The following is a 53,823-nucleotide window of genomic DNA, read 5'->3' as shown; positions in this document are numbered from 1 at the left end:
TATGCGTCCGAGTCCCAACGGCGGGAGGCCTTCACCGGATGGCTGCATCACTACAATCACCACCGGTTCCACACCGCGATCAGCGGCCCTCCCGCCATGCGCGTACCTAACCTCTCAGGTCAGTACAACTAGCGCCTGCGCAGCACCAGCAGCAGGTTCCAGGTGACGATCTCGCGCAGCAGGGGCACGCGCACGACCGGCTTGGCCCACCCGGGCAGGTAACGGGGGCGGACGTCCACCACGTCCACGTCGGAGCGCCCGCGTGTCCAGCGCAGCATCTCCTTGGCGTGGGCGGCGTACATGGTGCGGCCGAAGTCGTTCTTGGGCCGTCTCCCGTGGCGCCGCGCGAACCGCTCGGCCGCGTACGCGCCGCCCAGGTAGTGCCACGGGGAGGTCTCGTGCCCGCCCCACGGGGACAGCCACAGCGTGTACGACAGGTACACCAGCCCGCCGGGCCGGGTCACGCGCACCATCTCGTCGGCCATCCGGATCCGGTCCGGCACGTGCTCCAGCACGTTGGAGGAGAAGCACACGTCCACCGAACCACCGCGCAGCGGCAGCTCCAGGGCACTGCCCTGGACGCCGTGGGTGTCGGCCTCACGGCCGTGCAGGGTCATCTCGTGGGCGTCGGAGTCCACGCACAGGCAGCGTGCCCCCGCGGCGCGCAGCTCGTCGGCGAAGTAGCCGGGACCGCCGCCCACGTCCACCACGAGCCTGCCGTCCAGGGGGGTGTAGGAGCGCAGCTGGGCGACGGTGTCGCGGGCCAGGGTGCCGTAGAAGCGGGCGGGGTCGGTCTGCTCCCCGCGGAAGGCGGCGAACAGTCCCACCGAGCGGCCCAGGGTGGCGCGGAACGGGACGGTGCCGTCGGCGCGGGCGGCCTCACCGGTCACGCGGCGTCCTCCAGTACCACGTAGTGGCGCAGGTGGCGCCAGTGGTCCCCGCCCCAGTACTCGTCGGAGGCGGCGATCCGGCCGCCCGGGACCAGTCCGGCGATGCGCTCGGCGGGCAGGGTGTGCATCCGCATCGGCGCCGGGTAGCGCAGCAGCGTCCGCTGAGCCAGGGCCACCAGCGGCCACGGCGCGTACCGGAACACCATTCCCTTGAAGGTGCGCCGCTCGGACTCGGGCACGCCCAGGACCATGGCCCCGCCGGGGCGCACCACCCTCGCGAACTCGCGCACGTAGCCCTCGGCCAGGTCGGGCGGCAGGTGCTGCAGGACCAGGTCGGTGTAGACCAGGTCGAACGAGTCGCCCCCGAACATCGACAGGTCCGGGCGCTCGTTCAACTCGAACCTGATCCGGCCTCCGGAGCGGTCCAGACGACGGGCCTCCGCGAGCATCGGCGCGGAGATGTCCACCCCCACGACCTCGTCGAAGTGCGCGGCCAGCGCGTTGGACAGCCGTCCCGCGCCGCATCCGAAGTCCAGCACCCGGCCGCCCCCGGGACGGATGCCCAGCTCCTCCAGGCGGGCGACGGACGGATCGACCTCGGCCCGTCCGGAGGCGAGGAACTCGTCGTCGTCCCAGCCTCCGCCCCGTTTGCCGGGATCCACGCACACCGCCCACAGGGGCTCGGCGGAACCCAGCCGGGTCCAGTCGCGGCGGACCTGTTCGAGTCCCACCGGCAATCACCTCCACGGTGCTCACGACCCCGGCGGGACACGGTTCTGTATCGTGTTCCTGTTCTGGGTGTGCGGGCCTGAACAGCCTGCGACAAGGGTCAGGGAAAAAGTGGAACGTGTTGTATTCTGGCACCCATCTTCCGGGTTGGCCAACCTCTGCGGCGGGAGGGAAATCGATGTCGCCTGTTCCTCCCACGGAGAGTGGGCACGACGGCCCCGGTACCGGGACCCCGGCGGCGGTACCCGCCGGTAGCCCGGACAGGCCGCCCAGGGTACGCCGTCCGGTCGAGGAGCCCGACGAACAGGGCCCCGGCCTCGGCGAGCTGGCCCGAGCGGCGCTGGCCACCGCGCGCCGCCTGGCGCGCGACCGCCTGGTCCTGGCCGGGCTGCTGCTGGTGGCGGTGGCCGTCGGGCTCAGGTTCTACGTGCTCGGCGAGGCCTACTTCGTGGAGGACGACTACCTCTTCTTCGCCAACGCCCACGCCAGCGACCTGGGGCCGGACTACCTGTTCTCCCTCCACAAGGGCCACCTGATGCCGGGCGCCCTGTTCCTGGTCTACCTCCAGACCACGTTCTGGCCCTACGAGTGGTGGATCAGCGCGGGCTCGATGCTGGTCCTCCAGGCCGCCGCCATGCTGGTCTTCCTCCGCCTGCTGTGGGAGCTGTTCGGCCGCCGCTGGGCACTGCTGGTCCCGCTGACCGTGTACGTGCTGGCCCCGCTGACCGTCCCCGTCCTGGGCTGGTGGTCGGCGGCGCTCAACGCGGTCCCCTTCCAGCTCGCCCTGGCGCTCGCCCTGCTGTGGACCGTGCGCTACCTGCGCACCGGTGACCAGCGCGTCATCTGGTGGGCGGGCGGCGCCGTCGTGTTCGGCATGCTGTTCACGGTCAAGGCGGTGTTCCTGCCGCCGGTGCTGTTCGCGGTGGCCGCCGCACACCTCTACCCGGGCGGCCCGGTCGCCGGTGCCCGCCGCGCCTGGGCGCTGCACCGGCCGTTCTGGGTGGCGATGGGCGTGCTCTTCGCCGCCTACGCGGTGTTCTACCTGGCACGGATGCGGGTGGAGGAGGGCGGTGAGGGCGCGGGCGTGCCCGAGAGCCGGCCCGCGCTGGCGATGCTGCGCGGGCTGCTCACCGAGGTGTTCCCGGTCGGCGCCCTGGGCGGCCCGCTGGAGTGGGGACCCGTCACCCCGGCGGGCGGCCTCGTCGACCCCCGCGGTGTGGTGGTGCTGGGCGCCTGGGCCGTGTTCGCGGTGATCGTGCTGGTCAGCCTGCGGATGCGGCGCGGGGCGTGGCGGGCGTGGACGCTGCTGCTGGGCTACGTGGTGGTCGTGGACATCGTCCCGACGATCATCGCGCGGGGCCGGTTCCAGGACGTGGCCGCCACGGATCCCCGGTACGTGGCGGACGCGGCGCTGGTGTTCGCGCTGTGCCTGGCCCTGGCCTACCTGCCCACCCGGGAGGAGAGGGCGCGTGCCCTGGTCGGCGGAGCGGGGGAGGTTCCGGCCCCGCGGGCGGCGCCCTACCGGAGGCGGCCCCGGCGCGGCGCCCGGACCGCCGCGGTGCTGGCGACGGTGGTGTACGCGGCGGCGGCGGGTTACTCCACACACGCCTACGCGCAGACCCTGAGCGGCGACCGCCTCCAGTGGTACCTGGACACGGTGCGGGCGTCACTGGCGGACGTTCCGGAGGAGGGCGGCCTGTACGCGCGCCCGGTTCCGGAGGACGTGGTCCTGGAGTGGAACGGCCCGCGCAGCCTGAGTTCGTGGGTGCTGACGCCGCTGGCACCGCCCGAGGTCGCCCGGCGGATGACCGAGCCCGAGGAGTCCGACACCGCCTACGTGTTCAACGACGCGGGTTACCTGGTCCCGGCCCGGCCCTCCGACGGCAGCGACATGTTCGCCCCCGGACCGGAGGACGACTGCCTGGAGCCCTGGGAGGGGCTCGTGTCCTGGCCGGTGCGGGCGCACGGCGGCTCCACCCAGGTCGCCACCCTCGGCTACACGTCCGAGGAGGACGTCGGCGTGGTGGTGGCGCTCGGCGACGACTGGATCGAGGTGGACCTGCCCGCCGCTTCGGAGAACGGCACCTGGCACGTGCCGGTGGGCGCGCCCGGGGAGAGGCTGGCGGTGTTCCTGCCCGAGGAGCCCGAGGACCGGGGCGGGCTGTGCCTGAACTGGGTGTCGGTGGGCGGGATGGCGCCGACCGTGGAGGGCAACCCGTGGGTGTCGGAGGAGGACGGCCGCCCCGGGGACTAGGGGAGTGCGGCGTGCCCGCCGAGCACGTTCCGGGCGCCGTTCCTCCCTACCGGAGGAACCGGTGGGACCAGCGCCGGACGGGCTTCTCCACCCACCGGTGGGTCGCCATGGCGAGCAGTACCGTTCCGATCGTCACCGGCACCACGTCCAGCCAGAACGACCCGGTGTAGACCTCCTGCCCGGTGAAGTCGCGCCACAGGTACAGCACCATGAACTGCCACAGGAACACGCCGTAGGAGATCCGGGCGAGGAACTGGCTCACCCGGTGCCGCAGCAGTGCTTCCATCCACCGCCCGCTCCGCCAGGCGGCGGCCCGGCGCAGCGGAACCGGTGCCGAGGCCGGGTGCGGGGCCAGAGCGGCGGGCGCGACCAGGAAGAACGCGAACCCGATCCCCGTCAGCGAGTGCACCGCCGAGGTCCAGATGTCGCCCGAGCCGACGAGCCGGCTCCCCGCGGCGTCGGTGGCGTTGAGGACGAAGAACCCGCCCGCGAGCAGCCAGCACACCCCCGGGGAGGCGGCGACGGTCCGGCAGAAGCGGCGCACCGGGCCGTCCGCGCCGGGCTCGCGCCACGCCCACTCCGAGAGCACGGCCAGTGCCATCCCGGCCGCGAACAGGCCCGCCGCCCGGGGCAGCCAGGTGTGCATGTACGCGCGCTGCTCGGGATGGAACTGCGGGACCAGGGCGACCAGGCCCAGCACCGCCATCACGGCCAGGCCGACGAGCAGGCGTCCGCCCCGGGCGTCCACGTCCCGGCCCCGGCGCGCCCACAGGGCCAGCACCAGGCCGAGCAGCGGCAGCAGCAGATAGAAGCTGACCTCCACCGACAGGCTCCACATCTGGCCCAGCCCGTGGGGGCCGGTGCCGAGCCACGGGGGGTCGGTGTTGAAGGGGAAGGTCAGGGTGAGGACCTCCCCCCAGTACCGCGGTGAGCCGAGCTCGTCCTGGGAGTGGACCAGCAGCGCCGCCACGGCCACCACCCAGTAGGCGGGGAACACGCGTGCGGCACGGCGCCACAGGTAGGTGCGTGCGCGCGGTCCGCGCACACCGTCCAGGGCGGCGCGGGCCCAGGGCCGGTACAGCAGCACGCCGGAGAGGGTGAAGAACAGGGGCACGGCCAGGTCGAGGGAGGACAGCAGCCCGCCGAGCACACCGGGGGCCAGGGCCTCACCGGTCTCGGCGGCGACGTGGAAGACCAGGACCATCAGGGCGGCCGTGGCGCGGATGCCGTCGAGGGCCTCGTGGCGGCCGTCGACCTGCGGGAGGAGCAGCCGGGGATCGGCGCTCCGGGAGGGGACCTGCACGTCGCGGTCCTCGGGCGCGGAGGGATGGGGCGCCATGGGCCTTCCAGGTAGGGGAGGATCCAGAACGCGTTTCACTAGAACGTGTTATAAAAATTTCGACACGCCCTGGTGACGTCGTTCCCTACTGGGCAGTACTCTACCCGGAACTGAACCTAGTTCCACTAGACCCAGTTCCAGATCTGGACTCTCATACGCCCAGGAGGGCACATGCGCCGTACCGTTGCGGTCGTTCTCGTCGCGTTCGGGGTCTTCTTCCTCGCCCTCGCCCCCATGGCGCGTACGTGGTTGTCGAGTTCCCTGATGAAGACCCCTCTGGACTACTACAGCCAAACAGTCCTCACCGACGAGGGGGCCACCTACTTCAACATCGAGGACGTGGAACTCGTCGAGGGCGCCGTGCTGGAGGCCACGTCGACCATCCGGGCCGACGTGGCCTCCAGCACCGACGAGACGGCGGTGTGGGACCAGTTCACCTGGGTCAAGGACGCCGACACCGGTTTCGGCATCACCTCCAGCAGCCGCCGGGCCGGGCACGACCGTGTCACGGGAGAGGCCGTCGACTGCTGCGACGCCATGGTCAACGACGAGTCCGTCGCCCAGAGCGGCCAGGCGTGGAAGTTCCCCTTCTACACCGAGCAGCGTGACTACGACTTCTTCGAGACCACCGTCCAGGAGGTCGTCCCCATGGAGTTCCGGGGGACCGAGGAGGTCGAGGGCATCGAGACCTACAAGTTCGTCCAGGAGGTCGACGGGGCCACCACCGGCGAGCGCACCCTGCCGCGCTCGGTGGCCGGGCTGGAGGGCGAGGGCGACGTCACCGGAGACGAGGTCTTCTCCATCACCCGCACCTACTGGATCGAGCCCGTCACCGGCTCCCCCCTCAAGATCAGCGAGGACCAGAACCGCGTCGTCGTGGTGGACGGCGAGGAGGTGCTGAACCTGTTCGACGCCGAGCTCGTCTCCGACGAGGAGTCGGTCCAGGCCGCGGCCGAGAAATCCGAGCAGGGACGCACCATGCTGCCCCTGCTGCACACCACCCTTCCCATCGTCTGCCTCGTCGTCGGTGTCGGCTTCGTCGGCGTCGCGGTCGTGCTGTTCCTCACGGGGCGCCGCCATGACCAGTACAGCTGATCCACGCACCCGTCCCGCACCGGAGCGCCCGACCGGGCGCACCGGTGCGTGCCCTCCTCCCCCGCGCCCTCGGTGACGGAGAGGACGCGGGCCACGGGGCCCGCGGCGGGCGGGGCCCCGCCCGAGGACCGGGCAACGGCCCTCACGCTCATGGGGGCGTGCCGGCCCCGGCAGTGGCTCAAGAACCTCCTCGTCCTGGCCGCCCCCGCGGCCGCGGGGGCGCTCACCCGCCCCGAGGCGCTGCTGACCTGCGCCGCGGTGTTCGCCCTGTTCTGCGTGGCCGCGAGCGGCACCTACCTGCTCAACGACGTCCACGACGCGCACCGGGACCGCGCGCACCCGCGCAAGCGCCACCGGCCGGTCGCCTCCGGCGCGCTCCCCGTCCCGGTGGCCGTCACGACGGGAGTCCTGTTCTGCGCCGCCGCGCCGCTGGCCTCCCTGCCGCTGGGCAACCTTCCGCTCTCGGCCCTGATCGCCGGGTACGTGCTGCTCACGCTGGTGTACACGCGCCATCTGCGGGACGTGGTGGTGTGCGACCTGGTCGCGGTCGCCGCCTGCCACGTGCTGCGCGCCGTCGCGGGCGGGGTGGCCGTCGGCGTGCCGCTGACCTCGTGGTTCGTGATCGTGGTGTCGCTGGCCGCGCTCCTGGTGGTGGTCGGCAAGCGTGAGGCCGAACTGCGTGCGCGCGGGAGCGCGGACGCCGTCCGGCCGACCCTGCGCGGCTACACCACCGCCTACCTGGCCCAGACCCGCACCATGGCGTCGGGCGCCATGATCGTCACCTACTGCCTGTGGGCGCTGGAACAGGGCGAGGGACCGCGGACGCTCTTCCACGCGGTGAGTATCGTTCCGTTCATCATGTTCGTCCTGCGCTACAACCTGCTCGTGGACCGGGGCGTGGGGGAGGAACCCGAGGACATCGCCCTGCGCGACCGGCCCCTGCAGCTCGTCCTCGGCGCACTCGTGGTCCTGGTGGGACTGGGGATCTACCTGTGAACCGGCCGGAACAGCGGACCCTCCTGAGCGGGTGGGGACTCACCTCGCCCACGGCCGCCCACGTGGTGCGTCCCCGCACCCCCGAGCAGGTGGCCGAGGCGCTCGCCGGGGCCGGAGGGCGCGGTGCGCTGCCGCGCGGACTCGGACGCTCCTACGGCGACGCCGCCCAGGACGCCGGGGGACTGGTGCTGGACTGCACCGGGCTGACCGGGCCCGTGCACCTGGACACCGCACGCGGTGAGGTCACCGCCCCGGCGGGCACCAGCATGGACCGCCTCATCGCCCACCTGCTGCGCCGCGGCCACTTCGTCCCCGTCACCCCCGGGACCCGGCACGTCACCCTGGGCGGGGCGATCGCCGCCGACGTCCACGGCAAGAACCACCCCGCCGCCTCCTCCCTCGGGGCGCACGTGCGCGCCCTCACCCTGGTCACGGCGGACGGGCGCACGCGCCGCCTGGGGCCGGGCCCGGACGGCGGGGACCCCGAGCTGTTCTGGGCGACCGTCGGCGGTATGGGACTGACCGGGGTGGTCACCGAGGCGACCCTGGCCGTGTTCCCGGTCGAGTCCTCCTACATGCGCGTGGACACCGATCGGACGGGGAGCCTGGAGGAGACCCTGGAACTGATGGCGCACGCCGACGACCGGTACTCGGTGGCCTGGCTGGACCTGTTCGCCCGGGGCGGGGCCCTGGGCAGGGGAGTGGTCACCCGGGCCCGCCACGCGCGGCTGGGCGACCTTCCGCCGCCGCTGCGCCGACGGCCGCTGCGGTACCGGAGCGCGGGCGTGCCCGTGCCGCCCCTCACCCCGCCGGTGGGGACCGTGAACCGGTGGAGTGTCGGCGCGTTCAACGCCCTCCACCTCAACCGGGCACCCCGGCGCCGGCGCGGCCAGGCCCAACCTCTGACCGCCTACTTCCATCCGCTGGACGCCCTGCGGGGGTGGAACCGGATGTACGGGCGCCCCGGGGCGGTGCAGTACCAGTTCGTGGTGCCCTTCGGCGAGGAGGGCACCCTGGCGGGTGTCGCCGAGAGCCTGTCCCGGGCGCGTGCGCCCTCGTTCCTGGCGGTCCTCAAGCGGATGGGCGAGCCGACGCCGGGGCCGCTGTCCTTCCCCCGTCCCGGGTGGTCGCTGGCCGTGGACCTGCCCGCGGACCTGCCCGGGCTCGGCGCGGCGCTGCACGGTTTCGACGAGCGGCTGGTCGCGGCGGGGGGACGCCTGTACCTGGCCAAGGACGGCCGGGCCCGTGCCGAGACCGTGCACGCCATGTACCCGGAGCTGCCCGCGTGGCGCCGGGTGCGGGAGCGGGCCGATCCGGACGGGGTACTGGTCTCCGACATGGCCCGCCGCCTGCGGCTCCTGTGACACCGGCCCGGGCGGGGACACGATGACGACTGTTCGAGGAAGGCGGGGGAGCGCCGTGCGCGACTCGGTGGGATCGGTACGGAGCGTGCTGCTGCTCGGCGGCCGCAGCGAGATCGGTACGGCCATCGTCGAGCGGCTGGTCCGCGAGGGCGCCCGCGAGGTGGTACTGGCGGCCCGGGGCGGGGTCTCCTCCCCACCGGGCGCGCTCACCGGGCTCGGCGCCTCCGTGCACTCGGTGGACTTCGACGCCGGCCTGCCCGACACCCATACCGGCACCGTGGCGGAGGCGGTGGCGCTGGTGGGCGACCTGGACGTGGTGGTGGACGCCTTCGGGGTGCTCGGCGAGCAGTCCGAGTACGAGGCCGATCCGGCCGCCGCCGCCCGCTCCGCCGGGGTCAACTACACCGGACACGTGTCCGTGGGACTGGCCGTGGCCGCGCGCCTGCGCGAACAGGGGCACGGGACGCTGGTGGTGCTCTCCTCCGTGGCGGGCGTGCGGGTGCGCAGGTCCAACTTCGTGTACGGGTCCGCCAAGGCTGGCCTGGACGGCTTCGCGCAGGGACTGGCCGACTCCCTGTACGGATCCGGGGCACGGGTGCTGGTGGTGCGGCCGGGATACGTGCCGACGCGGATGTCCGCGCACGTGGAACCCGCCCCGTTCCCCGCCACCCCCGGCCAGGTCGCGGACGCGGTGTCGGCCGGATTGCGCTCGGACGCCACGACCGTGTGGGCTCCGGGCGTGCTCCAGCCGCTCTTCGCGGGCATGCGGCTGATGCCGCGCGCCCTGTGGCGCCGCCTGAGCCGCTGAGCCCGGTCGACGGGGGCGCCCGCACGCGGGAGGCCCCCGCCCCGACGGCTCCGGAGGCAGCCGGGCTACCCCGCGTCCTCGGCGGTCAGCCGGTAGAACGCCAGCGGAACCAGGCAGCACAGCATCACCGCGGCGGGCACGAGCGCGCTGCCGACCAGCATGCCGAGCAGCGCCCCCTCGCTCTGCCGGACCACCTCGCCCGCTCCGGACTCCACGTAGCCGCTCAGCGCCAGCGACAGGGACAGCAAACCGGTGCCCACCGACTGCGCCATGGCCTCACCCGAGGTCCACACGCCCGACAGCACCCCGCCCTGGCGCTGGCCCGAGGTGTCGGCGGTGGCCAGGCAGTCGGCCAGCATCGACCACGGCAGCAGCGTCGTCCCGGACAGGCCCACGCCCACCAGCACGGAGGAGAGCGCGGCGCCGGGAAGGCCCCACAGGGGGATCATCAGCAGTCCCAGGGCGCCCAGAACGAACACCACGGCCGAGTACCCGGCCGTGCGGCGCTTGTCCACCCGCACCGACAGCCGCTTCCACAGCGGAGCCGAGGCGATCAGCGGCACCAGCACGCACACCATGAGGACGCTCGTGTACTCCGGCCTGCCCATGACGTTGGCCGTCACGTACGGCACACCGGCCACCATGGTGCCTCCGGCCGTCGCCATCAGAAGGTTGGCGGGGAACAGCACCCGGAAGTGGCGGTGGGCGAAGGCCGTCCGCAGCTGGGCGAACAGGCCCTCGGAGCGGTGCGGGAACACCGGACGCGGCGCACGACGCGTTCCGACCACCGAGCTCAGCATCGACACCAGTACCACGCCGCCCATGACCAGGCCCATCATCCGGTACCCGGTCACGGTGTCCTCGGGGGCCGACTGCAGGACCGGGGCCAGGGCGCCGCCCAGCATCAGGGCGAGTCCCACGAACGCGGTCCGCCACGTGTTGAGCGTGGACCGCTCGTGGTAGTCGGAGGTGATCTCCCCGGGCATGGCCGTGTGCGGCACCTGGAACACCGACGACGCCAGCGCGGCGGCCACGAACACCGCCGCCACGTACCCGGCGGCGGCGTTTCCCTCCAGGGGCGGACCGGCGAACATCGCGGCGAACAGCACCGGCAGGGCCAGCGCCCCGGCCAGCATCCACGGGCGGCGCGGTCCCCACGACGAGCGCGTCCTATCCGACCAGATGCCGATATACGGACTGACCAGAAGGTCGATCAGTTTGGGCAGGAACACCACCAGCCCGGCCAGCGCGGGGCTCACCGCCAGGGTGTCGGTCAGGTAGATCAGGAGCAGCAGCCCCGGCACCGTGTTGAAGACGCCCGTGGCCACCGCTCCGCTGCCGTACCAGACGTGCACGGACCGGGGCAGCGACGCGGTCCGTCCGCCGCTCGCGGCGCCGCCGGCCGGCGCGGAGCCGACCGTGGCGGTCACGGGTGGCCGTCCGCGGACGCCTCGGCCCGTGCACCGTCCGGGGCGTCATCCTTTCGGGTCTCCGCGGCGTACAGTTCCTCGTGGCCGACCGGGTCCACGTCGTGCGCCACGGGGCAGCCCTTCGGGAACGTGCCGATCTGGTTGACGTCGTAGCCCTGCGGGTAGCTGCGGATGTTCGGGTTGCCGTCCGCCCACAGCGGCTCCTCGCGCGGCTTCATCCGGCGCACGACCCTGGCGCGCAGCTTCAGCGCGATGTCGGCCGCCCTGCGCCACGCCCTGCTGGGCGGGTCGTAGCGGAAGGTCTCGATGAGCGACTCGTCCAGGATCGCCATGGAGAACCTCCGGGCCAGTCCGGACACACGCCGCGGGTAGAAGGTCACCATCAGGTCGAGGGTGGAGTCGGAGACCGCGCGTCCGCCCTCGGTGTAGGCGAAGTGCTCGCGCTCGTAGGAGTCCATGAGGTCCCGGAACCGCTCGTAGGTCTCGGGGATGTCCTTGATCCCCATGTACTTTCCGAGTTTGCGGTAGTAGTTGGTGACCGCGCTGACCTCGTGGTCGGTCAGTCTGCGCCAGCCGTATCCGTAGTCGTTGAGCCAGCGCACGGGCATGACCACGAACGTGCTGAGGACGTACCGGTAGTCGTCGTTGCTGATGTCGTAGGAGCGGTGCATCTGGTTCATCCGGCGCAGCGCGTCGCGCCCCCTGCCCGGCTCGAAGCCGTACCGCATCATGTTGTTGAGGATCAGCGCGGTGTCGTCGTAGCGCTTCTGGGTGCTGCCGGTGAACTCGTTGGTCCGGCCGAGCAGCTCGCCGACGCTGGGCACGGCGTAGGTGCGGTACAGGGCGATGCCGAGCGCCCGGCCCATGTCCCAGGGGAACTCGTGGGCGTTGAGGATCTGCATGATCCGTACGCAGTCGGCCTCGGCGTCCAGGCGATGGATCTCGTCTCGGAGAGCGAAACGCTTCATTGGCGGGTTCCTCCAGGGAAGGGGGTGGTACGGGCCGGGGGTGTGCGAGGCGGGGGTGTGCGAGGCGGGGACGGGGGAGCCGGGCCGAGCGCGTGCCGTACGGGGGAGGCGGGGGCTACTCCTCCGCGGCCCGGGGGGACGCCGCGGTGTCCGTGTCACCGGAGGGGACGGGGTCCGGGGACGACGCCGGAGCCACGGCCTGGTCCGGTGCGGGCACGCGGGCGCCCGTGGCCGCGACCTCCCGGGTGGCCATGCCGTGCGGGATCGGGCAGCCCTGGGGGAAGGTGCCGATACGGGACGGGTCGTAGCCGTCGGGGTAGCTGCGGATGTTGGGACTCTGGCGGGCCCAGCGCGGTTCCTCGCGCGGCCTCATCCGGCGCACGACCCCGGCGCGCAGCTTCAGCGCCGCGTCGCTGAGCCTGCGCCAGGCGGCCGAGGGCTCGGGGTAGTCGAAGGCCCGGATGAGCCGGTCGTCGAGCAGCGCCTTGGTGAAGGGGCGTACCAGGGGCCGCTGCCAGGCCGGGTAGAAGTCCACCATCACCTTGAGGGTGGAGTCGGAGACCGCGCGTCCGCCCTCGGTGTAGGCGAAGTGCTCGTGCTCGTAGGAGTCCATGAGATCGCGGAACCGCTCGTAGGTCTCGGGGATGTCCTTGATCCCCATGTGCCTGCCGAGTTTGCGGTAGTAGTTGGTGGACGCGTCGACCTCGTGGTCGGTCAGTCTGCGCCAGCCGTATCCGTAGTCGTTGAGCCAGCGCACGGGCATGACCACGAACGTGCTGAGGACGTACCGGTAGTCGTCGTTGCTGATGTCGTAGGAGCGGTGCATCTGGTTCATCCGGCGCAGCGCGTCGCGTCCGCGTCCGGGACCGAAGCCGTGCTCCATGATGTCGTTGAGGATCAGCGCGGTGTCGTCGTAGCGGTGCTGTGCGCGCTCGGTGAACTCGCGTGTGCGCGCCAGCAGCTCGCCGACGCTGGGCACGGCGTAGGTGCGGTACAGGGCCAGGCCCAGTGCCTGCTCGATGTCCCATGGGAACTCGTGACTGCCGAGGATGCGCACGATCTGCTCGCAGTCGGCCTCTGCGTCCAGAGCGTGGATACGGTCGTACCACTCGAACCGCTTCATGGAGAACTCCAGTCACCCTCGTGTGGGCCCGCCCCAGACGGGTCCATGATCTGCCGTGGGTGACGCCCGATGACGTCCCACGGGGCGCACTTTACCTGGAAGGCCCTTGTGTACAGAGGTTCCGGGGGCACAAAACCTGTCCGCAACCCCCGCCTGTGTCCGGAATGTTCCCTTTCCTGTGGTTCTGTCTCCAGGCACACGAAAGAGGGGCCCGGGGCAGCGGCCCCGGGCCCCTCCAGCGCACGTGTCAGGCGGCCATCTGCTCGGCCACCCGGTTGATCAGCGTCACCAGCACGTTCTTGGACGACTCGCGGTCCCGCGCGTCGCACAGCGCCACCGGAATCGCCGGGTCCAGGCTCAGCGCGTCCCGGACCTCGTCGACCGCGTAGGTGTGGGCGCCCTCGAAGCAGTTCACCGCCACCACGAACGGCACGCCCCGCCGCTCGAAGAAGTCCACCGCGGCGAAGCACGTCTCCAGGCGGCGGGTGTCGGCGATGACCACCGCGCCCAGAGCGCCCTCCGACAGTTCCTCCCACATGAACCAGAACCGTTCCTGCCCGGGTGTGCCGAACAGGTACAGCACCAGGGTGGGGTTGATGGTGATGCGGCCGAAGTCCAGTGCCACGGTGGTGGTCGTCTTGGCCTCCACCCCCGACAGGTCGTCGACCCCGTAGCTGGCCTCGGTCATCACCTCCTCGGTGCTCAGCGGCGCGATCTCGCTGACCGATCCGACCAGTGTGGTCTTACCGGCTCCGAAGCCTCCGGCCACCAGGATTTTCAGCGCCGCCGGAACGGGCGCCTGCGTGTCGTCAGAGTCGTTGGATGCCATCGAGAACCGCCTGGAGTACGTCCCGGCTCACCGGGCTCTTCGCTGTGTAGGGGGCGCGGGCCAACGCGAGGCCGCGGTTGAGGAGGTCGCTCAGCAGGACCTTGACCACGGCCACCGGGATGTCCAGGTGCGCGGACACCTCGGCGACCGACTGGGGGCGGCGGCACAGTTCCAGGATGCGGACCTGCTCCGGCTCCAGCGCCATCTCGTCGACCTCGGCGCGCTTGGCCGCGATCACCACGCTGATCATGTCCAGTTGGACGGTGTCGGCGTGGTCGCGGCCCTGCGCGATCACGTACGGGCGGACGAGCGGTCCGGTGTCCTGCGCTCCGGACGCGTCCTCGTCGTATCCGCCGACCGCGTCGCGGTGCGGCAGTCCGTGCGGTGTTCCGTCGGGTGGCAACTCGCTGTGCGCTTGCATAACGTCCCCTAACGTGTGGCTTCCCCGGAAGTGCCCTCATGCCTGGGCGCGGCGTCCAGATAGCGGCCCACCTGCTCGACCAGGACGTTCATCTCGTAGGCGATGAGACCGACGTCGGAGCTCTCCTCGGCCAGCACCGCCAGGCACGCGCCCCGCCCGGCGCCGGTGACGAACAGGTACGCGCTCTCCATCTCCACCACGGTCTGGAGCACCTCGCCGCCGCCGAAGTGGCGACCGGTGCCCCGGGCCAGGCTCTGGAAGGCGGACGCCACCGCGGACAGGTGCTCGGCGTCCTCCTTGACCAGTTCGTGGGAGCGCCCGATCAGGAGACCGTCGGCGGAGAGCAGGATCGCGTGCCGGGAGCCCACCGCGCGATCGAGCAGTTCGTCCAGCAGCCAGTCGATGTCCTTCTTGCCCGCGCCGCTTCCACTGTCGCGCTGGGCGTTCTCGGGAGTACTCGTCACGGTTACGCGTCCTTGTCGGTGTCGTTGGTCTGCTGCTTGCCGTCGCGTCGTCCGCGGTCGGTCCCCTTCTGGAACGCGGACATGTTCCGGCGCAGGCGCGCCAGCCGCTCCGCGCTGCCCGGAGCCTTCTCCGGGAAGGGCGCGCCACCCGCCGCGGGTCCGTTCCGGGTGTCGGGCTCGGGGTCGGTGGCCAGCTGCGGGGCCAGGTTCTCCTGGGGGCGCCGCTTGGGCAGCGGAGGCCGTCCCCCGCCGGCCGGGACCGTGGCGGGCGGTTCGGCACCGGATCCGGCGTCGGGGCTGGGAACCGCGCTGATGGTCGGGGTCCGGGTGGGAAGGGAGGGCCGGTCGCCGTTCGTGCCCGGGCCGAGGAAGTCGTCGCCGTCGGCCGGCGCGCTCCCGGAGCCGGTCACCGGACGGACCTCGGGCGCGGGCTCCGTGCGGGCCTCGGCCTCCTCCCCGTCCGGGGCGTCGTCGACCGGCGCGGACACCGGGGTCAGCACGGGCTTGCCGCCGTTGCCGGACTCCAGCTCACCGGGCGAACGGCCGGGGATCCCGTTCACCTCCCACACGTCCCCGTCGCCGTTCTCGGAGGAGGTGAGCGGGGCGCGGTCACCGGAGATCAGCCCGTGCGGCAGCAGGACGATCGCCTGCACGCCCCCGTACGGCGACGGGCGCAGGTGCACGCGGATGCCGTGGCGATGCGCCAGGTGCGAGACCACGAACAGGCCGAGGCGCATCTTCTCGTTGAGCCGCATCACGTCGAACTCGGGCGGGCTGGACAGCAGCGCGTTCGCCGACTCGAGTTCGCTCTCGGTCATGCCCAGGCCGCGGTCCTCGATCTCGATCGTCACGCCGTTGGGGACGTCGTCGCTGCTCAGCCGCACGTGCGTGTGCGGCGGGGAGAACATCGCGGCGTTGTCGACCAGCTCGGCGACCAGGTGGATGACGTCGGCGACGGCCGGGCCGTTGAGGTGGACGCGGGCGATCCGCTCGCGCTTGACCCGGGTGTAGTCGCCGGACTCGGAGATGGCGCCGCGCAGCACGTCGATCAGCGGCATCGGCCGGTGCCAGGTGCGCCCCGGTGCCTCGCCGCCCAGGATGAGCAGGTTCTCGGCGTTACGGCGCGAGCGGGTGGCCAGGTGGTCGAGCTTGAACAGCTGGGACAGCTGCTCCGGGTCCTCCTGCTCGCGTTCCATCCGGTCCAGCAGGCGCAACTGACGGTGGACCAGGGTCTGGCTGCGGTGCGCGATGTTGAGGAACACGCGGTTGACGCCCTGGCGCAGCTCGGTCTGCTGCACCGCCTCCTGGACGGCGGCGCGCTGGGCGGTGTTGAACGCCTTGGCTACGTCACCGATCTCGTCGTCGTCGGCGGCCAGGCCGGGCAGGGCGGTCTCGGTGTCCGCGCGCTCACCCCGGTGCAGGCGGCGCATGAGTTCGGGCAGGCGCTGCTCGGCCAGGTCGTTGGAGTCGTCGCGCAGACGCAGCAGGCGCTGGGTGAGCGCCTCCGAGGAGCGGCGTGCCAGCAGGAACGCGCCCAGGATGACGGCGGCGACGCTGAGGCTGCCGGCGATGGCGACCAGCACGGCCTGGTTGGCGGTCTCGCGGGTCATCTGGGCCGAGTGCAGGGCCTCGTCGGCACCGATGGCGGTGAGCTCGGAGAGCACGTGGTCGTAGGCATCGGACCACTCGGCGACGTCCACCGGCATGGACAGGTCCTCGACCTCGGCGGGCGCCAGGGTGACCGGGTCGGTGACCGTCTCGGTGGTGACCTGGCGGTCGATGATCGCCTGCTGCATCTCCTGCAGCCGCTGGTACTCGGGGCTCGCGAGCACCGCCTCGAAGCGCTCCTCCTGGCCCTCGCCCTCCAGGTAGCGGCCGTTGGCCGAGAGGAAGCTCTCGTAGGAGCCGACCAGCTCGGTGAACCTGTGCTGGTCCTCCCGGGTCAGCTCGTCGTTGGCGAAGGCGCGGGCGATCTGGGCGTCGGCCTGCGAGAACAGGTCCACGGTGCGGAACATGTAGGTCGCGGTGAAGCCCGGGCTGACCGAATCCGGTCCGTTCTCGCCCTCGCGTGCCTGGCTGTCGAAGCTGTCGGCGCCGTGCAGGATCAGCTCGTTGTAGTAGTCGAGGATGTCGCTCCTGGACGCGTCGCCCGCGTCGACCGACTCGCGCAGCGTGTCGATCTCGCCGTACTGCATGTGCAGCATCTCGATGTGGTGGCCGCTCTCACCGGGTGCGATGTCGGCGAAGCCGATCAGCTCTCCGATGACCGTGCCCATGGAGGAGTCGGTGCTCTCGCGTGCCTCGGCCAGCCGCTGCTCCAACTCGGTGTCCTCGGGGTGTTCGAGGAAGGCGATCGTGTGCGACCGCTCCTGCATCACGTCCACGAGGCCGACGGCGGCGGGAGTGACCAGGTCGTTGGTGGCCTTGGAGCGGATCAGCTGCATGACCGCGTCACCGGTGAGGGTGAAGGTGAGGATCAGCCAGAGCACCACCAGAGCGGTGGTGGGAATCATGACCATTGCGCGGATACGGGCGGTGATCGTCCGCCTGCGTCGCTTGGGTACTGCCTGCACGGTTCTCCTGTCGATCCGCGTCTGAAGTTTGTCGGGGGTGCGGTGCGGGGCCGCGGGCGCCGGGTGCCGGGAGATCCGGCACTTCTCGGCCCGCTGAGCGCGGCCTCCTGCCCCGCGGGGCGGCGTCCGTCGGGGGTTCTCGACGCGGGACGTACCGCAGGGTAACCACAAACACGGCATTTCGGCGTGGGGATCGTATCTCGCCGATGAAACGCTGAAATATCCGGGTGAGGAAGCAGTCTGCCACGAAGGACGAGAATGTCTACTTCTTGGGTGGATGGTAGAGGTGTTGTCTCCTGTCAACCATTGTGACAATAGGGCAAAGGTCACATAAGGCAAAGAGGGCGCGCAACCCCAGCTCCGCGCGGCTGTCGCCGCCGGGACCGCTCAAAGGCGCGACCAGGGAAGGATATTCGCGTTCGGCCCGCACACCGTCGTGGAGCGTACTAGCGTTGTCGGCCGGAACGGGCGCGGCGACGCCGCAGGACGGGGAGGTGCCGTGGGCCAGTCGTTCGGCGGGGGACAGACCGCCGTGGACATGGCGGTCGCCGCCGTGCCGTTGTTCGTGGTCGCCGGTGCGGCACTCTACCTGTGTGGGCGGTACCGCCGCTACGGCCGCCCACGCGGCCGGCCGGGCGCCTCGCCGTGTCCCTCCGGCGCTGCGCCCCGCCTGTCAGCGCCACTCCAGGTAACCCAGGAACAGCCCCGTGCACGCCAGGATCACGCCCAGCCCTCCGAACAGTCCCCGTACCCAGTGCGACAGCCACGGCGCGGACACGATACGGGCCGTCGCGGGCCGGTCGGGGTCGTAGGCGACGGTCACGATCTCCCCGGCGCGGGAGGCGGTCCACCCGGTGTTCTCGTGCTCGGCGTGTACCTCCTCGCCCTCCTCGGTGCGGAACTGAACGATCATGCGCGAGGCCGTGGAGGTCTCGTGGTAGCCGATCACCCGGGCCTTGGCGCGCATCCCGTAGCGGATCAGGCGTAGTTCGAGACGGGTGTCGCGCGCCACCATCCAGAGGATGGCCACCCCGGAGAGGAGTGGGAGCAGGGGGTACAGGTGGACCATCGTGGGGGGTGTCCTCTCAGACGTCCTGGGGCTCTGGCTCGGTGCGGCGGCGCGGGATGGTCCCTCGCCGACCGCTCATCGGCTGGTCGGGGGTGTTCGCGCCCATCGGTCCCATTCTGCCTGGACAGGACCAGGCATGCCATGCACGGCCAGGGGCGGAGCCGGGGGCGGACGCGAGACACCGTGCGGGGACGGGGAGATGAGGTTGGATGGGGATCGCGGACCATCGGACGAACGGGAGGATCAGGGTGTCAGAGATCTCTGAGCGGGTCGCGCGGGTCCTGGACGACCCCGAGAACTGGCCCAGCGACCCCAAGGAGGCCGTCGCGCTCCAGCGGCGCCTGGCCGGCCGGGTACGTGAGGAACCGCTGGACGTGGACTCGGTGCGGCTGGTGGCCGGGCTGGACGTCAGCTACGCCAAGGACAACACGGCGCTCTCGGCGGCGGCCGTGGTCATGGACATCCGGACGATGGAGGTGGTCGAGTCCGCCGCCATCTCCTCCGAACCGTCCTTCCCCTACATCTCGGGGCTGTTCGGGTTCCGTGAGTCCCCGCCGGTCCTGGAGGCGCTGGGCCGGCTCGAGGTGACCCCCGACGTGTACCTGTGCGACGGTTTCGGCCTGGCGCACCCGCGTCGCTTCGGGGTCGCCTGCCACCTGGGGGTCCTGCTGGACCTGCCGGTGGTGGGGTCGGCCAAGTCGGTGCTCTACGGCAAGCACAGCGTGCCCGGGAACGAGCGGGGGTCGTGGACGCCCATGGTCGCCGGGCGCTCGGAGGTGGTCTCCGACTCCTCCGCGCTGGCCGAGCGGGGCGGCGAGGTCCTCGGGCGCGTGCTGCGCACCCGCGCGGGCGTCAGACCCGTCTACGTGTCCGTCGGCCACCGCGTGGACCTGGAGGGCTCGGCCGAGCTCGTACTGCGGATGTCACCCAGGTACCGGGTGCCCGAGCCGGTGCGGTACGCCGACAGACTGTGCGGCGAGCACCGCAAGGCGGTACTCGCCGAGAAGGAGGCCCGGGAGGGAGGGCCGGCCGGGGACCGTTAGCCGCGGTCCCCGGCCGTGCGGCCCCGGTCCGGGCCCGCGGGGGCGTGGAGAACACACCCCTACCAGCTGGTGGGGACCGGGCGCCCCTCGTTGTAGCCGGCGGCACTCTGCACGCCCACCACGGCGCGCTCGCGGAACTCCGCCAGCGAGGTGGCGCCCGCGTAGGTCATCGAGCTGCGCACACCGGCGACGATCTGGTCGATCAGGTCCTCCACGCCCGGCCGCTCCGGGTCCAGGTACATGCGGCCGGTGGAGATGCCCTCCTCGAACAGGGCCTTGCGGGCCCGCTCGAAGGGGGAGTCGTCCGAGGTGCGCAGCCGGACCGCGCGGGCCGACGCCATGCCGAAGCTCTCCTTGTACTGCCTGCCCTCGGCGTCGCGCATGACGTCGCCCGGCGACTCGTAGGTGCCCGCGAACCAGGAGCCCACCATCACGTTGGACGCGCCCGCCGCCAGGGCCAGGGCCACGTCGCGCGGGTGGCGCACGCCGCCGTCCGCCCACACGTGCCTGCCCAGCTCACGCGCGGCCTCGGCGCACTCCAGCACCGCGGAGAACTGCGGACGGCCGACGGCGGTCATCATGCGGGTCGTGCACATCGCGCCCGGGCCCACGCCGACCTTGACGATGTCGGCGCCCGCCTCGACCAGGTCGCGGGTGCCCTGGGCGGTGACGACGTTGCCCGCCACGAGCGGCACCTCAGGCGCCAGCGAGCGCACCTTGGCGACCGCGGCGATCATCTTCTCCTGGTGGCCGTGGGCGGTGTCGATCACCAGCGTGTCCACACCGGAGGACAGCAGCTCGGCGGCCTTGCCCACCACGTCGCCGTTGATACCGACGGCGGCGGCCACCCGCAGGCGGTCGTCGGCGTCCACGGCGGGCGTGTACAGGGTGGAGCGCAGCGCGCCGGTGCGGGTGAGCACGCCCACCAGGGCGCCGTCGCCGTCCACCACCGGTGCCAGCCGGTGCCGGCGGTCGTGCAGTGTCCCGAACGCCTCACGCGGCTCGGTGTCCGCCGGAACGGTCAGCAGTTCGGTGGACATCACGTCGCGCAACTGCGCGAAGCGGTCGACACCGGCGCAGTCGGCCTCGGTGACCACACCGACCGGACGACGGCCCCCGTCGACCACGATCACGGCGTTGTGCGCGCGCTTGGGCAGCAGGTTGAGCGCGTCGCCGACCGTGCTGGTGGGGTTGAGCGTGATGGCGGTGTCGTGCACCAGGTGCCGCTGCTTGGTCCAGGCGACGACGTCGGAGACCACCTCGATGGGGATGTCCTGCGGAATGACCGCGATTCCGCCGCGCCTGGCGACGGTCTCGGCCATCCTGCGTCCGGCGACCGCCGTCATGTTCGCCACCACCAGCGGGATGGTGGTGCCGGTGCCGTCCGACGACGACAGGTCCACGCTGAGCCGGGATCCCACGGCGCTGCGGCCCGGAACCATGAACACGTCGCTGTAGGTCAGGTCCTGCTGGGGTGCCTGGTCGTTCAGAAAACGCAATGCCTCATACCTTGGTCGGGACCGCAGGGGGTGGACCATCCGCTACTACCGCGCGCGACCGCCTGTTGATCCCCCTCTTACCAGTCAAGTATGCCGTCACCGATTAGGCCGGGTGACCTCCGATCTGGCATGATGGCTCGACCCCCACCTACTCGGCCGCTTCCCGTGCCCCCGGTCAGTGTTTGAGCGTGACCTCACGACGGCACGCGGGGACGGCACTCCTGGAGAACCCGAATGCCGAGTTTCACGTTCGCACAAGTCAAGGAAGAGACCTACAAGGCCAAGGACGCCTGGTGGACGGTCTTCCTGGTGGATCCCCTGGCCGGCCGCCTGGTCGTCTGGACGGCGAACCGCACCAGCGTCACCCCCAACCAGCTGACGCTGGGCGCCGGGATCCTCGGTCTGCTCTCCGCGCTGTGCTTCGCCGCACCGGTCCTCGTCACGGGCGGCGGCTGGCCCTGGCTCCTGCTGGGCGCCCTGCTGTTCCACCTCAGCTTCGTGCTGGACTGCATGGACGGCAAGATCGCCCGGCTGAAGGGCACCGGTTCGGTCTTCGGCACCTGGGTCGACTTCGTCTTCGACCGCATCCGGTTCTTCGGCTGCGTGATGGCCCTGCTGATCGGCCAGTGGGCGGTCACGGGGAACGCGGCCTACCTGATCGTGGCGCCGGTCGTGGTCTTCTTCGACCTGCTGCGCTACCTCAACGGCTCCCAGGTCGCCAAGACCCGTAGGGGCATGCGCCGGAAACTCGCCGAGCTGACCGGCGACACCGATCGGCTGCGGGCCGCGGGCCCGGGCGACGCCGATCCCGAGGACGACGAGGCGGCGGACGCCCTCGACCGTCCGGCCGCCCCGGTGCCGAGCGGCTTCTACCCGCGCATGCGCGACATGCTCCTGCGGCACCGGGTGCGTCCGCACCTGTTCAGCGGGATCGAGTTCGAGATGTTCCTGTGCGTGGTGGCGCCGGTGACCGTGCTGGTCGCCTTCTTCACACCGCTGGGCAGCCTCATCATCCCGGTCGCGGTGTTCTCCGTCCTGGCGCTGGCCTTCTTCGAGACCGTCCTGGTGCTGCGGCTGTGGAAGGAGACGCGTCGTTTCGAGAAGCGCCGCCGCGAACTGCTCGCCTCCGGGACCGCCGCCAACGCCGGTACCGCCTCCGACACGGCGGTCAACAGCGGAAGCTGATCCCTCCACCCCGCCCCGCCGTGGGACGGGGCCGGGAAGAGACCGGGGGCGGTGCGCCGACGCGCACCGCCCCCGTCGTTTCCGCGCGGCCCGGCCGCCGGACCGGAGGAGGAGACGGAGTCAGGCCCCGGCCCCCGCCGTCGCCGTCCTCCGCCTGTCGGCCTCGGAGCCCTCGCCTCCCCGGGCACCGTCCCCGGGGCCCGCCGCGGGGTCCCGGCGCAGGAACCAGGTCAGCCGCGGTTCCACCGCCCAGCGCATACCCCGGCGTACCCACGGGGTGCACAGCAGCAGTGTCAGGCCCATGCCGAAGGCGACCATGGCGATCGTCCCCGGCGCCCCGGACATGAGGCCGTACCAGGGGGAGGCCTGGAGCAGGAGGAGGACCACCGAGTGGCCCAGGTACACGTACAGGGTGTAGGCGCCCAGCGGCGTGAACCACGTGCGCTGCCTCGGGATCAGCGCGAGTACGGCGAAGGTCATCACCAGCGCGAGGCCCATGAAGGCCATCCGCAGGCCCAGGCTGGGCAGGAGCGGGTCGATGTCCCGGTCGGTGAGGCTGTTCGTCCAGAAGAGCCAGTCCCGGCTCAGGTGGCCGGAGATGGGCACGGCCAGCACCGCCGTCGTCCCCAGCACCAGCACGGAAGCGATCCGCACCCACAGCCTGTCCAGGTAGGCGAAGTGCTCGCGCCGCAGGCTGAGCCCCAGGACGAAGAACGGCAGGAAGCTCACGACACGGCCCAGCGAGAGCGTCCCGCCGAGGTCGGCCGTGGCGGCGAACATCGAGATGGCCACCGCGACGAGCACGGGCCAGCGCAGCCGCTGCCAGATCGGCACGCTCAGGCGCCACAGGAAGAGGGCCACGAGGAACCACAGGGTGTAGGTCGGCTGGAGCACCGACAGGGACTCGGGCAGCCCACCGCGCTCGACGGTGTAGATGGCCTGGTGGATCGTCCAGAAGATCAGGTAGGGAACGGCCAGCGTCAGGACCAGCTTCTCCACACGCCTCGACGAGGCGTCGAAGGACCGCGAGAGGTAGCCGCTGATCAGGATGAACGCGGGCATGTGGAAGAAGTAGATCCAGTAGTACAGGGCACCGGCGGGTCCGTAGCCGCGTAGCGCGCCGATCGCGTGACCGATGACGACGAGTGCGATCAGGACGAACTTGGCGTTGTCCAAGCGGGAGTCACGGCCGGGGTCCGGGGACGCCGCGCCGGTCTTCCCGACCGTGGCCGGGGCGGTCGTGCCCTGCCCTGGCTCCGGACTCCGGTCTGCTGGACTGGTCATGGATGAGGCCACGAGTGGACTCCGAGGTCTTCGGCTTCTGGGGCGTGTACGTGTTCTTCCAGGCCGTGTGCGCTGGACAGGCACACGTGCGGGATGGTGCCGCGTGGCGCGCGAGGGGAGCACCATGGGTTCGGACAGGTGAACATGTGCTGCGTTACCTTACTGTGATGTAGCAAGGGATGCCAGCGGTTCTGCCGTATTTGGTGGAAAGTCGCCGGAGTCCTTCCTCACCCGGAGCGGAGCCGGGGTGCGCGAGGCGCGTGTGACATGAGCGGCTCGGCAGGGAATCGCTTTCCGTGTGCAGACCCTAACCCATGCGTCACACCGCGGCGCACCGTGGGTGAACGTGCCAGTGTGTGCCCGTGAAGGGCGCGCCGATAGGCTGTGCCGTCAGACGGGTGCCCGCTGGGCAGCTCCGACACAGCCGAGATACGGAAGAAGGCGGTGAAAGCCGTGCCGCACGCGGTGGACCCCAACCGTGCCGCTCAGCACGGGAACGTGGTCATGCGACTCCTGGACGAGCTCTTCCCGCTCGTGGAGGGGTTCTACGTCGACCTGCACAAGAACCCCGAGCTCTCCCACGCCGAGCACCGTACGGCCAGCGGTGTGGCCGAGTGGCTCACCCGGACCGGCTACGAGGTCCACAAGGGTGTGGGCGGGACCGGGGTCGTCGGTGTCCTGCGCAACGGGCCCGGTCCCACGGTGATGCTGCGCGCCGACATGGACGCGCTGCCCCTGGAGGAGAAGACCGGACTGCCCTACGCCAGCACCACCCGTGCCGTCGACGACGGTGTCGAGGTGCCCGTCATGCACGCGTGCGGGCACGACGCCCACACCGCCTGCCTGGTGGGGGCGGCCGACCTGCTCTCGGAGACACGCGACGAGTGGTCCGGGACCGTGATGATCGTCGCCCAGCCGGGCGAGGAGACCCTCGACGGCGCGCAGGCCATGCTGGAGGACGGGCTGTTCGACCGGTTCGGCCGACCCGACGTCATCCTCGGCCAGCACCTGGGCCCGCAGCCCGCCGGGCTGATCTCCCACCGCGCAGGGATCATCCTGGGCGCCTCCAGCTCCTACCGCGTACGCGTGTACGGGGAGGGCGGCCACGCCTCACAGCCGAACACGACCGTGGACCCGGTGCTCATCGCCGCGAACATCGTCACCCGCCTGCAGGGCGTGGTCTCCCGCGAGGTCAGCCCGAGCGAGATGGCCGTGCTCACCGTCGGCAGGATCCAGGCCGGGACGAAGGCCAACATCATCCCCGACGAGGCATACCTGGAGATCAACACCCGGGCCCTGAACGACAACGTCTCCGCGCAGCTGGAGGCCGCCATCGAACGGGTCGTGCGCGCCGAGGCCGCCGCCTCCGGAGCCACCCGCGAGCCCGACGTCGAACGCTTCCAGGACGCCGGTGTCACCCTCAACGACGCCCAGAGCACCGCTGACGTGGCCGCCGCGCACCACGCCTACTTCGGCGACGACTACGTCATCCACCTGCCCGACCCCTCCCCGGCGACCGAGGACTTCAGCTACTTCGGACTGCCCGACGACCCGCAGCCCATCCCGTACGTGCTCTGGTTTGTCGGCGCCACCCCGCACGACGTGTGGGAGTCCGCACCCGGCGACACCCCGTACGAGAAGATGGGCAACGTCCCCAGCAACCACTCGCCGTTCTTCGCGCCCGCCCGGGAGCCGACCCTGCGCGCCGGGCTCGCCGCGATCACCGTCGCCGCGCTGTCCTACCTGGGCCGCCGGCATGACGGTGCGCCCGAGTCTCTCGGGGCCCCCGTGGGCATGGCGTTCCCGGGGCCCGCGCCCGAGGACCACGCGAACCCGTACGCGACCACGGGCGATCCGGTCGATCCGGTCGATCCGCCGAGCGGTGCCCCGTTCAGCGCGCCCGCGTCGCAGGACGACCCGTTCGCCGATCCGCTCTCGGACCCGCTCGGCCCGCCGCCGTCCGGTTCTCCGGTGACCGGCCCGTCCGAGTCCCACCACGAGTCCAACGACGCCTACGACAGCGCCTACCTGTCCTCCTCCTGGGGGGACCCGGGGGAGGACCGGGCCAGGTCCACCCACGAGGCCGACATGGACGCGGTGATGGGATCCCAGGACGAGGAGCTCCGCGGGGAGTGGCACGGCGACAAGGCCGAGGAGTCCACGCTGTCCGCCGACATGGCCTCGCTGATGGACGAGGACGACGACCTTCCGCAGGGGCTGCGTCCGCCGCAGGGTCCGCCCTCGGGCCCGGCCTACGGCGGTCCGCCGCCGCGGGGCGGTGCCCACGACGCGCCGCCGCCCTCCGGGCCCGACGACGACCAACCCGACTACGACCACCGCCGCTGACCGCGGATGGGGGTGGTCCCGTGGCGGTGGGGTGATCGCCGCCTGCGTAGGTCGCTGCGCCACCCCCGGGAGATCCCCCTCCTCGTCACGTGCGTGGGGGTGACCCTGTTCGCCGTGACGGGCGCGCTCAGCCGCGCCTACTCCGGTGACCCGAACGAACCGCTGCTGTTGCTCAGCATCCCCGTGCTCGTGTACTTCGTGCGCGGGCAGCTGTACGCGCGCCAGCGCGTCAACGGGGTGCGCATCACCGAGGAGCAGTTCCCCGAGGCGCACCGGATGGTGGCCGAGGCCGCCGCCGCCTTCGGCATGCGCCACGTGCCCGAGGCCTACATCGTGCTGGGCAACGGCGTGCTCAACGCGTTCGCCTCAGGGCACGGCTTCCGCCGCTACGTGACCGTCAACAGCGACCTGTTCGAGGTGGGCGGGCGTCTGGCCGACCCCGACGCGCTGCGGTTCGTGATCGGCCACGAGGTCGGGCACATCGCCGCCGGGCACACGTCGTTCTGGCGGCAGTTCGGCGTCTCGGTGGCGAACGTGATCCCCGGTGTGGGCACCACCCTGAGCCGAGCGCAGGAGTACACGGCCGACAACCACGCCCACGCGTTCTGCCCCGAGGGTGTGCAGGGCCTCCGGGTGCTCGCGGCGGGCAAGTACCTGTACCAGTCCGTGGACTTCGACGACATCGCCGCGCGCGCCCACACCGACACCGACTTCTTCGTGCTGCTGGTCAACCTCCTGTCCAGCCATCCGGTGAACACGTTCCGGTTCGCCGCCCTCGCCGACCGCAGCAGGCCGGGCCGCGTCCTGTGAGCGCCCTCCGGCCCCGCCCTGGCACTCCGGCCCTGTCTAGCCCCCCGGGACGGGCAGCCTGTGGGCGACCTGCCGGGGCAGCGGCTCATGGCGCAGGTAGGCGCGGGTGAACACCCCCGTGCCGTGCGAGACCGACCGCAGTTCCACGGCGTACCGGGTGATCTCCAGCTCCGGCACCTCCGCGTGCACCACCGCCCGTCCGCCGTCGGCCGCCTCGGTCCCCACCACCCGGCCGCGTCGGGCCGACAGGTCGCTCATCACCGCGCCCAGGTAGGTGTCGTCCACCTCCACGGACACCTCGTCCACCGGTTCCAGCACCGCCAGCCTCCCGGCCGACGCCGCGTCCCTCAGCGCCAGGCGGCCCGCCTTCTGGAAGGCCATGTCCGAGGAGTCCACCGAGTGCGCCTTGCCGTCGTAGAGCGTCACCCGGATGTCCACCAGCGGGTACCCGGAGTCCACACCGTCCACCATCTGGGCGCGCACGCCCTTCTCCACCGACGGGACGAACTGGCGTGGCACGACCCCGCCCGTGATCTCGTCGACGAACTCCAGGCCCGCACCCGGCTCCAGCGGCTCCACCCGGATCCGGCAGACGCCGAACTCGCCGTGCCCGCCGCTCTGCTTGACGTTGCGCCCCATGCCCTGTGCCGGAACCGCGAAGGTCTCCCGGAGCGGCACACGCACCTGGCCGGTCTCCACCCGTACCCCGTAGCGGTGCTCCAACCGGTCCAGCGCGGCGTCCAGGTGCGCCTCACCCAGGCTCCACAGCACCATCTGGCGGGTCTCGGGGTTCACCTCCACCCGCAGCGACGGGTCCTCCGCCACCAGCCGGGCCACCGCCTGCGGCAACCTGTCCTCGTCCCCGGGGGAGGCGGCGGCCAGCGACACCGGCAGCAGCGGCTGCGGGAAGCGCCACGGCACCACCCGCAGCGGCCGGTCCGGATCGGAGAGGGTGTCGCCGGTACGGGCGTCCGGCAGCTTCGCCACCAGGCACAGGTCACCGGCGACCACCCGGCCCACCGGGCGGATCCCACGTCCCAGCGGCACGGACAGCGGCCCCACGCGCTCGTCGTTGCCGATGCGGTCCAGTTCGTCCGATCCGGTCAGTCCGCAGGACACGCCGTGCCCGTGCAGGTGGACGCGGGTGTCGGGGCGCAGCGTCCCGGAGAAGACGCGCACCAGGCTCATCCGGCCCACGTACGGATCGCTGGTGGTGCTGAGGACCTCCGCCACGAGCGGGCCGTCCGGGTCGCACGACACGTCCCGCACCGGTTTCCCGTCGGGCGTGGCCACCGGCGGGAACGGGCGGCGCGTCGGATCCGGGCACGACAGCGGCAGTTCACGCAGCAGTTCGCGCACGCCCACGCCCCGGACGGGGCCGGTGGCCAGGACCGGGTGGAAGCCGCCCGCCGCCACGGCCAGTTTCAGGTCGGCGATGAGCAGGTCCAGGTCGAGTTCACCACCCTGCATGTAGCGCTCCATGAGGACCTCGTCCTCGCTCTCGGTGATGACCTCCTCGACGAGGGTCTCCCGGAGCGGGCCCGCCGCCTCACGCAGCCAGTCCGGCGCGGAGCGAGGAGCGGGGGCGCCGTCCCCCTCGGAGTAGTCGTAGTAGCGCTCGGAGACCAGCCCCCACACGCCGACCACACGGCGACCGTCCCCCGTGCCCTCCACGGCGGGGACGTAGGCGGGATGGACGCCGGGCCCGAACGCCTCCTGGCACTGGGCGACCACCTCGTCGTAGTCCGCGCGCGGGTGGTCGATCCTGGTGACGGCGACCGCCCGGGGCATGCCCAGGGCGGCGCACTCCTCCCACAGCACGCGGGTGCGGCCGTCCACGCCGTCCAGGGCGGAGACGACGAACAGGGCGGCGTCGGCGCCGCGCAGTCCGGCGCGCATGGCCCCGATGAAGTCGGCGTATCCGGGGGTGTCCAGCAGGTTGACCTTCACGTCGCCGACCATGACCGGGTTGACGGTGAGGCGGACCGAACGCCTCTGCCGGACCTCGACCTCGTCATGGTCGCTGACGGTCGTGCCCTCCTCCACGCTGCCGGGGCGCCCGATCTCCCCGGCGGCCAGGAGCAGCGCCTCGACCAGGCTCGTCTTCCCGGCACCGGACGGACCGACCAGCGCGATGTTGCGGATGTTCTGGGGCCTGTCGGCCCCCGGTACGTCTACGGCTCGGTCTACCATCCCTGCTACCCAGCCCTTCGGGGTCCGAGCGGTGGTCACGCGGGCCGGGCGTCACCGCCCGTGGTGTGACCTGTGACACTTCCACGGTCACCCTTCGCGGGCCGCACGGCAAGAGGTGGCCAGGTCCGAAATCCGGCATGTGCGCTATGACTCGTTTCGGACCTCTACTATTGCTCCGTGCCATGGTCGGAATCCCTCCCCCAGTTCAGCTTCGCCGGAACCGTTCTGACGGTCCTGCTGCTCCTCTTCGCCGCGGTCGGCGAGCCCTTCCTCGGAAGAAGGGCTTTCGCCTGGCTGTCCCGTAGACGCGACGGCGACGCGCGAGCCCTCACGCTGGTGCACGCCGTCACGATGGGAATCCACGTGCTGTGGGGCCTGGCGGTCCTCGGGGTGCTGCTGCTCTCGCCGAACCTCGCCGCGGCCGACCTGGGCCTGCGCGCGCCCCATGCCTGGGGACCGGTCGCAGGAGGCGCCGCCGGCGGACTGCTGGCCCTGGCGGTGCTGTGGGTACTGGTCAACGGACTGCCGGAGAAGCTGCCCCTGCTCGGCGCGGGCCGGAACCGGGGCGGGGGCCGGGGCGGCGGCAGGAGGGGCCGAAACCCCGAGGAGCCCGAGGAGCTCGCGGAACACGGCACACGCGGCAGGCGCTCCCCCGGCCACCGGGGGAGGCGCGCCGCCGCCACACCCGTCTCCCTGCCCGAACCCGAACGCGAGCGAGGCCTGCTCGTACCGCGCGGCACCGTCGAGCGGGCGCTGGCCGCCGGGGTGGCCGTCACCGGGGGCGTGTTCGGGGAACTGCTCTACCGGGGGCTGTTCATCGTCCTGCTGGCGGGGATGGGCGTGCCGCTGTGGATCACCGCCGTGCTGTCGGTGGCGCTGTTCTCCGTCGCGCACCTCTACCAGGGCTGGTGGGGGCTGGTCAGCGCCGGCGCGTCGGGCACCCTGTTCACCGTCCTCTACCTGGGCACCGGAAGCATCTGGGTGCCGATCCTCGTCCACGTGGCGCTCGACCTGCGCTCTCTGGTCTTTCCTCCCGCCGCCGTCCGGGAGGCCTGGGACCAGGGCTACGACGAGTACGGGACCGACGAGTACGGGTACGACGAGGCCGAGTACGGGACCGACGGGTACGAGGCCGGGCACGAGGAGGCCGGGCACGCGTACGGTGACGAGGGGTACACGGCGGGGCCGGGATTCGGCCCCCGCGACTGATCGGGCACGATGGTGGGGTGTCCGACGCCATTGACCACCCGCTCTCCCAGCCCCCGGAAGACCGTTACCGGCTGACCACCTCCGACGGTGTCGATATCGACGCCGTACTCCTGCGCGGTGCCGAACCCCGCACCACCGCCGTGGTCCTCGCCAACGGGTTCACCGGCACCTACCGCAACCCGAACACCCGCGCCGTCGCCGAGGCGCTGCTGCCCGTCGGCGACGTGATGACCTTCGACTTCCGCGGCCACCACGGCTCCGGCGGGCTCAGCACCGTGGGCAACTCGGAGATCCACGACCTGGAGGCGGTCGTCGTCCGCCTGCGCGAACTCGGCTACACCTCCGTCTCCGTCGTGGGCTTCTCGATGGGCGCCGCCGTCGCGGTCCGGCACGCCGCCATCTACGGCGGGACGGCCGCGGTGGTCTCGGTCAGCGGCCCGAGCCGTTGGTACTACAAGGGCACGCGCCGCATGCGCCTGCTCCACCTCGGGATCGGAGGCAGCGTGGGCCGCTTCCTCCTGCGCAGCTTCCGCAAGGTCCGGGTCATCGACCAGGAGTGGGATCCCAGGCCCGCCGAACCGCGCGAGGTCGCGGGGGAGATCTCCCCGACACCCCTGCTGGTCGTGCACGGGGACGCCGACACCTACTTTCCGGTCTCCCACGCCACCGCGATCCACGACGCCGCCCGGGAACCCCGCGACCTGTGGATCGTCCCGGGGATGGGGCACGCCGAACGCGCCGTCACACCCGGACTGGCCGTACGCATCCGGGACTGGCTCGCGGAGAGGACCGGTCCGGAGGAGGGCTAGCGCGTGCCCGGAAACCGGATGATCTTGCCCGTACCGGCGTGCTCGACCGCCGACACCGCCGCTACGGGCAAGATCATCGCTGTCAGGCGCGTCCCGACGCGCCCGGGGTCCGGATACGCACGGCTTCGACAGGTATACGCGTGTCGGCTAGAAAGGACGGATGATCCGATCTGGTTCGTCCGCCTCGGGGGATGACGGGGCACGGTCCGCCACGTCCGAGGACGAGGCTCTGCCCGGGCTGCGCGGCAGGGGCTTCGCCCTGCTCATCGCGGCCACGGCGATCGGACTGTGCGGTTTCGCCGCCGTCCTCCCGCTGGTTCCGCTGTGGGCCACCCGCGGCGGCGCGGGCGAGTTCGGCGCCGGGAGCACCACGGCCGCGTTCATGCTCACCACCGTGCTCACCCAACTCGCCATGCCCTGGCTGCTGGAGAGGGGCGGCTACCGGTGGGCGTTCCCGGTCGGATCCCTGATCCTGGGACTGCCCGCCCCGCTGTTCGCCCTGACCACCGACCTGGGGCCCCTCGTGGCCGTCTCGGCGGTGCGCGGTGTCGGCTTCGGCATGGTCAGCGTCGCCGGGACGGTGCTCGCCGCACGCCTGGTCCCCCACCGCCAGGTGGGCCGGGCCACCGGCTACTACGGACTGGCGGTCGGCCTGCCCCAGGTGCTCATCCTGCCCGGCGGGGTGGCGCTGGCCCTCCACATCGGTTTCGACACCGCGTTCTGGATCACCGGCCTGTGCTCGGTGCTGGGCGCGGTCCTGTCCTGGGGCATCTGGTTCGCCGACGGCGGGCGCAACCGCCCGGCGCTGCGCGGCGTGGACCGGTCGGCCGCGAGCGTCCACGGAGCGTCACCGGCGCCCTCGCCACTGCTGGCGCTGGCCGCGCCGCTGGTGCTCATGCTGCTGACCGCGTCGTCGGCCGGTGCGGTCATCACCTTCCTGGCCATCCCCCTGGAACAGGCGGCGTGGCTGGTGGGAGGTGCCCTGGCCGCCTACGCACTGGCGGTCGTGGTGGGCCGCTGGACCGCCGGGATGCTGCACGACCGCCACCGGCGCACCCTCCTGCTGCTGCCGGGCACGGCCGGCGCGGCCCTCGGCATGGCCCTGGTCACCGCCGCCCTGTGGTCGCACGGAGGAGAGGGGACCGATCCGGGGGCGTGGACGGCGCTACTGGTGCTCCTCGGAACGGCGGTGTTCGGCCTCGGCTTCGGAGCGGTCCAGAACGAGACCGTCACCCTCATGCTCAACCGCGCCGGTCCGGCGGGATACGGCCGGGCCAGCGCGGTGTGGAACATCGGCTACGACGCGGGCTCGGGTGCCGGAGCGATAACCCTGGGCCTGCTGATCCAGCTGTTCGGCTACGGTCCCGCCTTCGCGGTCACGGCCGTGGCCCTGCTGGCCGTCCTCCCGCTCGCCCTCAGCGGGCGGGGACCCCGCACCTGACCCGGCCCGGCGCCCGAACCCCGCCTAAGTACAGGACCGTCCCTGGTGGGGGCCGTGCGCCACACTGGCGACGCTGTGGGCCGTCCCACTAGTACGACGAGATGTGCACGTGGTCGTAGTGGTTCTGGGTGGTGCTGCCCCGGTCGTTCATCCACGTCCACTGGCGTGACGTGGACTGCCAGATCTGCTGCTCCCAGATGATGTACTTGATGCCCAGCCGGTCGGCGTTCTCGATCCCGTACTGGGCGATCTGCGTGCCCAGGGCCTGGTTCTCCGCCGAGGGCACGGCGCCGCCGGAGCTCATCATGAAGTCGCAGGCGCGTCCGTCACCGTGGTCGTCGGCGCTGGCCCTCCAGCAGCCCACCGGGTAGGGGGCGCCGTGGGTCTGGATGATCTCGTCGCGGATCGCCGCCATACGGGGTGTCGTGGCGTCCCAGCCCCCGCCGTTGGCGCTCGCGGGGATGGTGCCGTTACCGGAGGTCTCGGGAACCTGCTCCGCCTCGTACTCCTCGATGCGCGCCTCGACCTCATCGCGCTCCGCCTCCAGCTTGTCGATGAGCTCCTCGGCCTCGGTCTCCTCGTCCCGCAGGTCCTCGGCGACCAGGGCGGCCTCGTCGCGGGTCTCGATGAGCTCGGAGATCTGCTCGGACTGGGCCTGCCCGAGGTAGTCCATGGCCGCGGCGTCGGCGAACATGTCCTCCGGGTGGCCGGAGAAGACCACCTGGAACACGGGGTCGAGGCCGCCGCTCTTGTACCGGGTGGAGGCGATGGCGGACACCCCGCTACGGGAGGACTCAAGGCGTTCCTCGACCTCCTGCAGGTCCGCCTCGGCCTTCTCCACGCGTTCCTTGATCTCGGTGAACTGGAGCAGCTCGCCGTCGTAGGTGTCCTCCAGCTCCTCGGCCCGCTGGGTCAGCTCGTCGATGTCCACCTCGTCGTCCGGCTCCGCGTGCACCGTTCCGGGCAGGACGACCACGAGAGCCGTGGCCAGGGTCGCGAGGGACAGGGTGACACGCCTGCCGCGCGGGAAGGAGGGAGGAGTGGATGTCATGTTCTTCTCCGAGAACGGTGTCCGAGCGCATCCGGTCGGCCGACGGCGTGTGGCGGGGGCGCCGTGGCTGCGGGAGTTACCCAGCAGACCATACGAGATCGTGGCGTTACATGCCTAGTGCGTTGACTCACGTGACTTGGGGGAGTGCGCGGGGATGTGTCCGAAGATACCCGTAACGAAGGACCGGATCAGCCCTTCGCGGCATGGCCGGAGAACCGTATGGGGGAGGTCGCGTCAGCTCGCGCCGCCGAAGGCGCTGGGGAGCTGCACGCCCGTCGGCTTGGGCGGTTCGGCGGGCATGAACCAGTCCGAGCGGCGGATGTCGCGCAGGGCCCGCTTGCGCGTCCCCGCGTCCAGGCGGTCCACGTAGACGATGCCGTCCAGGTGGTCGGTCTCGTGTTGGAGGCAGCGGGCCATCAGCCCGGTTCCCTCCAGGGTGACCGGTTCGTTGCGCAGGTCCACACCGGTGACCACGGCGCGCTCGGCACGCCTGGTCGGGTACCACAGCCCGGGCACCGACAGGCAGCCCTCCTCGCCGTCCTGGACCTCCTCCGACAGTTCGGCGATCTCCGGGTTGATCACGTAGCCGATCCGGTCCTCGACGTTGTAGCTGAACACGCGTAGGCCCACCCCGATCTGGGTGGCGGCCAGGCCTGCCCGCCCGGGAGCGTCGACCGTCTCCAGCAGGTCCCGGACCAGCGTCTCGGTGTGCTGGTCGAACTTCGTGACAGGGGTGGTCGGTGCGGCGAGGACGGGGTCGCCGAACCGGACGATGGGGCGCATGGTCATGCACCACAGGTTAGCCGGGACTCACGGGAGGTCGTACGGAGGCGGAGAACCCGGACACGGAGCGGGCGGCCCGGGCCGCGCGGCGCGAGCGCGTCAGGCGGCCAGGCCGGGGCGCAGAGCGTCGTCCAGCACCATCTCGATGTAGTCCAGCGCGGCCCGCCGCCGGGCCAGGGCGCTTGCGTACAGGGAGGACGCGTTGGCGCTGCGGCGCACGCGCAGGCACTCGTTGACGATGCGCTGCCACCGGTCGGGGAAGGCGTGTAGGGCGTAGGCGCCCGCGCCGGACTTGGAGGTGATCTCCCCGGTCTTGAGGGTGAAGTGCAGACCGCTGACGCTCAGCACGCTCCACGAGGGAGCCAGCGAGCCGAGGACCGCCAGTCCGCGCGGAGTCACCAGGCGCCCGGCCTTCTCCCGCCAGCGCCGCCACTGCTCGTCCAGGGAGCCGAGGGACCAGGCGCGCAGACTCTCGGGCTCGTCCCACACGTCCAGTTCGAGGGGGTGCGGGCCGCGGACGGTGACACCGTGCTCGGCGAGGATGTGCCAGGTGACGGGGTTGACGTCGGTGCTGGCGCGGCTGCGGAACCGGCCGTTGGTCACCGAGGGGACCGGGCCGCAGGAGGCCGGGTCGCCGGTGAGGTCGTCCCAGGTGACGTGGATGCCGTTGAACTGGGGCCTGGGGATGTGGGCGCGCATGCGCGTGTGGACGCCGCGCAGCAGCTCCAGTTCGTGCGACTCCGGCGTGCGGCCGGTGACGATGACGAAGTCGACGTCGCTGGTGTGGGGGCGGAAGTCGCCGAGGGCGACCGAACCGGTCAGGTAGAGCCCTTCGACCAGGCCGGGGGCCTCCTGGTCGGCATGCGCGAGAAAGGTCTGGGCCAGCGTCTGCACCCGAGGGTGGACAGCCATGCTCACTCCAGTCTGGATGGTTCGGTGCGGATCTCGGGGCGCGGCCCGTCCGGTGCCGAGGAGACCGGGGGCGCGATCGCCCGGAGCGGTCCTGTGACGCTTGGGCCTGCAGGTACTCGCTCCATCAGTACCAAGTGTGGGTGGGCCGGAAGCTCATGGCAAGTAATCACACCAGACCCGCGTCCTGTCTCCCCACGCCAGGTGGTGCGCGGCTATGTCGCCTTGGGGGAGCACACACCCTTGACGGGCAGGGTCGGGATGTGCATGGGCTCCGAACGGGCGCCCGGCCCGGACCGGGCCGAGAACGGCGGCTCCGGGAGGAGGCGAGAAATTCGCGTCGTATCAGGCAGGGCGTTCGGCGCACATTCATCGGCACGTGCATCCGCACTTGTCATATGCATGTGAAAACCTTTGCCGGGTTTTCTCTAGAGAGGCGTGCGGACGAAAACAGAGATGTGAACGTCTGCGAATGGTGGATGCGGTGCCCGCGGTGTCCTGTCGCGGGGCAATTGTCGTAAGGGGGTGGGAATCGTCCATCTGGGCAGGTGGGCGGCCTCCGTTTCCCCGGAAGTAAGGACAAACGCCTTCCCCGTCGGGCTTTGTGAGGTGTACGCCACCATCCGGGGGTGTGGACAGTCTACGCTCCTTAGGCGATTGTTATGATTCACGGAGGCTCCCGGCGGTGATAACCACCACAGCCATTGTCCGCTGTTTTCCTCCATGTAACACGGCAGAACCCCCCTGAAACCGTGCCGCTTTACGCTCGACGGACAACGGTGGTTCTCCAGGCGACGTACGAAGGAGCTTGTGCATGGTCCCCACGATGGTCCTCGTGGCCGACGACTCGCGTGACGCCCACCGTCGGGAGGCCCTGTGCGGCCTGGCCGAGGCGGTGGCCAGCAGGGGAGAGGTGCCGGTGGCCCCGGCCTTCGGCAGCCCCGACGACGTCACCGCCGCCCTCCGCGCCGTCCGCGGTCCCAAGGTGGTCGTCCCCGCGTTCGTCGCGGGCGGCGACGTCGCCAGCGCCCACCTGCTCTCCCGGCTCGGCATCGGACGTTGGGAGGACTCCTGTCAGACCGCGCCGCTGGGGGCGGTCCCGTCCATCGTCGCCGATCTCGCCGGACGGCTCACCGACTCCGGCTGGAGGCCGTCCGACGGAGTGGTCCTGGCCGCGGACGGCACCACGGGCACCGAGGAGCGCCAGGTCGTCATGGACGTGGCACGCATGCTCAGCCGCCGCCTCGACTCCCCGGTCCAGGTCGGTTACCTGCGCACCTGGGCGCCGTCGGTGTCCGACGCCGTCGACCGGCTGCGCCGCCACGGCCACGACAAGGTCGCCGTCGCCGCCTGGAGGCTGGTCGACGGTCCCGACTTCGACCTGCTGCGTGGGCTGGACGTCACCGCCATCACCGCGCCCCTGTGGCCCTCCGAACTGGTCGTGGACACCCTCCTCGCCCAGCACCGGGCGGTCAAGGGGCGTCTGTCCTGAGCCACGCCGCCCCACCGGCGGGCCGTCGGGGAACACCCCGGTCCTCCACCAGGGGTGAGGGCGCCGCGCCCGAGGGTGTGCACGGGCTCCGGGTCGTTTCGTTCCTGTTACCGCGAGCACGGAGGTGGGTATGGCCCAAGCGGGCGGGAACTACCCGCACCCACGAACGCGGTACCCGTACCGTGCCGCCAGCGCGGCGCGACGGCGATCCGGGCGCGACCCCTTCGTCGGCTTCGTATTCCGCACGTCGGCGCGGAGGTCCCTCCGCGACCGGTCCTGGCCCCGGACGGCGTTCGCCACGGGCCCTCCGGTCCGTCGACCCGGGCACAGGGGGAGCGGCCCCGGGCAGGCGTCGACGTGAGCGAACCTAAGGTGGTTGTATGAACGACGTCACAGCGCGGCTCGTCGATGACCGGCAGCGCCGGCGTCTGGAGCGGCGCTTCGGCAGCCAGGTCGACGAGTGGCTGACCGAACTCCCCGCGATCGTCGAGAAGCTCGCCTCCGAGTGGCGGTTGACCGTCGAGGGCCCGGCCCCCCACGGCCGGACCTCCGTCGTCGTCTGCGTCACCCGCCCCGACGGCGTCCAGGGCGTGCTCAAGCTGTCCCCGGACACCGGCCTGGCCGTCTCCGAGGCCCGCCTGCTGCGGATGTGGGAGGCCTCCGGACGCGTGCCCGGGCTGTGGGGGGTGGACGGCGGCCGGGGCGCCATCCTCATGGAGTGGATCGACGGGGACACCATCGCCGCGATCGGGGAGGTCCCGTCCATGGAGACCATCGGATCGCTCATCGCCGAACTGCACGGCGTCGAGGTGCCCCGCGGGGAACTGCTCGAACTGCGTCCGCTGACCTCGCGGGTGCAGTTCATCTTCGACCTGTGGAACCGCGAACGCGCCGAGGGCCCGGCCGCCGACGTGGTGTCCGTGGCCGCCATGCACCAGGGGTTCTGCCGGGCTCGCGACCTGGCCAACGGGACGGTCGACGTCGTGCCCGTGCACGGGGACCTGCACCCGGGCAACGTGCTGGACGGCGGCGAGCGCGGTCTGGTGGCCGTCGACCCGCGCGCCTGCCTGGGCGACGGCGCGGTCGACGCCGTGGACTGGGCCCTGTGGAAGGCCACCAGCCTGACCGAGGTGGTGTACCGCGTGGACGCGCTCTCCCACGTCCTGGGAGTGGACGGCGACCGGCTGATGGAGTGGGTGCGCGCCTTCGCCCCCTGTCTGGCGGTGGCCAAGGCCAACCGCGGCCAGGTGGGCACCGACGAGTTCGACACGCTCATGGAGCTGTCCGAGGGACTGGCCTTCGCCACCTGACCCGGGCCCGGAGTCCGCGACGGGTCAGTGCTCCGGCTGCGGGGACCCGGTCCTCTCGAAACGGTATCCCCGCCCCGCCTCGGTGATCAGGTACCGGGGACGCGCGGGATCGGGCTCCAGCTTGCGGCGCAGCTGTGCCATGTACACCCGCAGGTAGTTGGTCTCGCTCTGGTAGGCCGGGCCCCACACGTCGTGCAGCAGCTGGCGCTGGCTGACCAGCTGGCCCGCGTGGCGGGCCAGGAGCTCCAGGATGTGCCACTCCGTCGGGGTCAGCCGTACCTCCTCGCCTTCCCGCAGCACCCGCTTGGCTCCCAGGTCCACGGTGAAGCACGGCGTGCGCACGACCGGTGCCTCCTCGGTGCGCATCGACCGGCGCTCGGCCGCCCGCATCCGGGCCAGCAGCTCGTCCATACCGAACGGCTTGGTGACGTAGTCGTCGGCGCCCGAGTCCAGGCAGCGCACCTTCTCACCGGCCGAGTGCCGGGCCGACAGCACGATGATCGGCACCTGCGACCATCCGCGCAGCCGCTGGATGATCTCCATGCCCTCCATGTCGGGCAGCCCGAGGTCGAGCAGGATCACGTCCGGGTGGTGGTCGGCGGCCAGCCGCAGCGCCGACGCGCCGTCGGCCGCGGTGTCCACGTCGTGCCCGCGCGCCCGCAGATTGATCCTCATCGCCCGGATGATCTGTATGTCGTCGTCAACGACCAGGACCCGCATCGACCCGCCTCTCGTCCCCGCTGTCGGCCTCGTTCTTCTCCACAGCCCGGAGAGTGAACACCATGGTCAGCCCGCCTCCCGGAGTGTCCTCGGGGTCGAGGCTCCCGTGCATCGCCTCAACGAAACCACGTGCGACCGCCAGCCCGAGACCCACCCCCGTGCCCTGGGGGGCGTCGCCCAGGCGCTGGAAGGCCTCGAACATGCGCTGCTTGGCCTCGTCGGAGACACCCGGTCCCCGGTCCACCACCCGCAACTGCACGCTGTCGCCGTGTGCGCTGGCCGCGAGCAGCACCGGCACGCGCGGGTCCGGGTTGTGGCGGACCGCGTTGGAGACCACGTTGGCGACCGACCGCTCCAGCAGCCCGGCGTCGGCCAGCACCCGGGGCAGGTGGTCGGGAACGTCCACGGTGACCGCCCCGTGCGGCAGGCCCAGAAGGGTGACGGGCACGACCTCCTCCAGGCCCACGGCGCGGAGTTTGGGACGCACGCTGTCGGTGTGCACCCGGCTCATGTCCAACAGGTTGTCGATCAGCCGGTTGAGCCGGTCGGTGGACTCCTCCACCGTCTCCAGCAGGTCCTCGCGGTCCTCGTCGGTGAGGGCGATGTCGGTGGCGCGCAGGCTCGACAGGCTGGCCTTGATCGAGGTCAGCGGCGTACGCAGGTCGTGCGAGACCGCCGCCAGCAGGGCCGTGCGGATGCGGTTGCCCGCCACCTGGCTGCGCGCCTCGGCCGCGTCCCACTCCAGCCGCTGGTGCTCCAGGGCGATGCCGATGTGCGCGGCGAACGCCCGCAGCACGCCCCGGTCGGTCGCGGGGAGCACGCGACCGCGCAGCGCCAGCGCCAGGTTGTCGGAGATCGACACCAGCACGTCCGACTCGTCGGGGGAGTCGCACGCCGGGGCACCCACGCTGTGCGCCGCCCGCCACCGGCCGTCCTCCCGCAACTCCAGCAGTGTCGCCGACCGCTGGCCGAAGGTCTCCCGGATCCGCCGCAGCAGGGCCTGGAGGGGTTCCTTGCCCGCCAGGACGCTGCTCGCCAGCAGGGTCACCGCATCGGCCTCGGCCCGGGCCCGGGCCGCCTGCGCCGACCGGCTGGCCGCCATCTCCACCACGACCGCCACCAGCGCTCCCACCAGGGCGAACGCGGTCAGCGCCAGCGCGTTGTCCAGGGACACCGGAGGCCGTCCGTGCAGCGGGGACAGCAGCGCGGTGAGCAGGACCGCGCTCCACAGCGCCGACACCAGTGCGGGGCGCAGGCCGCCCACCGCCGCGGTGGCCACGGTGGCCAGCAACAGCAGCATCGCTTCCGAGGCCGCACCCACGTTCTCGAACACGGGCAGCGCCATCACCAGCGACAGCAGGGTGGGGGACAGCAGGGAGAGCGACCATCCGGCCACCCGCCGGTGCTCGCCCAGCCCCCGGCCCGGCTGTGGCAGCGGCCACCGTCCGCTTCCCACCCGCTCGTGGGTGACGATGTGCACGTCGATGTCCCCGGAGTCGCGTGCCACGGTCGCACCGACCCCGGGACCGAGCACGTACTGCCAGGCGCGGCGGCGCGAGGACCCCAGCACGATCTGGGTGGCGTGCACGCCCCGCGCGAAGTCCAGCAGCCCGGTCGGGACGTCGTTGCCGACCACCTGGTGGTAGGTGCCGCCCAGCTCGGCGAGCAGCCTGCGCTGCCGCAGCAGGTCCGCGCTGGGTGCCTGAGCCATCCCGTTCGGCGGTACCACGTGCACGGCCAGCAGGTGGCTGGGCTGGGGATGGCCGCCCCGCGAGCGGGCGGCCACACGGGCGGCACGGCGGATCAGCGTCTCACCCTCGGGGCCGCCGGTGAGCGCCACCACGACACGCTCCCGGGCCTCCCAGGTCCGCCGGATCTCGTGCTCGCCCCGGTAGCGGGCCAGGCTCTCCTCCACCCGGTCGGCGGTCCACAGCAGTGCCAGTTCGCGCAGGGCCGCCAGGTTGCCCTCGCGGTAGTAGTCGGCCAGGGCGGCGTCCACCCGCTCGGCCGGGTGGATGTCGCCGTGCGCCATCCTGCGGCGCAGCTCCTGCGGGGTGACGTCCACGAGTTCGACCTCGGCGGCGCGGCGCACCACGTGGTCGGGAACGGTCTGCTCCGGGCGCACACCGGTGATCTGGTGGACCACGTCGTTGAGCGAGTCCAGCTGGTGGACGCCCACGGTGGACAGCACGTCGACGCCCGCCTCCAGCAGTTCCTCCACGTCCTGCCAGCGGGTGGTGTTGGGCGCGCCGGGCGCGTTGGCGCGAGCGAGGTCGTCGACCAGGGCGGTCCCCGGCGCGCGTGAGATCACGGCGGCGGTGTCCACGGAACCGGACGGGTGCGGCGGTACCTCCTCCAGACCCTCCAGGAGGGCGGAGGTGCGCTCGCGCCGGTGGGTGTGGACGGCGGCGACCACCACGTCGGCGCCGTGCTCGGCCCGACGGCGGGCCTCGGCCAGGGCGTTGTGCGTGGTACCGACACCGGGTGCCGATCCCAGGTAGATGCGGAGCTTTCCTCGTGCCACGGGATCCATTGTCGGGGCACCGGGATGCCGCATGGGCCGCTTCCGCCCGGAGCTGCGGTGGAACGGCCGGAGCCGGGAACACTCGGGACGGCATCCGCCCATGTGCCCGGCATGGGGCGGAACGCGATCTCCGGCCGGTCCGCGCGGTCGGCGAGCACCAGGGAGGAGGCGCGGCGGCCGTCCACCGGACGCGTTCACGCCGCGAGACCGGTGCCCCGTCCCCCGAACGACGGTTCCTTCCCCGGCCCGCCCGGCGGGCAGCCGTTCCCCGGCCCGCCCGGACAGCCCCACGGCGGCCAGCCGGGGCGGTTCCGGCTCCCGGCCGCCCAGCCCGTACACGAAGATCCGGGACGGCCGGGTACGCCCAGGCGCGGCCCGGCGGGCCCGGTCCTCGGCGGCGTCGCCCCGCAGGTGGAGCGGCAGCTCTCCCTTGAGGGGGAGAGGGCGTGACGGGGGTGCGCCGGAGGCCGGTCCCTTGAGGTTCCGGTTCCAGAAAGCCCGCCGCGCCGCCTGCGGTACGCCCTACGGGGCGGGGATGAGCTTGCCCGGGTTCAGCACGCCCTCGGGGTCCAGCGCCGCCTTGACCGCGCGCAGCACCTCACCGCCCAGCGGCCCGATCTCCGCGGCCATCCACGGCCTGTGGTCGGTGCCCACCGCGTGGTGGTGGGTGATCGTCCCGCCGTGGGCCGCGATCGCGTCCGAGGCCGCGCGCTTGGCCCGGCCCCACCTCTCCAACGGTGCGGCACCGGCGGCCGTGGCCACCGTGAAGTACAGGGAGGCGCCCGTGGGATAGGTGTGCGACACGTGGCACATCACCACCGCGCCGCCCTCCCCGTCCTCCAGCACCCCCGTGAGCGCGTCCGACACCGCCGTGTACAGCGGCAGCAGGTCGGTCCACGACGCGGCGGTCTCCAGGGTCTCGGCGAGGACTCCCGCCGACAGCAGGGTGTCGCGCAGGTAGGGCGCGGAGAACCGGTTGCTTCGCCAGTGCGCCACCGGTTCCGGACCCAGCGGCGCGCCGCCCGCCGCGGCCATGGCCTCCCGGACCGACGCCGCCCGGGCCTCCACCTCGGCCCCGGCGCCCTCGAAGCCCAGGACCGCCTGGCAACCGGGCGTGGCCTCACGCCCGCCCATGGCCGCGCCGACGAAGGTCTCCGACTCGTCCAGCAGCCGCGCCATGGTCGGACGGACGTCGGACTGGGCGAGGGACCGCAGCGCCTCCGCCCCGGTCGCGAAGTCGGGGAAGGACCACGCCTCGTCCAGCACCCGCTCCGGGCGGCGGCGTATCCGCAGGCCCACCTCGGTGATCACCCCCAGCGTGCCCTCCGAGCCCAGCACCAGGCGGCCGAGGTCCGGTCCGGCGGCCGAGGCCGGAGGGCCGCCCGTCTCCAGGGCGCCGCGCGGGGTGGCCACGCGCAGGGACACCACCATGTCCTCGAAGCGGCCGTAGCCGGAGGACGCCTGGCCGCTGGAGCGGGTGGCCGCGTAGCCGCCGATGCTCGCGTACTCGTAGCTCTGCGGCAGGTGTCCGAGCGTGCACCCGTGCTCGGCCAGCATCGCCTCGGCGTGCGGGGTACGCACGCCCGCGCCCAGGACGGCGGTCATCGACGTGGTGTCCACGGACACCAGCCGGTCCAGACGGCGCAGGTCCAGGGCGACCACGGCGCGGAAGCCGCCGCGCAGCGGGGCCACCCCGCCCACCACGCTGGTACCGCCGCCGAAGGGCACCACGGCGACGCGTTCGGCCGAGCACACCTCCAGCACGCGCTGGACCTCGCCGTGGTCGGCGGGGTACAGGACGGCGTCCGGGGCGGGATCGGCCGAGCCAGCGCGGCGCAGCAGCAGGTCGGGGGTGCTCTTGCCGCCGCTGTGGCGCAGCCGGACGGCGTCGTCGGTGCGCACGCGGCCGTCCCCGACCACTCCCGCGAGGGCCTCGCGCGGACGGGTCTCCAGACGTGAGGGGGGAAGCTCCACCCGTTCCTCGGGGACGGGGGGCAGGTCCTCCAGCGGCGCCCCCAGCACCTGGGAGATCAGGTCGCGCAGTCCGGGGTCCAGGGCGGCGGCTTTGGCGGGATCGCCCCAGGCGAACCAGCTCATGTCGGGCGCGGGGTCGGTGCCGGGAGCCCTCCCGGAGCCACCGGAAGGGACGGTCTCGTCAGTCATGCTCTACAGTTTTACACATGGCGTCAAAACGTAACGTTGATGACCGGATCATGGACGCGGCTCGTGCCTGCGTCGAGGACTTCGGGGTGCGCCGCACCACCCTGACCGACGTGGCCCGCCGCTCCGGGGTCAGCAGGCCCACCGTCTACCGGCGCTGGCCCGACGCGACCACGCTCGTCGCCGACCTGCTCACGCGGGAACTGCGACGGATCCTGCTGGAGGAGGGGTTCTCCTCCGGCGACCAGGCCGGGGAGAACGTGCGCGTCCGCCTGGTCCGGCACGCGGCCGGGGTCGCGCGCGCGATGCTCGCCCACCCCCTGTTCACCCGGATCGTGGACACCGAGCCAGAACTCCTGACGACCTACACCTTCCAACGGCTGGGCACCAGTCACCGGGTCGCCCTGGAGCTGGTGGAGCCGATCATCTCCGAGGGCCAGCGCGACGGCTCGGTGCGCACGGGCGATCCCGAGGTGCTGGCCCGCTTCGTGCTGGTCACGGTCCAGGGAACCGTCACCTCCCGCCGACTGTTCTCCGACGTGCTCGACGGGACCGGGCTCGTCGGCGAACTCACCGTCCTGCTGGACGGCTACCTCGCCCCGTGATCCGCCGGGCCGGTCCAGCCCGTGTCCAGCAGCACCCGAACAGGACCAGCCGAGACCACCGACGAACGAACCAGGACCGCCCATGAGCCCCACAGTCACCGCCGCCTCCTCCCTCAACGCCGCACGGCGCACCGCGGACCTCGCCGCGCTGGAGCGCCGCCCCCGGGTGGACGTCCTGGTCGTCGGCGGGGGAGTGACGGGTGCCGGTGTCGCACTCGACGCGGCCTCGCGCGGCCTGTCCACCGTGCTGGTCGAACGCCACGACCTGGCCTTCGGCACCAGCCGCTGGAGTTCCAAGCTCGTCCACGGCGGCCTGCGCTACCTCGCCAAGGGACAGTTCGGTATCGCCTACGAGAGCGCCCGTGAACGGGACGTCCTCATGCGGGTGACCGCGCCCCACCTGGTGCGGCCCCTGCCCATGGTGGTGCCCGTCCACCGGGAGGACAGCCTGTCCAAGGCGCTGTTCGTCCGCATGGGCATGGACATGGGCGACCTCCTGCGTGCCCTGGCCGGCACCCCCGGCAGCGTGCTGCCCCGGCCGCGCCTGCTCAACGCCCGACAGACCCGGCGCCTGCTCCCCGGAGTCGCCCGGCGGGGCCTGCGCGGTGGCATCCTCTCCTTCGACGGCCAGCTCGTCGACGACGCTCGCCTCGTGGTGGGCCTGGCGCGCACCGCCGCACGCGAGGGGGCCCGGATCATCACACGCTGCTCGGCCGAGAGCGTCTCCGCCGACGGCGCCGTCCTGCGCGACGAGGTCACGGACCGCATCGTCCCCGTGCGCCCGCGTGCGATCGTCAACGCCACCGGCGTCCACGCCGACCAGCTCGACCCGCACGTGCGCCTGCGCCCCAGCAGGGGCAGCCACCTGGTGCTCGACGGCGCCGTCCTCGGCAACCCGAGGGCCGCGCTCACCGTGCCGATCGACGGAGGCGTCAGCCGGTTCGTGTTCGCGCTGCCCCAGCCGGACGGCCGGGTGTTCGCCGGGCTCACCGACGAGCCCGTGGACGGCCCCGCCCCGCGTGTCCCCCAGGCCTCCGAGGGCGACGTGGACTTCCTGCTCCGCCAGATCAACCGGGCCCTGGAGACACGTCTGGACCGGAGCGACGTCCTCGGCACCTTCGCCGGGCTGCGCCCGCTCCTGGAGGGCGACGGCCACAGCGCCGCACTGTCACGCGGGCACGCCGTCACGGTCGCCCGGAACGGCACGGTCACCGTGGTCGGCGGCAAGCTCACCACCTACCGTGCGATGGCCGAGCAGGCCGTGGACACCGCCGTGCGCGTCCGCCGCCTGTCCGCCGGGCCCTGCCGGACCCGCTCCCTGCCGCTGGTGGGAGCCGCCGCGCACGAGGAGCTCGACGCCGTCGACGCCCCGCGCCGCCTGGTGGCCAGGTACGGCACCGAGGCGGCCGACGTCCTGGCCGAGGCCGACACGGACCCGGCACTGCTCGTACCCGCCGTGCGCGGGGTCACCGGCGCCGAACTCCGGTTCGGGGTGCGCCACGAGGGGGCCATGGACACCGGAGACCTGCTGGACCGGCGCACGCGCGTCGGCCTGGTCCCCGCGGAACGCGCCGAGGCCGAGGCCGCCGCCGAGGAGGCGTTCGACGCCGTGGGCTGAGGACCGGGCCGGGGCGGCGGTCGGAACCGGCGGGTGCGGGTGCGTGCTCGGAATCAGCGCGACTGACCACACCCGGATCCCCTGTCCCGCAAGGGTTTGATCGCGTAAGGTCGTAGCCGTTCCGCGCCGCCCTTCCCCAAAGCGGACGCCGGACGCTCCCCAGCCGCCCCCTCACGCGGTTCTCCTGCCCGTCCGAACCGCACCGCCGAAGGAGTCACCCATGCCCACGCTCGTTTCCGTGCCCGCCCTGACCAAGGCCGAGGACACCGTCCTCGCGGGTGTACCGGACGAGTACCGGCACTACTTCAGCGGGCGGCCGCCGGTCCCGTTCACCAAGCGCCACTGGGAGTTTCCCGGCGAGCCCGCGAGCGTGCCGCTGGCCCGCGCCTTCCTGGACACCTGCGCGGCCGGCCGGGACACCGACTACCGGTACGTCTTCTCCCTCCTGGGTACCGAGCTGGCGACCAACGCCATCCGGCACAGCCGCTCCGGTGAGGAGGGCCAGAGCTTCGTGCTGAAGGTGACCCGGGCGCCCAACGGGATCACCCTGGTCTGCCGCGACAGCGGGAAACCGACGCGTTCCCCGGAGGGCGAGGAGGGACCGCTGGTCGCCGCGCCGATGGAGGGGGACCGGCTCACCGCCGAGAGCGGGCGGGGGCTGGCCCTGGTGGACAGCTTCGCCACCGCCTGGGGTGACAACGGACACCCCAGTATCCGCAAGGTGTGGTTCCACCTGGCCTACGACCTCACCGGCAGTTCCTGGCCCGCCGCCTGAGGCACCCGCCCGTCCCGAGGCGGGCGGGTACCGCTCGGCCAGGTGCCGGCGCGCCGCTCACCTGCCGTCGAGGTAGGCGAGCGTCGCGCGCACCCGGCGGTGCCCGCTGTCGGAGGGCGACAGGCCGAGCTTTGCGAAGATGTTGCCGACGTGCTTGTGCACGGCGTTCTCGGTGACCACGATCCGCTCGGCGATCTCCCCGTTGCCGAGCCCCTCCGCCATCAGGGCCAGCACCTCGTTCTCGCGTGGGGTGAGTGACTCCAGGGGATCACGGGGACGACGGGCCAGCAGCTGCCGCACCACCGTCGGGTCCATGACCGTTCCGCCGTCCGCCACGCGCCGCAGGGCGTCCACGAACTCGCTCACCCGGCCCACCCGGTCCTTGAGCAGGTAGCCCACCCCGCCGCGGCCGTCGGCCAGCAGCTCTCCGGCGTAGTCCCTCTCCACGTACTGCGAGAGCACCAGCACCGGCAGCGCCTCGTGTCCGCGGCGGGCCGCGATCGCCGCGTGGATGCCCTCGTCGCGGAAGTTCGGCGGCAGCCGCACGTCCACGATCGCCAGGTCCGGCCGGTGCCGGTCGACGGCCTCGGCGAAGGCCGCCGCGTCCCTGGCGACCTCGACCACCTCGAAGCCCCGGGTGGAGAGCAGCAGTTCCAGCCCAGCCGACAGCAGCACGTTGTCCTCGGCGATCACGATCCGCACGGCATCTCCACGTCGACCACGGTCGGCCCGCCCGCCGGGCTGTCCACGCGTACCGTACCGTCCAGGGCGGCGACCCGGCGACGGAGTCCCCGCACTCCGCTGCCGCGCTCCTCGTCCACCCCGCCCGAGCCGTCGTCGCGCACCGTCACCCGCAGCACGTCGCCCGTCCGCTCCAGGCGTACGGCGATCTCTCCGGCGCCGCCGTGCTTGACCGCGTTGGTGACCGACTCGGTGACCACGAAGTAGGCCGCGGTCTCCGCGGCCACCGGCAGCGCGCCCAGTTCGCCCACGTCCATGCGGGTGGGAACGGTGGTGCGGGCGGCCAGCGCGGCCAGCGCTCCGGACAGCCCCCGGTCGGCGAGGATCGGCGGGTAGATGCCCTGGATGACCTCGCGCAGCTCGGCCATCGCCTCCTCCGCGCCCTCGTGGGCGCTCCTGAGCAGCGCGGCGACGGACGGGTCCCCCTCCGTCGCCTCCCGGGCCACGCCCAGCTGCATCGCGATCGCGACCAGCCGCGCCTGGGTGCCGTCGTGCAGGTCGCGTTCGATCCTGCGCAGCTCCGCGCCGTGCGCGTTCACCACGTCGGTGCGGGTCCGCTTCAGCTCGTCCACCCGCGCGGCCAGCAGTTCCGCCCCGGTGGGCGCCAGCAGCGCCAAGGTCATGCGGGCGTGCGCCCTGGCCGCGGGGCGGGCCGCCCACAAACCCAGCGCGGCCCCGACCACGAGGTATCCGGCGAAGGCCGCCAACGCCATGTCCCAGCCCTCCACCGGGAGCCAGAGCAGCTGGAGGCCGTACTCCTCGGGGAAGGCCCACCAGAACGGGAACTGCGGCACGGTCATCACCAGCCCGACCGCCAGCACGCCCACGAGTCCGAGACCGGTATTCGCGAACGCGGCCAGGGGCATCCACAGCAGGACCCTGCGGGTGGACGGCCGCCCCCACAGCTCACGGAGACCCGACGCCTCATGGTCGGGGAGCCTCGGAACCGGTACGCCGAGCAGCCGGGAGGCCCACTGCTGGTGCCAGGCGGCCCACCGGCCGATGAGTCCCACCCAGCGCGGGAGCAGCGCGAACCCGAGGCCGCCGACCAGGATGGTCAGCGCCACGACCAGGGTCAGGGGCAACATCACCAGCGTCACCAGGCCGGAGCCCAGGACCACCAGCAGGTAGACGTTGGACCGCGCCACCCGCTTCCAGAAGTCCCTCATCCTCATGGCCCCTTCCGCCCGCGCCGTCGTTGACAGGATCAGTCTGACCCGTCCGGAACGTGCCGGGCACTACAGCCAGCCACCCTCTCGGCCGGGGAGCGCGGGGGACCACTCCGTCGGAGGACTGTCACAGGCGTGGCGAACACCGGGACCATGCGCCGGGTCCCGTCGAACAGCTCTCCACGAGGCCGGTCGAACCCTTGGGACGAGCCTGCACGGACTGGTCCGGCACCCGGCCGGTGTCGAACGGTGGCGGCTGCGCGTTCAGTTCGCGGGAGAGGAACTGCCGCTGCCGTACTACTCCGACGGCCCCGACCAGGACTTCGACGGACTGGAGGGCGACCCGGCCGAGGACTTCGCAGTCCGGCACGGGGATGTCGTCCGCGCCCGGGAGGCCGCCGCGTCCTCCTCCCCGGACGGGGCCGGGACGGAGGCGCGCAGCGGCGAGCCGATCCAGCTACGGGTGGTCCTGGTCAAGCCGACCGCCGAGGCTGGTCCCACGCCCCGCAGGCCCGCGGTCGACGCCTGACCCGGGAGGGGGGCGCCGCCGCACGCGGCGGCGCTCAGTCGTCGCCGTCGCCGTCGGTCAGGGCGTCCACCGCCACCGCCACGCCGATCACCAGCGCGGGGTCGCCGCCGACGTCGTGGCGGTGGGTGTTGACGTCCACGGCGTAGGTGTCCCGGACACGGAACCACTTGCGGGACACGTGCGCGACGGTGCCGTGATCGTCGCTGATCACGTACTCCTTGCCGAGGAAGTCCCCGACCACCTCCCAGTCCGGTGCGCCCTCCACCTCCACCGTGAGCTTGTCGCGCACGGGGTTGACCAGGCGCTTGCGCACGGTGGCCGAGGCGCCGCCCTCGCGCTCGACGCGCATCTGGTCGCGCACCTTGAACAGCTTCTTGCGGATGACCGCCAGGACGTTGCCCTCGGTGTCCTTGAGCTCGAAGGTCGTGCGCACCCGCAACGCCTTGCCGTCGACGAGGAAGACCTTGCGGTCCTCCTCGTCGGTCACCCAGTAGTCGTCACCGATGTCGAACACGCGTTCGCGTACCAAGAACTTCATGTTCCGAAGCTAGAGCACGTCCGCCCGGCGCACCAGGGCCCTCGTCGGCCTGTGGAGGACCGCCCGGGAAACGCGTGGCGCCCGTCCCGGGGCGCCGCGTGCTCCCCGCACACGCGGGGATGTTCCCGGTCACCGGATCCGGTGCGCGGCGTATCCACCGGAGTCGGCTGAAGGCCCCGCGCACCGTTCCCATCCCGCCGGTGCTGGCCGCCCCGCTGAGGGACCACCTCCGCCTCCACGGCAGCGGGCCCGACGGGCGTGTGTTCCAGAGCGTGCGGAGCAACCCGATCCAGCCGTCCACCTACTGGCGGGTGTGGGACCGCACGCGGGGCCTGGCGATGATCCCGGAGGAGAGGGAGGGGCCGCTGCTGAGGCGTCCCTACGACCTCCGGTGCGCCAGGGGTGACCTGCCGGCTGAACAGCGGTGTCCCGGCGACCCAGGTCGCCCGGTGGGCAGGGCACAGCGTGGAGGTCCTGCAACGGATCTACGCGCAGGTGTGGAGCGAGATGGACGAGGTCTGGATCGACCGAACGGGCGACTACCGGTGACCTGGATCACAGACGGACGAAACACCCAGGGCGGAGGCTCCGAGTGCTGTCGGAGTCCCTGCCCTTTTTGCGTTATATGTCCTGACCACAGCTCGACCACAGAAGCTCGGGAAACGTGGTGTCAGGTGACGTGAAACGAAGAACGCCGACCATGGTGGTCGGCGTCGTTCTGGCTGCTCAGCAAGGCGTTTTCGCTGCTTCGCTGTGGGTGCCCCCTGCAGGATTCGAACCTGCGCACACGGCTCCGGAGGCCGTGCCGCTGAATCGCTCCTACCTGCGCCAACACCACCTTTGACCATGTCCCTGTCCACCAGCCGACCACAGCGGTCCTGAAAGGACATCTCAGGCGACGTTCCGTAAGCAGGTGGTGACGTCTCGGCTAGCCAGTGGGGGGCTTCCCTCCTGTTGTGCTCTTCATCTTTTTAGAGAGTAAGAAAACGTAGCCTCCACAGCCTCCGCGTGTGCCCCGAAAGTGGGCCTGATCTGCGGTGATGGTGCGGAGGCTGAACCTGAATCCCAGCCTCCGCTAGCCTCCGCAGGCTCCGCAGTAGCCTCCGCCCCCCATGGCTAGCTCGGTTGTCAGGAATGCCTGGTGGGGTGAGGTCCGGATGAGGTATGAAGACACCAGTCGGTTTTGCCTTGAATCTGTGGGTGAAATGTCTGTTTCTCAAGAAGTTGGAAAATCGGTCGCTTGTCACTGGTAAGTTCCCACGTCAGCGACTGTGCTCCCCGCGCACGCGGGGATGGTCCCTCGTGGATCTCCACGACCCGGCGTGTGGGGGCGTGCTCCCCGCGCACGCGGGGATGGTCCCCCGGGCACGATGACGTCCGGCGGTGGCGGTGGGTGCTCCCCGCGCACGCGGGGATGGTCCCGCCATCCGGCGCCACTCCGTCGTCCACCCCGTGTGCTCCCCGCGCACGCGGGGATGGTCCCGGTCGTTCGAACGCAGTCCGCACCACTTTTCGGTGCTCCCCGCGCACGCGGGGATGGTCCCACCGACCACGGTAACCAGGTCTAACAACGTAGGTGCTCCCCGCGCACGCGGGGATGGTCCCCCACCATCCCCGACCCCGCGTTCGGCGGACTGGTGCTCCCCGCGCACGCGGGGATGGTCCCCTTAAGGTTTCCATATGAGCAGCGAAGAGATCGTGCTCCCCGCGCACGCGGGGATGGTCCCCCGATGTGGGCCGACTGGTCAAGGGCGTGGCTGTGCTCCCCGCGCACGCGGGGATGGTCCCGCCATGGTGGCGCCGCGCTGCATGATGTCCTGGTGCTCCCCGCGCACGCGGGGATGGTCCCCCGGAAGGCCCGTTCCACTGGCTCAAGGTCAAGTGCTCCCCGCGCACGCGGGGATGGTCCTCCGCGCCGCCACGGGAACTGCTCGTGCGGCTCGTGCTCCCTGCGCACGCGGGGATGGTCCCCTCGGAACCTAGATACCTAGTCAGCTAGAACCGTGCTCCCTGCGCACGCGGGGATGACCCCCTTGGGGCTGTGTTAGTCAAGCAACGAAGAAGCTGCTCCCCGCGCACGCGGGGATGGTTCCGTGGCCGTGTCTGGCCTGGTGTCGATGCTTTCCTGCTTCCCACTCACATGTGGATGATTTACTTCAACCTTGGAGCTGTATTAGAAGACTTTGGAGTCGAAGATAGGGATTTTATATGGATGTACTGCTGTTGAGTGGATAAGTTAGGGGTACCCTTAAGCCTTGCGGCTCTATGGAGTACAGCAAAGAGGCCCGCAGTGCCTTGACCGGGAAAGTAAGGTGCACTACGGGCTTGGGTGGTTCTAGCTAGGGCTTCTTCTGCCTAGCTAGGACCACCGGTCATCTGTTCGAAGACCTGACGAATCAAAGCGCCAACTCCTCCGCCCAAGACTGGTGCCAGCCAGAAGGGCGCAGTGCGCTTCTTCTTGCGTCGCTTCTGTCGCCTCCGATCAGATTTATGCGTCCTCTTCTTTGACATCTATCTCCCTGGTGGTGTTGCCGGGCCACCATCTGTGTGGCCTGTTTCGGCGAACCCATCGGCGCCCAAGGTTGGGAGCAGAGGGGCGGGCTAGATCGGGAGTGATCGGACGCATCACCCAATCTACAGGCAAAGTGGTGAGCGCGTGCCCCTGTTGGAGTGTCCTTTTCATGTGCATCGCAACGCGAACCATTGACCTGCAAAGATGCTGATCTATGAGGTTCTCCTTTCTCGATATGTGCACGAATTTTGGACCCTCACGATTGCGTTTTTCGGGCTACTGGGGGAAGTCTCGTTGGTTGGGTATGGCGCTCGTTGTCCGATTTTTCGGAGGAGAATTCCAGGTGAACGGGAGGGAGGTTGACCTAATGGGTGCTATAAATATAGCTGGGCTCGATGTCTCTTCTAGAGTTTTTGGGGTGTTCGGCTGTAGATTCGGCATCTGATCTATATTTCGTCGGATTCGTTCGGTTCGTGGTGGATGGGGATGTTTGTCGCCTGATTGGCCTGGTAGTGGAGCGGGGCAACGATGTCGGCATCGGGGCCGTGTCATCGTAGATTGCTTAGGAAGAGCACGCCGACCGGCACAATCGCGTTGGGCTTCTCAGACCAGGACGAGAGCAGGCTTCGCAAGGCGTTCCGTCGTGTTTGGAGTACCTGGGCGCTGGCACTGGTGAGCACGACCAGAACGATGGGGAACCACCGGTACTTTTTCTGCCAGGCGAGTGTTTCCTGCCGCTTGGTACTCGTTCCGCGGCGGCGCACCACAGGTGTCCAGGGCAGGGGGCCCAACGAGACACCGGTTCGTCGGCTGTGTTCGAAGAAGAGCAGACCGACCTCGGTCACGGCCAGGGCGTGCGCTTGGAGGGGCCGGCCGCCCGGGCGGCGTCCATTCGGTATGGGCGCCTGGGCACTCCGCCGTGCACTTGGACCAGCGTGGTGCCCGCGTGGGTGGCGAACCAGACACTGTCGCGTCCTCCTGGCTCTTCATCTTTTTGGAGAGTAAGGAAACGTAGCCTCCGCGGCCTCCGTGTGTGCCCCGAAAGTGGGCCTGATCTGCGGTGGTGGTGCGGAGGCTGAACTTGAATCCCAGCCTCCGCTAGCCTCCGCCCCCCATGGCTAGCTCGGTTGTCAGGAATGCCTGGTGGGGTGAGGTCCGGATGAGGTATGAAGACACCAGTCGGTTTTGCCTTGAGCCTGTGGGTGAAATGTCTGTTTCTCAAGAAGTTGGAAAATCGGTCGCTTGTCGCTGGTAAGTTCCCACGTCAGTGACTGTGCTCCCCGCGCACGCGGGGATGGTCCCCTCTCCACCGGGGAACGCAACGACCTGTACAAGTGCTCCCCGCGCACGCGGGGATGGTCCCGGAGTCAAGGCGTTGGCGAGCTGGCTCGCGCGGTGCTCCCCGCGCACGCGGGGATGGTCCCGCGTCCAACGCGTCCGTAACCTCCGTACGGGTGTGCTCCCCGCGCACGCGGGGATGGTCCCGCGGTGAACGTGACCGGCCAGGTGATGGGGTTGTGCTCCCCGCGCACGCGGGGATGGCCCCGGCATCCGTAAGGGCCACGAGGCGGGGACCTCGTGCTCCCTGCGCATGCGGGGAAGGTCCGCGCAGAGAACCCACCGATAACCTTCCGCTTTTCAGTAGGCCATGCTGAATCCAGCAGGGACCACTCTGACCTGCTTCAATAGAAGAACCTGCTTCCTGGCGGCGGAACTTGGACGCGGATTGGACGCGCGGCCCCAGGCGAGCTCTCCCGAGACGGCGAAATCTCAATGGGTTCCCTGCGCAAGAAAAATCCCATGATCACATAAGCGGATGTTTCTCGACTAGTTGACGACCTAAGTTCGAAGACTTGTTCGCACGATCGTGTATCCTTGGCCCCGCTAACTATTTGGGGGAATATTGGCCACTCTGCACCGTGTCGTGAGGTCCGCTTCGGGACTCAACACCATCGCCACACAGGCCCAGCGGTCCGCCCTGGGCAACCTCGGAATGATCAGCGCGCATCGCACCCGCGCCACCTTCCTAAGCGCCGCACTCGCGAACACGCAGCCCCGAGCCTTCGGAATCGGCGCGCACCTCGAAGAGGTCGTGAGGTCCGCTTCGGGACTCAACACCATCGCCACACAGGCCCAGCGGTCCGCCCTGGGCAACCTCGGAATGATCAGCGCGCATCGCACCCGCGCCACCTTCCTAAGCGCCGCACTCGCGAACA

43 protein-coding genes, 1 pseudogene and 2 CRISPR repeat arrays are annotated in these 53,823 nt (G+C 71.4%); of the genes and pseudogenes, 21 read left to right on the top strand and 23 right to left on the bottom strand.

The genetic code is table 11. The features are described 5' to 3' along the window. Positions 1 to 132 (top strand): annotated as a pseudogene (locus FYX01_RS04650) (IS481 family transposase); the annotation flags it as partial. Here the strand turns inward: FYX01_RS04650 and FYX01_RS04645 are convergent. Together FYX01_RS04645 and FYX01_RS04640 are read right to left on the bottom strand one after the other, a co-directional pair. Next, positions 129 to 890, bottom strand: coding sequence for a class I SAM-dependent methyltransferase (locus FYX01_RS04645; protein ID WP_150237900.1), 762 nt, complete (start codon positions 888 to 890; stop codon positions 129 to 131). The pseudogene FYX01_RS04650 and the gene FYX01_RS04645 sit on opposite strands and share 4 nt — an antisense overlap. Further along, positions 887 to 1,621, bottom strand: coding sequence for a class I SAM-dependent methyltransferase (locus FYX01_RS04640; RefSeq protein WP_317846043.1), 735 nt, complete (start codon positions 1,619 to 1,621; stop codon positions 887 to 889). The genes FYX01_RS04645 and FYX01_RS04640 overlap by 4 nt, the downstream gene beginning before the upstream one ends. 176 nt (positions 1,622 to 1,797) lie before the next feature. Between FYX01_RS04640 and FYX01_RS04635 the strand changes: the two genes are divergently transcribed. After that, positions 1,798 to 3,873, top strand: coding sequence for a hypothetical protein (locus FYX01_RS04635; RefSeq protein WP_150237896.1), 2,076 nt, complete (start codon positions 1,798 to 1,800; stop codon positions 3,871 to 3,873). Between the two features lie 46 nt (positions 3,874 to 3,919). On the opposite strand, the gene FYX01_RS04630 is transcribed toward FYX01_RS04635, so the two are convergent. Beyond that, positions 3,920 to 5,212: an acyltransferase family protein gene (locus FYX01_RS04630; RefSeq protein WP_150237894.1), complete on the bottom strand. Its 1,293-nt coding sequence runs from the start codon at positions 5,210 to 5,212 to the stop codon at positions 3,920 to 3,922. 171 nt (positions 5,213 to 5,383) lie between these two features. On the opposite strand from FYX01_RS04630, the gene FYX01_RS04625 reads away from it, so the two are divergent. From FYX01_RS04625 to FYX01_RS04610, 4 genes are all read left to right on the top strand, one after another. Next, on the top strand, positions 5,384 to 6,307 hold the full coding sequence (locus tag FYX01_RS04625) for a cell envelope lipid trafficking protein PgfA (RefSeq protein WP_150237891.1): 924 nt from the start codon (positions 5,384 to 5,386) through the stop codon (positions 6,305 to 6,307). 72 nt (positions 6,308 to 6,379) lie between these two features. After that, complete coding sequence (locus tag FYX01_RS04620; RefSeq protein ID WP_150237913.1) at positions 6,380 to 7,303, top strand: decaprenyl-phosphate phosphoribosyltransferase; 924 nt, start codon at positions 6,380 to 6,382, stop codon at positions 7,301 to 7,303. After that, a complete protein-coding gene (locus FYX01_RS04615) occupies positions 7,300 to 8,667 on the top strand; it encodes an FAD-binding oxidoreductase (protein ID WP_150237889.1) in 1,368 nt (455 codons plus the stop codon). Before FYX01_RS04620 ends, FYX01_RS04615 begins: the two co-directional genes overlap by 4 nt. A 55-nt stretch (positions 8,668 to 8,722) precedes the next feature. After that, positions 8,723 to 9,475 (top strand): decaprenylphospho-beta-D-erythro-pentofuranosid-2-ulose 2-reductase, encoded by a 753-nt coding sequence (locus tag FYX01_RS04610; RefSeq protein ID WP_150237887.1) that lies wholly within the window; start codon positions 8,723 to 8,725, stop codon positions 9,473 to 9,475. 65 nt (positions 9,476 to 9,540) lie between these two features. Here the strand turns inward: FYX01_RS04610 and FYX01_RS04605 are convergent, their stop codons facing one another. The 8 genes from FYX01_RS04605 to FYX01_RS04565 all read right to left on the bottom strand — a co-directional run bounded on the left by FYX01_RS04605 (position 9,541) and on the right by FYX01_RS04565 (position 18,352). Further along, the gene (locus FYX01_RS04605) at positions 9,541 to 10,905 is read right to left on the bottom strand and encodes an MFS transporter (RefSeq protein ID WP_190394180.1); all 1,365 of its coding nucleotides are present in this window, start codon (positions 10,903 to 10,905) and stop codon (positions 9,541 to 9,543) included. Continuing rightward, complete coding sequence (locus tag FYX01_RS04600) at positions 10,902 to 11,873, bottom strand: oxygenase MpaB family protein (RefSeq protein ID WP_150237885.1); 972 nt, start codon at positions 11,871 to 11,873, stop codon at positions 10,902 to 10,904. The genes FYX01_RS04605 and FYX01_RS04600 overlap by 4 nt, the downstream gene beginning before the upstream one ends. 115 nt (positions 11,874 to 11,988) lie before the next feature. Beyond that, a complete protein-coding gene (locus tag FYX01_RS04595) occupies positions 11,989 to 12,996 on the bottom strand; it encodes an oxygenase MpaB family protein (RefSeq protein ID WP_150237883.1) in 1,008 nt (335 codons plus the stop codon). A gap of 247 nt (positions 12,997 to 13,243) precedes the next feature. Continuing rightward, the gene (locus tag FYX01_RS04590) at positions 13,244 to 13,825 is read right to left on the bottom strand and encodes a GTP-binding protein (protein ID WP_150237881.1); all 582 of its coding nucleotides are present in this window, start codon (positions 13,823 to 13,825) and stop codon (positions 13,244 to 13,246) included. Continuing rightward, the gene (locus tag FYX01_RS04585; RefSeq protein WP_150237879.1) at positions 13,806 to 14,246 is read right to left on the bottom strand and encodes a DUF742 domain-containing protein; all 441 of its coding nucleotides are present in this window, start codon (positions 14,244 to 14,246) and stop codon (positions 13,806 to 13,808) included. The genes FYX01_RS04590 and FYX01_RS04585 overlap by 20 nt, the downstream gene beginning before the upstream one ends. Before the next feature lie 8 nt (positions 14,247 to 14,254). Then, positions 14,255 to 14,710: a roadblock/LC7 domain-containing protein gene (locus tag FYX01_RS04580; RefSeq protein WP_150237877.1), complete on the bottom strand. Its 456-nt coding sequence runs from the start codon at positions 14,708 to 14,710 to the stop codon at positions 14,255 to 14,257. A 2-nt stretch (positions 14,711 to 14,712) separates the two neighbouring features. Then, on the bottom strand, positions 14,713 to 17,283 hold the full coding sequence (locus FYX01_RS04575; RefSeq protein WP_263363670.1) for a sensor histidine kinase: 2,571 nt from the start codon (positions 17,281 to 17,283) through the stop codon (positions 14,713 to 14,715). A gap of 673 nt (positions 17,284 to 17,956) precedes the next feature. After that, positions 17,957 to 18,352, bottom strand: a complete 396-nt coding sequence (locus tag FYX01_RS04565; protein ID WP_150237875.1) for a DUF3592 domain-containing protein — start codon at positions 18,350 to 18,352, stop codon at positions 17,957 to 17,959. A gap of 248 nt (positions 18,353 to 18,600) precedes the next feature. On the opposite strand from FYX01_RS04565, the gene FYX01_RS04560 reads away from it, so the two are divergent. After that, positions 18,601 to 19,395, top strand: a complete 795-nt coding sequence (locus FYX01_RS04560; RefSeq protein WP_150237873.1) for an endonuclease V — start codon at positions 18,601 to 18,603, stop codon at positions 19,393 to 19,395. Positions 19,396 to 19,454: 59 nt separating this feature from the next. Here the strand turns inward: FYX01_RS04560 and FYX01_RS04555 are convergent, their stop codons facing one another. Then, positions 19,455 to 20,894: a GuaB1 family IMP dehydrogenase-related protein gene (locus tag FYX01_RS04555; RefSeq protein ID WP_150237871.1), complete on the bottom strand. Its 1,440-nt coding sequence runs from the start codon at positions 20,892 to 20,894 to the stop codon at positions 19,455 to 19,457. Positions 20,895 to 21,128: 234 nt separating this feature from the next. On the opposite strand from FYX01_RS04555, the gene FYX01_RS04550 reads away from it, so the two are divergent. Then, positions 21,129 to 22,079, top strand: a complete 951-nt coding sequence (locus FYX01_RS04550; protein ID WP_150237869.1) for a CDP-alcohol phosphatidyltransferase family protein — start codon at positions 21,129 to 21,131, stop codon at positions 22,077 to 22,079. Positions 22,080 to 22,199: 120 nt separating this feature from the next. Here FYX01_RS04550 and FYX01_RS04545 read toward each other — a convergent pair whose 3' ends face one another. Beyond that, complete coding sequence (locus FYX01_RS04545; RefSeq protein WP_150237867.1) at positions 22,200 to 23,363, bottom strand: acyltransferase family protein; 1,164 nt, start codon at positions 23,361 to 23,363, stop codon at positions 22,200 to 22,202. Positions 23,364 to 23,807: 444 nt separating this feature from the next. Between FYX01_RS04545 and FYX01_RS04540 the strand changes: the two genes are divergently transcribed. Together FYX01_RS04540 and FYX01_RS04535 are read left to right on the top strand one after the other, a co-directional pair. Continuing rightward, a complete protein-coding gene (locus tag FYX01_RS04540; RefSeq protein WP_150237865.1) occupies positions 23,808 to 25,709 on the top strand; it encodes an amidohydrolase in 1,902 nt (633 codons plus the stop codon). A gap of 6 nt (positions 25,710 to 25,715) precedes the next feature. Next, positions 25,716 to 26,519: a M48 family metallopeptidase gene (locus FYX01_RS04535; RefSeq protein WP_190394179.1), complete on the top strand. Its 804-nt coding sequence runs from the start codon at positions 25,716 to 25,718 to the stop codon at positions 26,517 to 26,519. 36 nt (positions 26,520 to 26,555) lie between these two features. Here FYX01_RS04535 and FYX01_RS04530 read toward each other — a convergent pair whose 3' ends face one another. Next, a complete protein-coding gene (locus FYX01_RS04530) occupies positions 26,556 to 28,712 on the bottom strand; it encodes an elongation factor G-like protein EF-G2 (protein WP_150237864.1) in 2,157 nt (718 codons plus the stop codon). Positions 28,713 to 28,889: 177 nt separating this feature from the next. Here FYX01_RS04530 and FYX01_RS04525 point away from each other — a divergent pair, with 177 nt between their 5' ends. From FYX01_RS04525 to FYX01_RS04515, 3 genes are all read left to right on the top strand, one after another. Next, positions 28,890 to 29,921, top strand: coding sequence for a CPBP family intramembrane glutamic endopeptidase (locus FYX01_RS04525; RefSeq protein ID WP_150237862.1), 1,032 nt, complete (start codon positions 28,890 to 28,892; stop codon positions 29,919 to 29,921). A gap of 17 nt (positions 29,922 to 29,938) precedes the next feature. Beyond that, a complete protein-coding gene (locus tag FYX01_RS04520; RefSeq protein WP_150237860.1) occupies positions 29,939 to 30,730 on the top strand; it encodes an alpha/beta hydrolase in 792 nt (263 codons plus the stop codon). 160 nt (positions 30,731 to 30,890) lie between these two features. Then, positions 30,891 to 32,171 (top strand): MFS transporter, encoded by a 1,281-nt coding sequence (locus FYX01_RS04515; protein ID WP_150237858.1) that lies wholly within the window; start codon positions 30,891 to 30,893, stop codon positions 32,169 to 32,171. A gap of 88 nt (positions 32,172 to 32,259) precedes the next feature. On the opposite strand, the gene FYX01_RS04510 is transcribed toward FYX01_RS04515, so the two are convergent. The 3 genes from FYX01_RS04510 to FYX01_RS04500 form a co-directional block, all read right to left on the bottom strand. Next, positions 32,260 to 33,222 carry a coiled-coil domain-containing protein gene (locus tag FYX01_RS04510; RefSeq protein WP_150237856.1) on the bottom strand — a complete coding sequence of 321 codons (963 nt, stop codon included), beginning with the start codon at positions 33,220 to 33,222 and terminating at the stop codon, positions 32,260 to 32,262. A 234-nt stretch (positions 33,223 to 33,456) separates the two neighbouring features. Then, on the bottom strand, positions 33,457 to 34,011 hold the full coding sequence (gene def / locus FYX01_RS04505; RefSeq protein ID WP_150237854.1) for a peptide deformylase: 555 nt from the start codon (positions 34,009 to 34,011) through the stop codon (positions 33,457 to 33,459). A 93-nt stretch (positions 34,012 to 34,104) separates the two neighbouring features. Further along, positions 34,105 to 34,917 carry a nucleotidyltransferase domain-containing protein gene (locus tag FYX01_RS04500; protein ID WP_150237852.1) on the bottom strand — a complete coding sequence of 271 codons (813 nt, stop codon included), beginning with the start codon at positions 34,915 to 34,917 and terminating at the stop codon, positions 34,105 to 34,107. Between the two features lie 811 nt (positions 34,918 to 35,728). Here FYX01_RS04500 and FYX01_RS04495 point away from each other — a divergent pair. Both FYX01_RS04495 and FYX01_RS04490 read left to right on the top strand, forming a co-directional pair. After that, positions 35,729 to 36,406, top strand: coding sequence for a sirohydrochlorin chelatase (locus FYX01_RS04495; RefSeq protein ID WP_150237850.1), 678 nt, complete (start codon positions 35,729 to 35,731; stop codon positions 36,404 to 36,406). A 380-nt stretch (positions 36,407 to 36,786) separates the two neighbouring features. Next, the gene (locus FYX01_RS04490) at positions 36,787 to 37,716 is read left to right on the top strand and encodes an aminoglycoside phosphotransferase family protein (RefSeq protein WP_150237848.1); all 930 of its coding nucleotides are present in this window, start codon (positions 36,787 to 36,789) and stop codon (positions 37,714 to 37,716) included. Positions 37,717 to 37,740: 24 nt separating this feature from the next. Here the strand turns inward: FYX01_RS04490 and FYX01_RS04485 are convergent, their stop codons facing one another. From FYX01_RS04485 to FYX01_RS04470, 3 genes are all read right to left on the bottom strand, one after another. Beyond that, entirely contained in the window at positions 37,741 to 38,436 is a 696-nt protein-coding gene (locus FYX01_RS04485) for a response regulator (protein WP_150237846.1), read from the bottom strand. Continuing rightward, the gene (locus FYX01_RS04480; RefSeq protein ID WP_150237844.1) at positions 38,417 to 40,969 is read right to left on the bottom strand and encodes an ATP-binding protein; all 2,553 of its coding nucleotides are present in this window, start codon (positions 40,967 to 40,969) and stop codon (positions 38,417 to 38,419) included. The genes FYX01_RS04485 and FYX01_RS04480 overlap by 20 nt, the downstream gene beginning before the upstream one ends. Positions 40,970 to 41,482: 513 nt before the next feature. Then, a complete protein-coding gene (locus FYX01_RS04470) occupies positions 41,483 to 43,123 on the bottom strand; it encodes an FAD-binding oxidoreductase (RefSeq protein WP_190394178.1) in 1,641 nt (546 codons plus the stop codon). 17 nt (positions 43,124 to 43,140) lie between these two features. On the opposite strand from FYX01_RS04470, the gene FYX01_RS04465 reads away from it, so the two are divergent. The 3 genes from FYX01_RS04465 to FYX01_RS04455 all read left to right on the top strand — a co-directional run bounded on the left by FYX01_RS04465 (position 43,141) and on the right by FYX01_RS04455 (position 46,118). Then, positions 43,141 to 43,725, top strand: coding sequence for a TetR/AcrR family transcriptional regulator (locus FYX01_RS04465; protein WP_150237840.1), 585 nt, complete (start codon positions 43,141 to 43,143; stop codon positions 43,723 to 43,725). Between the two features lie 82 nt (positions 43,726 to 43,807). Further along, a complete protein-coding gene (locus FYX01_RS04460; protein ID WP_150237838.1) occupies positions 43,808 to 45,343 on the top strand; it encodes a glycerol-3-phosphate dehydrogenase/oxidase in 1,536 nt (511 codons plus the stop codon). A gap of 220 nt (positions 45,344 to 45,563) precedes the next feature. Further along, positions 45,564 to 46,118, top strand: a complete 555-nt coding sequence (locus FYX01_RS04455; protein WP_150237836.1) for an ATP-binding protein — start codon at positions 45,564 to 45,566, stop codon at positions 46,116 to 46,118. A 57-nt stretch (positions 46,119 to 46,175) separates the two neighbouring features. On the opposite strand, the gene FYX01_RS04450 is transcribed toward FYX01_RS04455, so the two are convergent. Both FYX01_RS04450 and FYX01_RS04445 read right to left on the bottom strand, forming a co-directional pair. Then, positions 46,176 to 46,820 (bottom strand): LuxR C-terminal-related transcriptional regulator, encoded by a 645-nt coding sequence (locus FYX01_RS04450; protein ID WP_150237834.1) that lies wholly within the window; start codon positions 46,818 to 46,820, stop codon positions 46,176 to 46,178. Continuing rightward, positions 46,808 to 48,028, bottom strand: a complete 1,221-nt coding sequence (locus FYX01_RS04445; RefSeq protein ID WP_150237832.1) for a sensor histidine kinase — start codon at positions 48,026 to 48,028, stop codon at positions 46,808 to 46,810. Before FYX01_RS04445 ends, FYX01_RS04450 begins: the two co-directional genes overlap by 13 nt. Before the next feature lie 4 nt (positions 48,029 to 48,032). Between FYX01_RS04445 and FYX01_RS04440 the strand changes: the two genes are divergently transcribed. After that, positions 48,033 to 48,557: a mycothiol transferase gene (locus FYX01_RS04440; RefSeq protein ID WP_150237830.1), complete on the top strand. Its 525-nt coding sequence runs from the start codon at positions 48,033 to 48,035 to the stop codon at positions 48,555 to 48,557. A 34-nt stretch (positions 48,558 to 48,591) separates the two neighbouring features. On the opposite strand, the gene FYX01_RS04435 is transcribed toward FYX01_RS04440, so the two are convergent. Beyond that, positions 48,592 to 49,095, bottom strand: a complete 504-nt coding sequence (locus FYX01_RS04435) for an LURP-one-related/scramblase family protein (RefSeq protein ID WP_150237828.1) — start codon at positions 49,093 to 49,095, stop codon at positions 48,592 to 48,594. Positions 49,096 to 49,497: 402 nt separating this feature from the next. Between FYX01_RS04435 and FYX01_RS26020 the strand changes: the two genes are divergently transcribed. Both FYX01_RS26020 and FYX01_RS26500 read left to right on the top strand, forming a co-directional pair. Further along, entirely contained in the window at positions 49,498 to 49,644 is a 147-nt protein-coding gene (locus FYX01_RS26020) for a hypothetical protein (protein ID WP_190394177.1), read from the top strand. Between the two features lie 722 nt (positions 49,645 to 50,366). Continuing rightward, positions 50,367 to 51,188: direct repeats of the CRISPR family, unit length 29 nt; unit sequence GTGCTCCCCGCGCACGCGGGGATGGTCCC. 1,692 nt (positions 51,189 to 52,880) lie between these two features. Further along, positions 52,881 to 53,214: direct repeats of the CRISPR family, unit length 29 nt; unit sequence GTGCTCCCCGCGCACGCGGGGATGGTCCC. Positions 53,215 to 53,531: 317 nt separating this feature from the next. Beyond that, positions 53,532 to 53,823, top strand: a 292-nt coding sequence (locus FYX01_RS26500; RefSeq protein WP_223830309.1) for a hypothetical protein, incomplete at its 3' end; no start/stop codon positions are given.

The sequence above is a fragment of the Nocardiopsis quinghaiensis genome, assembly GCF_008638365.1.
GTDB classification, from domain to species: domain Bacteria; phylum Actinomycetota; class Actinomycetes; order Streptosporangiales; family Streptosporangiaceae; genus Nocardiopsis; species Nocardiopsis quinghaiensis.
The sequence above is the reverse complement of the archived record's forward strand: the minus strand, read 5'-3'. Positions and strand labels throughout refer to the sequence as shown.

What these genes read in the sequence shown, in the direction of transcription:
- FYX01_RS04635 (WP_150237896.1), top strand. Translation starts at nt 1,798, where the DNA reads ATGTCGCCTGTTCCTCCCACGGAGAGTGGGCACGACGGCCCCGGTACC.
- FYX01_RS04630 (WP_150237894.1), bottom strand. Translation starts at nt 5,212, where the DNA reads ATGGCGCCCCATCCCTCCGCGCCCGAGGACCGCGACGTGCAGGTCCCC.
- FYX01_RS04625 (WP_150237891.1), top strand. Translation starts at nt 5,384, where the DNA reads ATGCGCCGTACCGTTGCGGTCGTTCTCGTCGCGTTCGGGGTCTTCTTC.
- FYX01_RS04600 (WP_150237885.1), bottom strand. Translation starts at nt 11,873, where the DNA reads ATGAAGCGTTTCGCTCTCCGAGACGAGATCCATCGCCTGGACGCCGAG.
- FYX01_RS04595 (WP_150237883.1), bottom strand. Translation starts at nt 12,996, where the DNA reads ATGAAGCGGTTCGAGTGGTACGACCGTATCCACGCTCTGGACGCAGAG.
- FYX01_RS04590 (WP_150237881.1), bottom strand. Translation starts at nt 13,825, where the DNA reads ATGGCATCCAACGACTCTGACGACACGCAGGCGCCCGTTCCGGCGGCG.
- FYX01_RS04585 (WP_150237879.1), bottom strand. Translation starts at nt 14,246, where the DNA reads ATGCAAGCGCACAGCGAGTTGCCACCCGACGGAACACCGCACGGACTG.
- FYX01_RS04565 (WP_150237875.1), bottom strand. Translation starts at nt 18,352, where the DNA reads ATGGTCCACCTGTACCCCCTGCTCCCACTCCTCTCCGGGGTGGCCATC.
- FYX01_RS04550 (WP_150237869.1), top strand. Translation starts at nt 21,129, where the DNA reads ATGCCGAGTTTCACGTTCGCACAAGTCAAGGAAGAGACCTACAAGGCC.
- FYX01_RS04545 (WP_150237867.1), bottom strand. Translation starts at nt 23,363, where the DNA reads ATGACCAGTCCAGCAGACCGGAGTCCGGAGCCAGGGCAGGGCACGACC.
- FYX01_RS04535 (WP_190394179.1), top strand. Translation starts at nt 25,716, where the DNA reads ATGGGGGTGGTCCCGTGGCGGTGGGGTGATCGCCGCCTGCGTAGGTCG.
- FYX01_RS04530 (WP_150237864.1), bottom strand. Translation starts at nt 28,712, where the DNA reads ATGGTAGACCGAGCCGTAGACGTACCGGGGGCCGACAGGCCCCAGAAC.
- FYX01_RS04515 (WP_150237858.1), top strand. Translation starts at nt 30,891, where the DNA reads ATGATCCGATCTGGTTCGTCCGCCTCGGGGGATGACGGGGCACGGTCC.
- FYX01_RS04510 (WP_150237856.1), bottom strand. Translation starts at nt 33,222, where the DNA reads ATGACATCCACTCCTCCCTCCTTCCCGCGCGGCAGGCGTGTCACCCTG.
- def (WP_150237854.1), bottom strand. Translation starts at nt 34,011, where the DNA reads ATGACCATGCGCCCCATCGTCCGGTTCGGCGACCCCGTCCTCGCCGCA.
- FYX01_RS04500 (WP_150237852.1), bottom strand. Translation starts at nt 34,917, where the DNA reads ATGGCTGTCCACCCTCGGGTGCAGACGCTGGCCCAGACCTTTCTCGCG.
- FYX01_RS04495 (WP_150237850.1), top strand. Translation starts at nt 35,729, where the DNA reads ATGGTCCCCACGATGGTCCTCGTGGCCGACGACTCGCGTGACGCCCAC.
- FYX01_RS04490 (WP_150237848.1), top strand. Translation starts at nt 36,787, where the DNA reads ATGAACGACGTCACAGCGCGGCTCGTCGATGACCGGCAGCGCCGGCGT.
- FYX01_RS04485 (WP_150237846.1), bottom strand. Translation starts at nt 38,436, where the DNA reads ATGCGGGTCCTGGTCGTTGACGACGACATACAGATCATCCGGGCGATG.
- FYX01_RS04480 (WP_150237844.1), bottom strand. Translation starts at nt 40,969, where the DNA reads ATGGATCCCGTGGCACGAGGAAAGCTCCGCATCTACCTGGGATCGGCA.
- FYX01_RS04470 (WP_190394178.1), bottom strand. Translation starts at nt 43,123, where the DNA reads ATGACTGACGAGACCGTCCCTTCCGGTGGCTCCGGGAGGGCTCCCGGC.
- FYX01_RS04465 (WP_150237840.1), top strand. Translation starts at nt 43,141, where the DNA reads ATGGCGTCAAAACGTAACGTTGATGACCGGATCATGGACGCGGCTCGT.
- FYX01_RS04460 (WP_150237838.1), top strand. Translation starts at nt 43,808, where the DNA reads ATGAGCCCCACAGTCACCGCCGCCTCCTCCCTCAACGCCGCACGGCGC.
- FYX01_RS04455 (WP_150237836.1), top strand. Translation starts at nt 45,564, where the DNA reads ATGCCCACGCTCGTTTCCGTGCCCGCCCTGACCAAGGCCGAGGACACC.
- FYX01_RS04445 (WP_150237832.1), bottom strand. Translation starts at nt 48,028, where the DNA reads ATGAGGGACTTCTGGAAGCGGGTGGCGCGGTCCAACGTCTACCTGCTG.
- FYX01_RS04440 (WP_150237830.1), top strand. Translation starts at nt 48,033, where the DNA reads ATGGCCCCTTCCGCCCGCGCCGTCGTTGACAGGATCAGTCTGACCCGT.
- FYX01_RS04435 (WP_150237828.1), bottom strand. Translation starts at nt 49,095, where the DNA reads ATGAAGTTCTTGGTACGCGAACGCGTGTTCGACATCGGTGACGACTAC.